At 60.9% G+C, this 56,884-nt stretch carries 51 protein-coding genes and 1 pseudogene (1 of these 52 only partly in view); 20 read left to right on the forward strand and 32 right to left on the reverse strand.

Annotated elements, in window-relative coordinates:
* Positions 1-1,301: the 5' portion of a type VI secretion system protein TssA gene (gene tssA, locus GDV60_RS14740; protein ID WP_133714703.1), read on the reverse strand. 253 nt of this gene lie to the left of the window's left edge; only the first 1,301 of its 1,554 coding nucleotides appear in the window; its start codon is at positions 1,299-1,301; its stop codon lies off the left edge, out of view.
* 544 nt (positions 1,302-1,845) lie between these two features.
* Between tssA and GDV60_RS14745 the strand changes: the two genes are divergently transcribed.
* Complete coding sequence (locus tag GDV60_RS14745; protein WP_029291189.1) at positions 1,846-2,361, forward strand: Hcp family type VI secretion system effector; 516 nt, start codon at positions 1,846-1,848, stop codon at positions 2,359-2,361.
* Between the two features lie 54 nt (positions 2,362-2,415).
* Here the strand turns inward: GDV60_RS14745 and GDV60_RS14750 are convergent, their stop codons facing one another.
* Entirely contained in the window at positions 2,416-3,237 is an 822-nt protein-coding gene (locus GDV60_RS14750) for an aldo/keto reductase (protein WP_133714704.1), read from the reverse strand.
* Between the two features lie 87 nt (positions 3,238-3,324).
* On the reverse strand, positions 3,325-4,350 hold the full coding sequence (locus tag GDV60_RS14755) for an AraC family transcriptional regulator (RefSeq protein ID WP_029291185.1): 1,026 nt from the start codon (positions 4,348-4,350) through the stop codon (positions 3,325-3,327).
* 225 nt (positions 4,351-4,575) lie between these two features.
* Here GDV60_RS14755 and GDV60_RS14760 point away from each other — a divergent pair, with 225 nt between their 5' ends.
* Positions 4,576-5,514 (forward strand): transporter, encoded by a 939-nt coding sequence (locus GDV60_RS14760; RefSeq protein WP_159907846.1) that lies wholly within the window; start codon positions 4,576-4,578, stop codon positions 5,512-5,514.
* Positions 5,515-5,597: 83 nt separating this feature from the next.
* Here the strand turns inward: GDV60_RS14760 and GDV60_RS14765 are convergent, their stop codons facing one another.
* The 5 genes from GDV60_RS14765 to GDV60_RS14785 all read right to left on the reverse strand — a co-directional run bounded on the left by GDV60_RS14765 (position 5,598) and on the right by GDV60_RS14785 (position 10,518).
* A complete protein-coding gene (locus GDV60_RS14765) occupies positions 5,598-6,809 on the reverse strand; it encodes a DSD1 family PLP-dependent enzyme (protein WP_166647871.1) in 1,212 nt (403 codons plus the stop codon).
* A 68-nt stretch (positions 6,810-6,877) separates the two neighbouring features.
* Positions 6,878-8,206, reverse strand: a complete 1,329-nt coding sequence (locus tag GDV60_RS14770) for a D-arabinono-1,4-lactone oxidase (protein ID WP_178121350.1) — start codon at positions 8,204-8,206, stop codon at positions 6,878-6,880.
* 77 nt (positions 8,207-8,283) lie between these two features.
* On the reverse strand, positions 8,284-8,640 hold the full coding sequence (locus tag GDV60_RS14775) for a cytochrome c5 family protein (RefSeq protein ID WP_070994213.1): 357 nt from the start codon (positions 8,638-8,640) through the stop codon (positions 8,284-8,286).
* Positions 8,641-8,783: 143 nt separating this feature from the next.
* Positions 8,784-9,536: an outer membrane beta-barrel protein gene (locus GDV60_RS14780; RefSeq protein WP_029291171.1), complete on the reverse strand. Its 753-nt coding sequence runs from the start codon at positions 9,534-9,536 to the stop codon at positions 8,784-8,786.
* A gap of 148 nt (positions 9,537-9,684) precedes the next feature.
* Positions 9,685-10,518, reverse strand: a complete 834-nt coding sequence (locus tag GDV60_RS14785; RefSeq protein WP_159907851.1) for an arylamine N-acetyltransferase — start codon at positions 10,516-10,518, stop codon at positions 9,685-9,687.
* 160 nt (positions 10,519-10,678) lie between these two features.
* On the opposite strand from GDV60_RS14785, the gene GDV60_RS14790 reads away from it, so the two are divergent.
* Positions 10,679-10,921, forward strand: a complete 243-nt coding sequence (locus tag GDV60_RS14790) for a DUF6555 family protein (protein ID WP_029291166.1) — start codon at positions 10,679-10,681, stop codon at positions 10,919-10,921.
* A gap of 59 nt (positions 10,922-10,980) precedes the next feature.
* Here the strand turns inward: GDV60_RS14790 and GDV60_RS14795 are convergent, their stop codons facing one another.
* On the reverse strand, positions 10,981-11,190 hold the full coding sequence (locus GDV60_RS14795) for a DUF6021 family protein (RefSeq protein ID WP_029291164.1): 210 nt from the start codon (positions 11,188-11,190) through the stop codon (positions 10,981-10,983).
* A gap of 144 nt (positions 11,191-11,334) precedes the next feature.
* On the opposite strand from GDV60_RS14795, the gene GDV60_RS14800 reads away from it, so the two are divergent.
* Entirely contained in the window at positions 11,335-11,856 is a 522-nt protein-coding gene (locus GDV60_RS14800) for a DUF3087 domain-containing protein (protein ID WP_104912498.1), read from the forward strand.
* A gap of 35 nt (positions 11,857-11,891) precedes the next feature.
* Here the strand turns inward: GDV60_RS14800 and GDV60_RS14805 are convergent, their stop codons facing one another.
* Entirely contained in the window at positions 11,892-12,758 is an 867-nt protein-coding gene (locus GDV60_RS14805; protein ID WP_159907854.1) for a Dyp-type peroxidase, read from the reverse strand.
* Positions 12,759-12,898: 140 nt separating this feature from the next.
* On the opposite strand from GDV60_RS14805, the gene GDV60_RS14810 reads away from it, so the two are divergent.
* A complete protein-coding gene (locus GDV60_RS14810) occupies positions 12,899-14,524 on the forward strand; it encodes an NADP-dependent glyceraldehyde-3-phosphate dehydrogenase (RefSeq protein WP_159907857.1) in 1,626 nt (541 codons plus the stop codon).
* Between the two features lie 87 nt (positions 14,525-14,611).
* Positions 14,612-15,673 (forward strand): FUSC family protein, encoded by a 1,062-nt coding sequence (locus tag GDV60_RS14815; protein ID WP_159907860.1) that lies wholly within the window; start codon positions 14,612-14,614, stop codon positions 15,671-15,673.
* A 364-nt stretch (positions 15,674-16,037) separates the two neighbouring features.
* On the opposite strand, the gene GDV60_RS14820 is transcribed toward GDV60_RS14815, so the two are convergent.
* The gene (locus GDV60_RS14820; RefSeq protein WP_029291156.1) at positions 16,038-16,793 is read right to left on the reverse strand and encodes a TetR/AcrR family transcriptional regulator; all 756 of its coding nucleotides are present in this window, start codon (positions 16,791-16,793) and stop codon (positions 16,038-16,040) included.
* A 355-nt stretch (positions 16,794-17,148) separates the two neighbouring features.
* Here GDV60_RS14820 and GDV60_RS14825 point away from each other — a divergent pair, with 355 nt between their 5' ends.
* The 9 genes from GDV60_RS14825 to GDV60_RS14865 all read left to right on the forward strand — a co-directional run bounded on the left by GDV60_RS14825 (position 17,149) and on the right by GDV60_RS14865 (position 26,648).
* Positions 17,149-17,856, forward strand: a complete 708-nt coding sequence (locus tag GDV60_RS14825; protein ID WP_029291154.1) for an ABC transporter ATP-binding protein — start codon at positions 17,149-17,151, stop codon at positions 17,854-17,856.
* Positions 17,853-19,052, forward strand: coding sequence for an ABC transporter permease (locus GDV60_RS14830; protein WP_159907863.1), 1,200 nt, complete (start codon positions 17,853-17,855; stop codon positions 19,050-19,052). Before GDV60_RS14825 ends, GDV60_RS14830 begins: the two co-directional genes overlap by 4 nt.
* Entirely contained in the window at positions 19,045-20,526 is a 1,482-nt protein-coding gene (locus GDV60_RS14835; protein WP_159907865.1) for a TolC family protein, read from the forward strand. The genes GDV60_RS14830 and GDV60_RS14835 overlap by 8 nt, the downstream gene beginning before the upstream one ends.
* Entirely contained in the window at positions 20,516-21,775 is a 1,260-nt protein-coding gene (locus GDV60_RS14840; RefSeq protein WP_092237170.1) for an efflux RND transporter periplasmic adaptor subunit, read from the forward strand. The genes GDV60_RS14835 and GDV60_RS14840 overlap by 11 nt, the downstream gene beginning before the upstream one ends.
* A gap of 143 nt (positions 21,776-21,918) precedes the next feature.
* Positions 21,919-23,103 (forward strand): aminotransferase class I/II-fold pyridoxal phosphate-dependent enzyme, encoded by a 1,185-nt coding sequence (locus GDV60_RS14845; protein ID WP_159907868.1) that lies wholly within the window; start codon positions 21,919-21,921, stop codon positions 23,101-23,103.
* Between the two features lie 43 nt (positions 23,104-23,146).
* Complete coding sequence (locus GDV60_RS14850) at positions 23,147-24,313, forward strand: MFS transporter (protein WP_092237176.1); 1,167 nt, start codon at positions 23,147-23,149, stop codon at positions 24,311-24,313.
* A gap of 1 nt (position 24,314) precedes the next feature.
* A complete protein-coding gene (locus GDV60_RS14855; RefSeq protein ID WP_159907871.1) occupies positions 24,315-25,178 on the forward strand; it encodes a CoA ester lyase in 864 nt (287 codons plus the stop codon).
* The gene (locus tag GDV60_RS14860; RefSeq protein ID WP_070994202.1) at positions 25,175-25,711 is read left to right on the forward strand and encodes a MaoC family dehydratase; all 537 of its coding nucleotides are present in this window, start codon (positions 25,175-25,177) and stop codon (positions 25,709-25,711) included. Before GDV60_RS14855 ends, GDV60_RS14860 begins: the two co-directional genes overlap by 4 nt.
* A gap of 7 nt (positions 25,712-25,718) precedes the next feature.
* The gene (locus GDV60_RS14865) at positions 25,719-26,648 is read left to right on the forward strand and encodes an ornithine cyclodeaminase family protein (protein WP_159907874.1); all 930 of its coding nucleotides are present in this window, start codon (positions 25,719-25,721) and stop codon (positions 26,646-26,648) included.
* Positions 26,649-26,653: 5 nt separating this feature from the next.
* On the opposite strand, the gene GDV60_RS14870 is transcribed toward GDV60_RS14865, so the two are convergent.
* Together GDV60_RS14870 and GDV60_RS14875 are read right to left on the reverse strand one after the other, a co-directional pair.
* On the reverse strand, positions 26,654-28,075 hold the full coding sequence (locus GDV60_RS14870) for an FAD/NAD(P)-binding protein (RefSeq protein WP_070994200.1): 1,422 nt from the start codon (positions 28,073-28,075) through the stop codon (positions 26,654-26,656).
* Positions 28,076-28,222: 147 nt separating this feature from the next.
* Positions 28,223-28,873 (reverse strand): annotated as a pseudogene (locus tag GDV60_RS14875) (acyl-CoA synthetase); the annotation flags it as partial.
* A 334-nt stretch (positions 28,874-29,207) separates the two neighbouring features.
* Here GDV60_RS14875 and GDV60_RS14880 point away from each other — a divergent pair.
* From GDV60_RS14880 to nfsB, 3 genes are all read left to right on the forward strand, one after another.
* Positions 29,208-30,371: an L-dopachrome tautomerase-related protein gene (locus GDV60_RS14880; protein WP_159907878.1), complete on the forward strand. Its 1,164-nt coding sequence runs from the start codon at positions 29,208-29,210 to the stop codon at positions 30,369-30,371.
* A gap of 59 nt (positions 30,372-30,430) precedes the next feature.
* Positions 30,431-31,324 (forward strand): glycine betaine ABC transporter substrate-binding protein, encoded by an 894-nt coding sequence (locus GDV60_RS14885; RefSeq protein WP_104912512.1) that lies wholly within the window; start codon positions 30,431-30,433, stop codon positions 31,322-31,324.
* A 144-nt stretch (positions 31,325-31,468) separates the two neighbouring features.
* Positions 31,469-32,122 (forward strand): oxygen-insensitive NAD(P)H nitroreductase, encoded by a 654-nt coding sequence (gene nfsB / locus GDV60_RS14890; protein ID WP_104912513.1) that lies wholly within the window; start codon positions 31,469-31,471, stop codon positions 32,120-32,122.
* A 135-nt stretch (positions 32,123-32,257) separates the two neighbouring features.
* On the opposite strand, the gene GDV60_RS14895 is transcribed toward nfsB, so the two are convergent.
* The 3 genes from GDV60_RS14895 to GDV60_RS14905 form a co-directional block, all read right to left on the reverse strand.
* The gene (locus GDV60_RS14895) at positions 32,258-33,199 is read right to left on the reverse strand and encodes a p-hydroxyphenylacetate 3-hydroxylase reductase component (protein ID WP_159907880.1); all 942 of its coding nucleotides are present in this window, start codon (positions 33,197-33,199) and stop codon (positions 32,258-32,260) included.
* A 63-nt stretch (positions 33,200-33,262) separates the two neighbouring features.
* The gene (locus GDV60_RS14900; protein ID WP_104912514.1) at positions 33,263-34,432 is read right to left on the reverse strand and encodes a p-hydroxyphenylacetate 3-hydroxylase oxygenase component; all 1,170 of its coding nucleotides are present in this window, start codon (positions 34,430-34,432) and stop codon (positions 33,263-33,265) included.
* Between the two features lie 641 nt (positions 34,433-35,073).
* Entirely contained in the window at positions 35,074-36,165 is a 1,092-nt protein-coding gene (locus GDV60_RS14905) for an NADH:flavin oxidoreductase/NADH oxidase (RefSeq protein ID WP_029291132.1), read from the reverse strand.
* Between the two features lie 58 nt (positions 36,166-36,223).
* On the opposite strand from GDV60_RS14905, the gene GDV60_RS14910 reads away from it, so the two are divergent.
* Positions 36,224-36,559 carry a helix-turn-helix transcriptional regulator gene (locus GDV60_RS14910; RefSeq protein WP_029291131.1) on the forward strand — a complete coding sequence of 112 codons (336 nt, stop codon included), beginning with the start codon at positions 36,224-36,226 and terminating at the stop codon, positions 36,557-36,559.
* A gap of 52 nt (positions 36,560-36,611) precedes the next feature.
* On the opposite strand, the gene GDV60_RS14915 is transcribed toward GDV60_RS14910, so the two are convergent.
* The 16 genes from GDV60_RS14915 to GDV60_RS14990 all read right to left on the reverse strand — a co-directional run bounded on the left by GDV60_RS14915 (position 36,612) and on the right by GDV60_RS14990 (position 54,248).
* Positions 36,612-37,466 (reverse strand): transporter, encoded by an 855-nt coding sequence (locus GDV60_RS14915; protein WP_029291130.1) that lies wholly within the window; start codon positions 37,464-37,466, stop codon positions 36,612-36,614.
* 86 nt (positions 37,467-37,552) lie between these two features.
* Entirely contained in the window at positions 37,553-39,652 is a 2,100-nt protein-coding gene (locus GDV60_RS14920) for a PQQ-dependent dehydrogenase, methanol/ethanol family (protein WP_070994195.1), read from the reverse strand.
* Positions 39,653-39,765: 113 nt separating this feature from the next.
* Positions 39,766-40,707 carry a transcriptional regulator FeaR gene (gene feaR, locus GDV60_RS14925; RefSeq protein ID WP_159907883.1) on the reverse strand — a complete coding sequence of 314 codons (942 nt, stop codon included), beginning with the start codon at positions 40,705-40,707 and terminating at the stop codon, positions 39,766-39,768.
* A gap of 80 nt (positions 40,708-40,787) precedes the next feature.
* The gene (locus GDV60_RS14930) at positions 40,788-43,352 is read right to left on the reverse strand and encodes an EAL domain-containing protein (RefSeq protein ID WP_154906054.1); all 2,565 of its coding nucleotides are present in this window, start codon (positions 43,350-43,352) and stop codon (positions 40,788-40,790) included.
* 117 nt (positions 43,353-43,469) lie between these two features.
* The gene (gene gspN / locus GDV60_RS14935; RefSeq protein ID WP_159907886.1) at positions 43,470-44,132 is read right to left on the reverse strand and encodes a type II secretion system protein N; all 663 of its coding nucleotides are present in this window, start codon (positions 44,130-44,132) and stop codon (positions 43,470-43,472) included.
* Entirely contained in the window at positions 44,129-44,560 is a 432-nt protein-coding gene (gene gspM, locus GDV60_RS14940) for a type II secretion system protein GspM (protein WP_081041723.1), read from the reverse strand. The genes gspN and gspM overlap by 4 nt, the downstream gene beginning before the upstream one ends.
* Complete coding sequence (locus GDV60_RS14945) at positions 44,557-45,666, reverse strand: type II secretion system protein GspL (protein ID WP_159907888.1); 1,110 nt, start codon at positions 45,664-45,666, stop codon at positions 44,557-44,559. Before GDV60_RS14945 ends, gspM begins: the two co-directional genes overlap by 4 nt.
* A gap of 14 nt (positions 45,667-45,680) precedes the next feature.
* Positions 45,681-46,271, reverse strand: coding sequence for a type II secretion system protein J (locus tag GDV60_RS14950; protein ID WP_070994189.1), 591 nt, complete (start codon positions 46,269-46,271; stop codon positions 45,681-45,683).
* Positions 46,268-46,633: a type II secretion system protein gene (locus GDV60_RS14955; RefSeq protein WP_029291117.1), complete on the reverse strand. Its 366-nt coding sequence runs from the start codon at positions 46,631-46,633 to the stop codon at positions 46,268-46,270. The genes GDV60_RS14950 and GDV60_RS14955 overlap by 4 nt, the downstream gene beginning before the upstream one ends.
* Positions 46,630-47,079, reverse strand: a complete 450-nt coding sequence (gspH, locus tag GDV60_RS14960) for a type II secretion system minor pseudopilin GspH (protein WP_159907890.1) — start codon at positions 47,077-47,079, stop codon at positions 46,630-46,632. Before gspH ends, GDV60_RS14955 begins: the two co-directional genes overlap by 4 nt.
* Before the next feature lie 2 nt (positions 47,080-47,081).
* Complete coding sequence (gene gspG / locus GDV60_RS14965; protein WP_070994271.1) at positions 47,082-47,525, reverse strand: type II secretion system major pseudopilin GspG; 444 nt, start codon at positions 47,523-47,525, stop codon at positions 47,082-47,084.
* Between the two features lie 32 nt (positions 47,526-47,557).
* A complete protein-coding gene (gspF, locus tag GDV60_RS14970) occupies positions 47,558-48,760 on the reverse strand; it encodes a type II secretion system inner membrane protein GspF (RefSeq protein ID WP_159907893.1) in 1,203 nt (400 codons plus the stop codon).
* On the reverse strand, positions 48,760-50,208 hold the full coding sequence (locus GDV60_RS14975; protein WP_159909243.1) for a GspE/PulE family protein: 1,449 nt from the start codon (positions 50,206-50,208) through the stop codon (positions 48,760-48,762). Before GDV60_RS14975 ends, gspF begins: the two co-directional genes overlap by 1 nt.
* A gap of 5 nt (positions 50,209-50,213) precedes the next feature.
* Positions 50,214-52,163 (reverse strand): type II secretion system secretin GspD, encoded by a 1,950-nt coding sequence (gene gspD / locus GDV60_RS14980; protein ID WP_159907896.1) that lies wholly within the window; start codon positions 52,161-52,163, stop codon positions 50,214-50,216.
* 7 nt (positions 52,164-52,170) lie between these two features.
* Entirely contained in the window at positions 52,171-52,599 is a 429-nt protein-coding gene (locus GDV60_RS14985) for a pilus assembly protein PilZ (RefSeq protein ID WP_240160286.1), read from the reverse strand.
* Positions 52,596-54,248, reverse strand: coding sequence for a lipoprotein UxpA (locus GDV60_RS14990; protein WP_159907898.1), 1,653 nt, complete (start codon positions 54,246-54,248; stop codon positions 52,596-52,598). Before GDV60_RS14990 ends, GDV60_RS14985 begins: the two co-directional genes overlap by 4 nt.
* Positions 54,249-54,480: 232 nt before the next feature.
* Here GDV60_RS14990 and GDV60_RS14995 point away from each other — a divergent pair, with 232 nt between their 5' ends.
* Positions 54,481-56,511 (forward strand): PhoX family phosphatase, encoded by a 2,031-nt coding sequence (locus GDV60_RS14995; RefSeq protein ID WP_133714731.1) that lies wholly within the window; start codon positions 54,481-54,483, stop codon positions 56,509-56,511.
* Positions 56,512-56,884: the final 373 nt, after the last annotated feature.

Genomic DNA, 56,884 nt, shown 5'->3' on the forward strand with positions numbered 1-56,884 from the left:
TAACACCGCGCCCGATCACCCCGCGCCGCCTGCATGGCACTTTTGTAGGCCTGGACCGCAACTTTCAGCCCCTCCTTGCGCAGCAGCGGAGCAACCACCTGCAAGGCCTCCTCCCATGGCGCCGGACCGGCGCCGCCAGTGTTCCGGACCGGCACCCGTGCTTGCAGGTGGCGGCTGACCTGGGTGTCGATCCATCCGCGGGTGGCGGCATCGGCAAAGGGCGCTCCATCGTGGAAGCGCAACTGGGCGAGCCCGGGTAATCGTTGTAGCAACAGGGCGAACTGAATCTCTGTCTCGACCATTGCCAATTCGGCCTGCTGCGCTTGCAGGCACTCCCAGACCATGCGCACACCGTCAAACCAAAAAGGCGCACTCGCCAGGCTGGCTTCAAGCTCCAGCAGCAGGTCGGCGTAATGCCCTTGGGCAAATCGCTCCTGGTAGCGCTTGAGCTTGTCGGGCACCAGCCCGCGCAAGGGCGTTATCTGATCGCTGTTGCTATCGGGAAGACCGGTGATGCCCAGCCATGCCAGCGTGCGGTTGAGGCGCAAGGCCCGCAGGTCGGTGGCGTTCTGGCGCAGCCACCAGGCACACAGGGGGCGAGCGTTGTCTTGCAGTGCGCGCAGGAGCTTGTGTACGTCTTTTTCGTTGTTCACCACAGGCTCAGGCGCCAGCAGTTGAGTCGCCGCCTGCTTGACCTGGGCAACCACCGCGCTTACCCCGGACTGTGGCGCAGCGCTCTCCTGGGCTCGTTGCAGCTTGTCCGCGAGATGCCTGCGGGCTGCCAGCAGCAACGGAGCGTCGTCCCCCAGGTGCCCAACCCATAGCTCGTCAAGACACGCCAAATGCCCAGCCATGCACTGGAACAGGGAGCGTTGCTCTCTGAGGGCAACGCTCTGCGCCAGTACCGGCTCGATGCGCTGCATCAACCAGCCAAAGGCAGCGATGCGAGTCCGCTGCTTGATGGGATGTACCGTCGCCCAGTGGTGTTCACAGAGGTAGCGCAACATGCCAAGCCCAGCCAACAGGCCAGGAAAGGACTCACACCGATACAGGGCCCACGTCAGCCAGGCAACGACCCGCAGATCCTTGGACTCGTGACGCAACAACGCCTCGCTTTTGTCCATGACCTGCTGCCAGTCGGGCTGGTTGTTGCCATGGATCAACCGGGCCTTGTCCAACTCGCTTTCCAGCGCTTCGTACGCTGGCGAATAACGGACGTCCGGCCCTGCAAAACAGGCAATGGAGATCGGTGAGCGGGCAACTTCCAAGTAATGCGCAGAAAGTTTGTCTGAGTAAACCATGATGGGCTGCACTGTGCTGATCAATGCTGAATTAAAGTATGGCAAACAGCTATTAAGCGCCGAAGACATACTTGCTGAATTCCATTTTCACGCTGGGACAAGTGCAAACAATAGCAGCCAGATTTTATTGGACAAGCCACTAAGGCGTAGTTAAGTAGAATCCTACAAAGATAATAAAATCTCGCAATTTTGTAAGCGCACGCAATCGATGCTCCTGCCCCGCCAAGAGGTTTACAGCCTTAGCGAGCCTCATACAGCTTGCAGGGATGCGCAAAAAACTGCGCACTCTTTTCAATCAACTCACCTTGAAAGCAAACATTTACCTTTCAATATCGTGACGTGCCCAACAGTGCAAATATCTGCGCACTATTGCGCAAAGAAAACCAACTTATAAACCAGAAATCATACCGCCCACGCACCGTTACGCACCCTCCTCCAAGAAACGCCCTTATTTTATTAGGCCAACTATTATCCGGCACACTTCTTGTTAGCGAGTAGTAGCGCCCTGTGGCGCCAACTTATCTATCAGGCAAGGAAACCAATTATGCCAACACCCGCATACCTCTCGATCACCGGTACCAAGCAAGGTTTGATCACGGCAGGCACGTTCACCCAGGATTCGGTAGGCAATATCTATCAGGAAGGCCACGAGGACCAGATCCTGGTCGAGGCCTTCCAGCATCAGGTCATCATTCCCCGTGATCCGCAGTCGGGCCAACCCACCGGCCAGCGTGTACACAAGCCGCTGATGATCAGCAAGGTATTCGATAAATCTTCACCGTTGCTGTTCAGCGCACTGACGTCGGGGGAAATGGTCAAGTGCCGCCTGGAGTGGTATCGCACCTCCTCCGCCGGCACCCAGGAGCATTACTTCACCATCGAGCTGGAGGACGCGATCATCGTCGATATCCAGTCGCGGATGCCCAACTGCCAGGACCCGGGAAATGCACACTTCACCCACCTTGAAGATGTGCACTTTACCTACCGCAAAATCGTCTGGACCCATGAGGTCTCGGGCACGTCCGGCTCTGACGACTGGCGCAGCCCGGTAGCGGGTTGAAACCGGCCACAGGTGAGGCGGTAGCGCGACACGCGCGCCCGCCTCAGTAGGGCTTCAGACCATTGCCAGCGGATGCTTGCGTATCGGCGCACCGAATACTCGGTCGATAGCGTCAAGGTCGTGTTCGTCGAGAACCAGCCTGGCCGCGGCGGCATTGAGGCGCACGTGTTCGGGGGTGACGGCCTTGGGGATGGCGATGACACCGGTCTGCCGCAAAACCCACGCCAGGGCAACCTGGGCCGGTGTGACTTGATGTCGACGGGAGATCTGCTTGAGGGTGGGGCTGGCCAACAGTTCCCCACCCTGGGCGATTGGGCAGTAAGCCATCAACGGCAGGTGATGCTGTTGCCACCAGGGCAACAGGTCGAATTCAATGCCGCGCTGTTCGATGTTGTAGAGCACCTGATTGGTGGCGCAGGCGGGTGATGCCAGCTCCTGGAGGTCTGATACGTCGAAGTTGGAAACGCCCCAGCGCCCAATCTTGCCGGCCTCCCGCAGTCGTTCAAAGGCTTCAACCGTTTCGGCAAGTGGGTGTTGCCCGCGCCAGTGCAGGAGATACAGATCGATATGATCGGTGCCCAGCCGTTTGAGGCTGGCCTCACAGGCACGGGGAACTCCCGCTTTGCTGGCGTTATGCGGGTAGACCTTGCTGACCAGGAATACCTGCTCCCGACGCCCTTGGATCGCCTGCCCGACCACTTCTTCAGCACCGCCTTCGCCGTACATCTCGGCGGTGTCGATCAGGGTCATGCCTTCGTCAATGCCCAATTGCAGCGCAGTCACTTGCGCTGTACGCCGTCCAGGGTCTTCACCCATACGCCAGGTGCCTTGGCCGATGACCGGGACTGGGGTACCCGCCAGATCGATGGTGCGCATGCCAACCTCCAGATAAGTGTGCGTTCCCCTAATGTGGCACTGGCCGGGCAATAGGGTTCAATGCAATTGCGCGGCCCGGCGTGGCCCTCATCCCACGCTGCGGAATGCGCTGGGACTGAGCCCCGTCCAGCGCTTGAACGCCCGGCGAAAGCTGCGCACATCACTGTAGCCCACCTCTTGGGTAATGCGTTCGATGGACAGGCTCGGGTTGCCCAGCAGCCCCATGCACCGGGCGCGACGCACCTGTTCCAGCAAGGCTTCGAAGGTCAGCCCATGCTCGGTCAGACGCCGGCGCAGGGTGCGGCCGCTCATGTTCAGGTCACTGGCGACCTTCTCCAGTTGGCTGCCCTGCAAGTCGCGGGAAATAGCGCGTTCCACCGCCTGGATGAGGTCCATTTTCCGGTGTAGTTGGGCACTTTCCAGCTCCAGCAGGCCAAGGGCCTGGCGCAATGCCAAGGCGTGGTGATTCGGCAACGGCACGTCGAGCCACTGGGCCTCCAGGACCATGCGGTTGTGCAGGCAGCCAAAGCGCACATCGTCACCGAACAAACGCTGGTACTCGGCGGCATACGCCGGTGGCGCGTGCATGAACTCCATGCGCAGTGGCTTGAATTCACTGCCCACCAAGGTCCGCCCGTAGATCATGAGGCTGGCAAAAAACTCCTCGGCGGCAAATACCTGGACCTCGGCAAAGGGCAGCAGGCACTCGACATCGACCATGACCTGCTGTGCGCCTTCGTGGATGCGTGAGGTGGCGATGCCGCCGGAGGTGTGTTGATGGCGCTCGCCCACGGCAAAGGCATCGCGCAGGGTCTTGCACAGTGAGATGACATGCCCGAGCAGGCCCAGGGTGCCCAGTACATTCTGATTGCCGACACACAGGCCCAGCCCCTGGTCTGGCAGGACTTTGAGTGCACGCTGGATCATCGCCACGGCCTGGCGGTAGGAAATGCGCAGCGCCGGGTCATCCAGGTCTGCCAGGGTAAACCCCAGGCCACGGCACAGATGCTCGGCATTGGCGCCCTTCTGCGCCGCAACCTGCCCCAGGGTTTGCAGGAGAAAAGGCGAGACCAGCGCCAGTTCGTAGTGTGGATCAACGGTTTTGCTGTGCATGGATCTGCGATTCCCGACTCTATGCCCGGTTATTGTTTTAGAAACATCCTGACAATCATAGGTGCTTGCAAGGCTTGCCGCACTCTGAATGAACGCTGTCCGGCAAAGCCCCCCTATGTGGCCGCCAATACCCTGCCCTCCGGGGCGTCGAGGGCTTATTTCTATGGGCAAGGCTCCGATGAGGGCCGACGGTGCATTCATCCAACAATAATAATGAGCCCAGACATGAACCCGACCCGCGCGCTTGCCCCCCTGTCCCTTGCCCTGGCCCTTCTCAGCCTGCCGACCCTGGCCACCGAGGGCGGCGTGGACAATATCGGCCCCGGTACCGATGGCTTTTACATCCTGCCGCTGGATGTGGATCACCTGCCGGACCACATGTTCGCCTTCAACCTTTACTACAACCACTATGAAGCCACGAAGCTGGATATCAGTTCCCTTGGGGGCAAGGTGCCACAGGTGAAGATCCGCTCGGATGCAATTATCCCGCGCCTGGATTACCTGAGCCCGTTGCGGATGTTTGGCGGGCGGTTGGGTGGCTATATCGCCCAGCCCTACCTCAAGCAACAAGTGGCCCTGTTTGGCATGTCTGACCAACGTGAAAGCATGGGCGACACCACTATCGCGCCGATTATCCTGTGGGACCTGGGCAAGAATCTGACCCTGGGCGCCGCGGTAGAAATCACCGTGCCTACCGGTGAATACGACGCTTCGCGCCTGGCCAACACCAGCAACAATTTCTACACCTACAAGCCGCTGGTGTCAGTGACATGGCTACCTGACGAGCGCACTGAGCTGTCGATCAAGACCACCTACAGTTTCAACCAGGAAAACCACGCTACGGACTACCGCTCGGGGCAGATTTTCCACTTCGATTACTCGGCCAGCTACAAAGTGACCGACAACCTGAGCCTGGGCATCAATGGCTACTACCTCAAGCAGACGACTGACGATAAGCAGTACGGACGCACCGTGACCAATATCTATGGCGAAGAAGTCAACGACGGTGTGCGTGGCCAGGTGTTTGCGATTGGGCCGGCGGTGTACTTCACCTTTCTCGAGTACGCCAGCGCGGAGGTCCGTTGGGCCAAGGAGTTTGATGTCGAGAACCGGCCGCAAGGCGATATGTTGTGGGCCAAGCTGACAATTCCGTTTGCCTTGTAGCAATCACCTGTGGCTAGGGGGCTTGTCCCCTAGCCACAACAAGGCCTTCACCACCGTCGGGGCCTACATAGGGACGCGGCATTTCATCCGGTGTAAACCGGCCAGCTGTCGACGATTTTGCCGCCGCGCACCGCCAGCAGATCGCCAAACTGCAAGAGTACCGACTCGGTCTGGGCCGGGCGCAGGAACACCTGGTCGTCGATGTTCAAGCCAACCCCAGGCGAACCGTTGACCATCTCCTGGTTGGAGCTACGGCCATACAAGCCATTGCTTTGCAGCCCCGCAGGCGACTCGAAATCGGCCATCCAGTTGCCGCCATAGATAAAAAACGTGGCGCGTTGGTTGCGATCCCACCACGACAGCAACCGGGACTTGTCGTCCAGCGCCGGGATGTTGACCGCACCGGTGCTTTTGAGGACGGGCGTGGCGATGTAGGCCGCCGGGACATGCTCACTCAATGAAGGCAGATCGTAATGCGTAGGCTTGAGCAGCGCCGTGCCTACCGAGACTTCGCTGCTCAACTGTTCCTGCTCATGCATCCGGTAGCTGGGGCTGCCAGCGGTATTGAGTGTCAGGTCATCACGCCACAGCGTCGCAAACTGCTGGCGGCTGAAGTCGACAAAACCGTTGTAACGTTGCATGACCTTTTCGAACAGTGCCTGGGGCGACCCGAGGATGCCCGGCACGCCCATGCCGACAAACGGGTCGTAGCCCATGAAGCCGGCAAACTCCAGGTGCTGCGGATGCGTGCGGATCAACCCCAGCATTTGCCCCAGCACCGCGTTGTCACTGATACCACCGCGATGCAGGCCCACATCCAGTTCGATATTGATCCGCAGCCGCGTGCCCAGGCCCTGGGCCAGCGCCAGGTATTGTTGCAGGCGCTGTGGCGTGTCCAGCAACCACTGCAATTGCCGGGCGGGATCGAATGCCCCTTGGTGGTGTTGATAGAACAGCTCGGCCGAACGTACCGGCAACGGCTTGCCCAGCAGGATATCGGCGTCGGGAAACACCTGGGCGTCGTGGTTGAGAAAGGGTTGGTGAAACGACATCAAGCGGCGGGTACCCGCGCGCTTGGCGATGTAGGCCAAGAGTCCCGGTGCTGGCAGGGATTTCTCCACCAGCCGCAGGTGCTTGCCACCACGCTGTACCGATTGCATGACGATGTCGATGTTGTGATCCAGGCGATCCAGGTCTATCAGCAGCACCGGACGCATGGGCCCATGGGCCTTGAGCTGCTGGTTCAACTGGTGAAAATACTCGCTGTACGGCGACCCTCGGTCAGCCGGACGCAGCAGCGCCGCGCCCGCCACCAGCAAGGCGCCGGCGCCCAGGGTACCGGCCATGAAGTGTCTGCGATTCATCAGGCAACTCCCAGGATGGATGACAGGTGTGCATTAAGGAATTTGCCGCCGGGGTCGAGGGCCTGGCGCACTCGCGCGAACTCATTCCAGCGCGGGTACAGGGCCTGCAAGGTGCGGGCATTGAGGGTGTGCAATTTGCCCCAATGCGGCCGCCCGGCGTATTTCCAGAAGATCGGCTCGACGGCCGCGAAGAAGTTGTGGTGGTCCATGGTGTAGTGCTGGTGCACCGAGATCGAACAGCTGTCGCGGCCTTCAAACATGCTCAGGGGAATATCATCGGCCTTGACGTAGCGGTACTCGATGGGAAACCAGGTGCGCAGGTCCTTGTCGCGAATCAGCTTGAGGATTTCCCGCAGGCAGGCCGGGCCATGCTCGGCGGGCACCGAATACTCCATCTCGTTGAAACGCACGTTGCGTATGTTGGCGTAGATTTCGAATGACTCGGCCACCCGGTCCTGGAAACTGGCGAAATAGCGCAGGCTGTTGAGCAGCGTGCGGCGTGCCTGGGGAAAGTCGCTGGCGTATTTGTCGAGGTTTTCGATGATCGATACAAACTCATTGCCGCCCGCCTCTGCCGGATCGATCGGTGGGGTCGGAGCGTCGGTGGTCTCGTTGAGGGCGATGGACAAGGCGTAGTCCGAATGTGTTACCACCAGCATCTCCCAATGCTGGTTTTCCCGGGTGTTTTTCGCCACATCCTCCAGCAGTTCTTCGGTGCGGGCGATCCATTGGCGCTCCCGCAGGCGGTAAGGCGTGCGGTTTTGCAGGCGCACGCGGGTGGCCACGCCCAGCGCGCCCAGTGACACCCTCGCGGCACTGAACACCTCGCGCTCACGGTTGGCGTCGCAGTCCAGCACTTCGCCCTGGGCCGTCACCAGTTGCAGGCCGGTGACACCGGCGGAATACGAGGAAAACCCGACGCCAGTGCCATGGGTCGAGGTGCTAATGGCCCCCGCCAGCGTCTGGTAGTCGATGTCTGCCATGTTCGGCAACGCCTGGCCGACCGCCTTGAGCGCTGGCCCCATGCGTGACATGGGTGTGCCAGCAGCGAAGGTGGCTTGCAGGGTGCTGGCGTCGTGGTCGAGCAAGCCGTTGAAAAAGCTCAGCGAGAGTAATGTGCCATCAGTCGGCACCAAGGCACTGAACGAGTGACCCGAGCCCACTGGACGGATCTTGCCCGGCGCCTGGCGAATGGCCTTTACCAACTCCCCCAGGTCCTTGGGTGCCAGCCGCTCAAGGGGCAGGCAGCTTTGTGCCCCCGACCAGTTACGCCAGGGGATCAAGCGCGGTGCCCGGGCCAATTGCGCCAGCGCCGGGTTACTGCTCATAGCCAGAAATGCACCGGCCACCGCCGAGCGCTGCAACAGTTGCCTGCGTGAAAGCACCATCACCTACCCCATTGTTGTTATTGGATATGAACACCGGCCATGAAACCGATCAGCCCCAGGAACTGCTCCTCGGAGCACTGCATGCACAGGCCCATCGGCGGCATGCCGTTGTAGCCGTTGAGGGTATGGTCCAACAGCGTATCCGCGCCCTGGGCGACACGCGGGCTCCAGGCCTGGCTATCGCCGGTCAGTGGCGCGCCGGATGCCGGGTTGGCGTGGCAGAGTTTGCAACTGCTGTCGTAAAGCTGGGCCAGGGTCGGATCGGTGGGTACGGCGTTGCGCGCCGTAGTCTGTTGCGGTTTGTCGTCACAGGCTGACAGCAGGCCAAGCAAGGCCAGCAGCAAACCGATGCGACAGGAGGTCGTAGACCACATAGCCACCCTCTCTTTTTAGGTATGAACAGCTGGGTTCACACTAAGTCAGTGGCGGCGCGGTGTTGAGGGTATTGGCGGACATAAAGGGGGCTTGGGCGGACAGGGTTGGGCGACCGGCGAAGCCGGCGCCCGTAACAGCCGGCTTAGAAAGCCAGGCCGACCTTGAAGCCGTACTCATCGCGCTTGAGCTTGGTGTTATCGGCCACTTCCGAATCCGCATCGAGCTTGTACTCGGTGCGGGTGTAGTACAGGCCAGCCATCACTGGCAGGTCGCCGTTCTGGTTCATCAGCAGGCTGACTTCGGCGTAAGGGTTGGTGCGGTCCTTGAGGTCCACGGTATCGCTGCCAATGCCGTCGACCTTGAGCTTGGCGCGGCCGTCGAGGGTGTGGCGGGCGCCGACTTCGACGCGCATGGTCATGCTGTCGAACTGATGGTTGTACCCCACCGCAGCCTTGGCAAACGGCGACTTGCTGGTGAGTTTCATGTCGTAGTCGTCGGAGTCTGGTTCATAGCGAGTCCAGCTATAACCACCACCGACCAGCACATCGACAAAGTTGCGTGCATCCAGCGCGGCGCGCCAACCCAGGTCGAGGTCTGCCTGGCCTTCCTTGAGCTTGTTGTCGCTTTTCTTGCCGAACTTGGCGTCTACACCGGCCTGGTAGATAAAGCCGGATTCGGCGGTCAGCTTGTTGCCGAAGTTATAGAACACGCCGGCTTCGGGCATATGGTCCTTTTCGCTTTCGCTGCCGCCTTCAAGCTTGAAGTCGTTGTAGGCGCCCAGGATACCGAAGGTGGAAATCGGGTCGGTGGACGGTGCAGCGAAGACCACGGCCGGTGCAGCAACCAAGGCCAGGATCGAAGAATTCTTGAGGATTTTTCCGAATAGTTTGGACATCGTCTTACATCTCCATTTTAGGGTGGGCAAATTATTCAGGAACCGGTTCGAACCCCCTGCGGCGCGAAAGGTTCGAATTAATTTGCCTTGATTTGGAGGTAAAACGCTTCAGCGAAGGCTCTGGATCAAGCCTCTTTGAGCGGGCTTATCACGTATCGGCCAATAACTGCGCCAATTTCGGGCGTAGCTGTGGGTGCTCGGGCAGGTGCAAACCGAACGCCTCTTGCAGCACGGCCAACAGTTTGTCGACATCGGTGATCCGACGTTTCTCACTGTCCCGGCCCAGGTGGTGAACGGCGTAGTGGGCATTGTTCAAGGTACGCCGCAGCCCTGGTCCGATAAGGGCCACTTTCAACTGCCCGAGGAACGGCGAGTCAGGGTGAGTGGATACGTACCAGTTGCCGATTTCGTAGTCGAAGTGCGACTGCGGCTGCAGGTCGAACACGTATAGCCCGCGCCATTCCTCGCCAACCTGGGCCCATAACGTGTAGCTGCCGGCATTCGAGGTCAGTCGATAGGGTTCATGGGCGGTGGCCTGGGGCGCCTGATCGTCCAGGCGCAGGGGGCTGGTCGGCACCATGCCACCAAAGCCGACATCGGTGATGTAGCGTTCACCGTCCAGGGTCACCAGGGTCAGGCGATGCGTGCGGGCGGTCAACGCATCGGGTGGCCCGCCCATCACCACGCGGCCAGTGATACCCCGTGCGTCGAAGCCCAGTTCTTGCAGCAACGCCAGGAACATCTGGTTGAGCTCGTAGCAGTAGCCACCTCGCCCGTTGAGCAGGACTTTTTGTTCGACGCTGGCCAGATCAATGGGGACCGGCACCTGCAAAAAGGTGCAAAGGCTTTCGAAAACGAAGGTACTGACATGGCGCAATTGCAACTGGGCCAGGGTCTCCAAGGTAGGCGCTGGCGGTGTGTCATACCCCAGGCGTTGCAGGTACAGGCTGCTGTGAGACAGGCTCGGTGAATCCTGGTGCATGGCGCATTCCTTGGGCGTAGAGCGAAGGTTTCACTAATACCTGTAACCGGTGCCGCTGCCAATACTGATCTGTAGCAAGAGGTCGGCGTGTCACACCACAAACTTTCTGAACCTTTCTGAACCTAATTGCATCAACTCCATATCAAAACAGGGAGGCAATATGGGCACGGCAACGATCTACACCATCCATTACAGGCTGCACGGCGAACCCAAGTCCTTTGTGGTGCGGGCGGAGGTGATGAACAACGCCGAAGCATGGCATTGGGCCAGCTGTGATGCCGGGGTGGCCCACGTCGGGCGCATTGGCCGTCAGGGCCATGAACGCACCAAGAAAACCACCCGGCCATGGGCGGAGAAATACGGCATCACCGAAGTTACCTGGATCGCACCCCAGCGCCTGTAGTCGCTGGGGGCTTGGCAAGGGGCTGGCGAAGACGCCGTATCGCCCCTCGCCACAGGCCGCTATGGCTTTAGATTGCCCAACGGATCATAAGCCGGCTGCTTGCCGGCTTTGTGTTTCTTGTCCAGCGGGGCAATGGCCGGGCCGACCGGGTCTACCTGCGGGTCGGCCAGATCCGGGGAGTCCGGGTCAAAACCCAAGTCGTGCTGATCACTGGCATGTTCCGACGAGTGCGGGCCATCAGGCTTTTTCGATTGTTCAGTCACAGTCATCTCCTTCGCCTTGCTTACGATGCATACAGCTATTAGAGAAAACCCTGGCCGCCATCGTTCAACTTTCTCACGCCCGCCTACAAACCGTGAGAAGATGCCGCGCCGCGCAATACCCCTACTTAGCTCATGGAGACTGCATCCCGCATGTTTGAGATCAAACCCGTCGATCCGCAAACCTATCGCCAGCAGACCCGCCGCAGTACGTTGATCGTCGCGGTGATCTTCGTCGCCCTGGCCATGCTGCTGTCGAGCCTGGCCGTGATGCTGTTTGGCGAGCCCGGTGGTGACAACTTCCGCTTCAATATCGGTGGCGTGGTGGCTGGGGTGGTGCTGACCATTGCCTTGGTCCGTGGCCCGCTCTGGTCGCAGGCGTGGCTGGCGCCGGCGGTCTATGGCTGGCAGCTCAAGCGCAACCTGATGCGGGTGACCAACGTGATGCACAAGGTGACCGAACGGGTACAGGCCAACGATCCGACGGCGCTCAAATTGCTGCGGTTCTATCACTTGGGGTTGACGCAGATGCACGAGCTGGACGCCAATTCCAGCGCACAGGCGCAGTTGGTCGGTGAGATCGAAAAGCATAAGGCGCAGATGAAGGCGCTGGGGATCAAGGCCGAACAAACACGCCTGGATCCAGCGTGGCTGAAGGCCATGAAGGACAACTGACCTTGTAGGAGCCCGCAAGCGGGCTCCTACAGGGGTCAGGCGGGGAAGATCGCGCCAAGGTCCAGGTGCCCGTCCTTGAGCGGCGGGCACCAGTAGTAGCCACCGGTCAACGGCGTGCTGATGCGGTACAGGCCATCGACAATCCCGTCTTCCAGGCCGCTCATGCGGCGTAACTGGGCCTCAAAGGCATCGAAGGAGTGGCCGAACGCGAGGAACATCAACCCCGCCTGGCCATTTTCGGCCCAGGGCATGGAGCGGCGCACCACAAAGGCTTCGGGGGTGAAGCTCTCCTGGGCGGTGCGCTTGACGTGGGCGGACTCGGGGGCGTCGTCCAGTTCTTCGTTATCGCCATGGCGACGCCCGATGATGTGGTCGCGCTCCTGGGCCGGCAAGGCGGCGAAACCATCCAGGTCGTGCTGCCATTGCTGGATCGCGGCAAAGCTGGCGCCGCTGCCGGCGACGGCGGCTTCGACGGCGGCGTCGTCGTGGGGGTTTTCGGTGCCGTCTTCGTAGTCGGTCAGGTCAAAACCGGTCTTGTAGCGGAAACCTTCAGTCATCTGCACCAAGCGAAACGCCGGTGCCAGGGCTTTCTCAAAGGCCCGGCTACGCAACAGCAATTCACCCCGGTCTTCGCCATGCAGCCAGCACCACAACGCCTGCTGCGTGGACGGGTTGTGGGCAGCAGGCCCCGAGATCTGCGGGAAACTGCGCAACCCTTCGATCTGTGCGCCAAGGGCCTTGACCAGCGGTTCACCCAACCCCACCACCACTGCCGAGTCGACCAACTGCACCAGCGCGTCGAGCGCTGCCGGCACGGCGTCAATGGACTCGATGGCAAAAAACAGATGGCGTGCCTGCAATGGCACCGGTGCGGCAAGAATGCCCGGCTGGTACTGACTCATATGAACTCCTTCAAGAAAGCCGCGTAGTTTACCCGGCACAGCCCCACTGTGCGTAGGGAAATGCGCGTAAGCCTTGCAACAGAGCCCTCGGATGGGGGAATCTCTGACTCAAGCTGTGCAACCACTCCAGGGGTAGCGACATGACCACCAATCACCTGCTTGCCAATCTGTTTCCCACCGCCAACGACATTCCCGAACAATTTCGCCTCGCCGCCCCCATCGAACAGCGCGACTATCTGGTCGACGGCCAGTTGCGCACCTGGAACGGCCCCTTGGCCCAAGTGCGCAGCCCGGTCCAATTGGTCGGCGCTGATGGTGACACGCCAGTGATTATCGGCAGCACCCCCCTGCTGGATGCCGACACCGCCCTGCTCGCCCTCGACGCTGCGGTGCGAGCCTATGATCGTGGCCAGGGCCAATGGCCGACCATGCGTGTGGTCGAGCGGATCCAGCACGTCGAGGCTTTTTTGCGCCGCATGCGCGAACAGCGCGATGCCGTGGTGAAACTACTGATGTGGGAAATCGGCAAGAACCTCAAGGATTCCCAGAAAGAATTCGACCGCACCTGCGACTACATCACCGACACCATCAATGCCCTAAAGGAGCTGGACCGCCGCTCCAGCCGCTTCGAGCTGGAACAGGACACCCTGGGGCAGATCCGCCGCGTGCCCATGGGCGTGGCACTGTGCATGGGCCCCTACAACTACCCGCTCAACGAAACCTTCACCACGCTGATCCCGGCGCTGATCATGGGCAACACCGTGGTGTTCAAGCCGGCCAAGCTTGGCGTGCTGCTGATCCGTCCGTTGCTGGAGGCCTTTCGCGACAGTTTCCCGGCCGGGGTCATCAATGTGATCTATGGCAGCGGCCGCGAAACCGTCAGTGCGCTGATGGCCAGCGGCAAGGTGGATATCTTTGCGTTTATCGGCACCAACAAGGCCGCCAGTGATTTGAAGAAGCTGCACCCTCGCCCCCATCGCCTGCGCGCGGCCCTGGGGCTGGATGCGAAAAACCCCGGCATCGTATTGCCGGAGGTCGATCTGGATAACGCGGTCAACGAAGCCGTCACCGGTTCACTGTCGTTCAACGGCCAGCGTTGCACCGCCTTGAAAATCCTGTTTGTGCATGAAGCGGTGGTCGAGCGTTTCATCGAAAAATTCAACCAGAAGCTCGCCACCCTCAAGCCGGGCATGCCCTGGGAGGACGGTGTGTCGCTGACACCGTTGCCGGAGGTAGGCAAGGTGGATTACCTCAATGGGCTGGTGGCCGATGCCGCGCAACACGGGGCCACGGTGGTGAACGCCAATGGAGGTGCCAGCCATGGCTCGTTCTTCTACCCGGCGGTGCTGTACCCGGTGAACCCGCAGATGCGTGTGTATCACGAGGAGCAGTTTGGCCCGGTGGTGCCCATCGTGCCCTATCGCGACCTGGACACGGTGATCGACTACGTACTGGAGTCGGATTTCGGCCAACAGCTGAGTATTTTTGGCACCGACCCGGCGCAAGTCGGGCGCCTGGTGGACACCTTCGCCAACCAGGTGGGCCGGATCAATATCAACGCCCAATGCCAGCGTGGCCCCGATACGTTCCCGTTCAATGGTCGCAAGAACTCGGCCGAAGGCACGCTGTCGGTGCATGACGCGTTGCGGGTGTTCTCGATACGCACCCTGGTGGCAACCAAGTTCCAGGACAGCAACAAGGCCCTGATCAGCGATATCATTCGTGACCGGGCGTCGAGCTTCCTGACCACCGACTATATTTTCTAGATTCGACATTGCTCCAATGTGGGAGCGGGCAAGCCCACTCCCACATTGGACTGCATGACATCTATAGATGAGGCCCTCTTAATCCCGATGAACCTGCCGCCCTTCGCCCGCCGCCTGTTGCGGCCCCTGCTCGACCCCTATCGCCGCTATCGCAACGCCAAGCTGATCCACGCCGTGCGCGTGTCCATCGGCCTGCTGGCCACCATCCTGCTCACCACCGGTCTGAACCTGCCCCATGGCGAATGGGCCTCGGTGACCATGCTGGTGGTCATCGGCGGCTTGCAGCACCACGGCAACATCGGCAAGAAAGCCGTGGAGCGGGCCTATGGCACGCTGATCGGTGCCAGCGTCGGCCTGTTGCTGGTGGTGCAAGAAGCGTATGTGGGCCAGCCACTGCTCACTTATCTGCTGATGTCAGTGGTGTGCGGATTCTTTTCCTATCACGCCATCGGCAAGGGTGGATACACCGCACTGCTGTCGGCGATTACCGTGTTTATCGTGGCTGGGCATGGGGCTAACCCGCTGTCCGATGGCCTGTGGCGCACCGTGGATATCCTGATCGGCATCGCCCTGGCCCTGGCATTTTCCTTCGCCCTGCCGCTGTATGCGGTGTATTCCTGGCGCTACAACCTGGCCAGTGCGCTGCGTGATTGCGCCGCCATTTACAGCCGGATCATCAGTGGCCAGTCGGTCACCGATGATGAACATCTCAAGCTGCTCAACCGCTTGAATGCGGCGATGCTGCAACTGCGCTCGTTGATGCCGTCGGTGTCCAAGGAAGTGCGGATTTCCATGACCGAACTGGACGCGATCCAGCGGCATCTACGGATGTGCATCAGCACCCTGGAAATTCTCGGTAACACCCGTCCCGATCCACGAGATGAACAGGGCATGGCGCGCTTGCAACTGGCGCTCAAAACGCAGCACCGGCAAATTCGCGTGCAGTTGATCGCAATGGCGCGGGCACTACAAACCGGCGCCGCGCAACGCCTGGAGCGGGCCAGCCCGGTCCCCGCCGAACAGCCGTCGCCGGATACTCCCGTGCACAGTGCGCTGGATGGTTATCGAATGTTGACGGCGCAACTGGCGGCAAATATCGATGAAATGCATGCGCGACTGGCGAAAAGTGTCAAGGCGTGGAATATCTGAAAAGCGTTGCGAAATAATATTGGATCCACATTTTTTTCACGTTTTATTCACATCCGCAAACGTAAGGTGAAGCCTCATCCGTTACAAATGTTGCATATCAAGCCCGCCGCCCCAGCGGGCTTTTTTTTTGCGCGCGATTTGATCAGAACAGCACCGCCAAACCTGTGCGAGCACCTGTTGAGCCTAGCGCAGGCGATAGAGCCGAATCGATATGCCGGTGAAGCCGAGTCGCCCACCACTCTTGTCAAAAGTAAATAAGCTATTGATTTTAAACAACTATATTTCACTTAGATGGCCGTACTTGTGTGGCGAGCGGGCTTGCCACGAGAGGTAGTGGGGACTACTCCATTTGATTGCGACGGGTTCAGCGGGCGACTTTGCTGCTCGCCGGCAGCGCCGACTGTTCACGAATCGCCCGCTGGGTATCGAGTACCCGCCCCAGCGCCGTTTCGGCTTCCGGGCTTTGCTGTGGCACACGAATGGCCGCCGAGACCAGCGTGATCAGCTTGGCCATGACTTCCGCGTCGGTCGCCGGGCGTCCCAGGCTCATGGAGTTCATCAGCAGGCGCAGCTCGGTGCCGGCCATCACCCCGGAAATCGCCTTGAGGGCAAATTGCAGGCGCACCCCCAGCTCATTGCGCGGCAGGTCGGGCAACGCCAGGGCGAAGGCTTCGAAGAAGCGCTGGAACACCGGCTGGTAATGGACCTTGAGGTATTCCTGGATGAAGGGCGAAGTGTCGCTGTAGACCCGACCCAGGAACCGGATGAAGGAACGCCCTTCGCCGCTGGCCGGATCACTGCGCTCCAGGCCCATGGCCGGGGCGAACAATACGCCGAGCAAGGTATCGCAATCGAGCGGGCCGTCAGACTCCGCCTCGCAGCGGGCGAGCAACTCCAGGCGCTGCTCGTTGAGCGGCTCCAGGCGTTGCATCAATAACGTTTTCATCAGGGAATCCTTGTCCCCGAAGTGATAATTGACCGCGGCGAGATTGACCTGAGCCTTCTCGGTGATTTGCCGCAACAACACGGCGTCGTAGCCGTACTTGATGAAGAGAGCCTCTGTCGCATCCAGCAGTCGAGTCTTGGTTACATTTGGAGCGCTGAGTTTCTTCGCGACCATATAAGTTCCACGGAGGAAATATGTTTTAAAAAAAAATTTGATTTTTTATACCGGGGCGGGTGTCCGAAAGCAAGTAGTGACAGTACGCCATACTATCCAAACCCAGGCCGGGTCGCCCTGTAAACGTTCCCCCCAGGGTGGGCCCAAGCGTTTTCCAAAGGCCAGAATCGGCTCCATAACCAGAAAAACCCGCTCTATCTCTGTGGCTGGCGAAGCCGCTGGATCACGGTTACTATTCAAACAATGTTTTTAAAAGAAGAATAAAAACCAGTTGCTGGCAGCCGCGGTGCGGTTCCTGAACATGTTTCAAATATTTTCAGGGATAGGCCGGATTGCCGCAGCGCAAGGCGTAGTCATGATGACAGATACCCCAACGCTCCCAGGCTTCATTTCCCTGCAAGGCATCGGTAAAAGCTATCAATTGGCTGGCCAGCACCTGGCCATTCTCAACGACGTCAGCCTGTCCATCGCCCGTGGCGACAGCTGCGGCATCCTCGGCGCATCCGGCTCCGGCAAAAGTACCCTGCTCAATATCCTCGGCCTGCTGGACCTTCCGGACTGCGGCGCCTACCGCTTTGCCGGCCACGACATTTTCAACGCTACACCGGACCAGCTGGCCGCACTGCGCAACCAGCAGATCGGGTTTGTCTTCCAGAGCTTCAACCTACTGCCGCGTCTCAGCGCCCTGGACAATGTCGCCCTGCCCCTGGCTTATCGCGGCGTGTCGCGCCAGGAATCGGTAGTGCAGGCCCTGCATATGCTGGAGCAGGTTGGCCTGGCCGACAGGGCCCATCATCGCCCCGCCGATTTGTCCGGCGGCCAGCGCCAGCGGGTGGCGATTGCCCGGGCACTGGTAGGCGCGCCGGCGGTGATTCTGGCCGACGAACCCACCGGCAACCTCGACAGCCACACCGCCCAAGACATCATGGACCTGCTGCTGGCCCTGAACCGCGAGCAAGGCGTCACGCTGATCATCGTCACCCATGATGCGCAGATCGCCGAACGCCTGAATCGCCAGATCCTGGTACGCAACGGCGTGGTTCATCAGGCAGAGTGCGTATGAGCCTGCGGGTCGAACAGAGCCTGAGCCAGTTGCTGCACGAAGCATTTGTGAGCCTGCGAACCCTGGGTAAGCGCTCCATCCTGGCCTTGTTGGGGATTGTCATCGGCAGTTCATCGGTGGTCGCGCTGATCAATATCGGGCATAACGCCGCCGAGGATGCGGCGATGATTTTCAAGGACATGGGCACCGATACCCTGGTGGCCCAGTTCCCGCCCAAGGGCAACAGCACCGCGAAGATGCCCACCAGCCTCAACCTGCAAGCCGTGCGCCAGGCCGTGCCGGGCATCCTCCACATCGGTGCCATTTCCTCGTTCAGCGGGCCGGTCATCTTTCATGGTCGCACCACCAACGCCGGCTTGATTGGCAGTACGCCTGGCCTCAAGGATGCGATGCGCCTGGTACTGCGCGAAGGCCGCTTCCTGTCCGAGTTCGATAACGGCGAAACCTACGCCGTGGTCGGCGACCAGATCGCCCAGGCGTTGAGCACGCCCGGCGACCCACTGCGCCTGGGTGACCGGGTGCGGGTCAACGACTATCTGTTCTTGATCATCGGCATCCTGCAGAACCAGCCGCGATCAATGCTGATTCCGGTGCAAACCAACGACTCACTGTTTATCCCGGCGCCTGGCATGCGCCGCATCTATTCTGCGCCGCAGGTTGGCAGCGTGATCCTGCGCGCGTCCGCCGGCCAGGACATGGAGCGTATCGCCGCCGACGCCACCCACGCCTTGGGCGCTCAACTCACAGACCACACCGTCGAGATCCAGATCCCCCAGCAAATGATCGACGGCATGACCCGCCAAAGCCGCACATTCGCCTATCTGTTACTGGCCCTGGGGGCGATCTCCCTGGTGGGCGGCGGCGTCGGCGTGATGAATGTGATGCTGATGAACGTCTCGCAACGGCGCCGGGAAATCGGCATTCGCATGGCCCTGGGGGCGCGCCAGCGCGATATTCGCAACCTGTTCCTGCTCGAAGCCGTTACCCTCACCGCCGTCGGTGCGCTGTGCGGCGCGGTGCTGGGCATGGGCGCGGCTTATCTCTACGCCTGGCTGTCGGGCTGGCAGTTTGCCCTGGCCGTGTCGGCCTTGCCTCTGGGGGTGGGCAGTACGTTGCTGGTGGGGTTGTTTTTCGGCCTTTACCCGGCCGTCTCGGCGTCTCGCTTGCAGCCGGTGGAGGCCCTGCGCGATGAATAAACTCTGGCTGTTGCTGATCGCCCTGGTGAGCCTGCCCTGTGTGGCCGCCGATATCGTGATCCGCCCTTCGGCGCCGACCACCACACGCAGCGGCTATGAGCGCAGTGTCTCGCTCAATGCCCAACTCACCACCTTGACCCTGGGCGATGCGGTGTACCTGGGCCTGCGCAACAACCCGGCGATTCGCAGCGCGTACCTGCAACGGGTGGCACAGAAATTCGACCTGCGGGTGGCCGAAGATGCCTTCAACCCCAAGCTGGTGCTCAACAGTGCCTACCGCACCACCCAAGGCAGTGACGACCGCGCTCGTAACGCCAACCTGGCGCCCACCACCAGCTTGCTTGGCGAATACGGCACTCGGCTGAGCATGGGCTGGACCCAGCAACTGAACAACGCCAACCGCGCCGGGCGCTACCGCAGCGACGGCCTGGACCTGGCCATCATCCAACCGCTGATGCGCGGTGCCGGTTGGGACGCCACCACCGCACCGCTGCGCTTATCGCGCCTTTCCGAGCAGGCCAACCGCTTGAACCTCAAGGCCAACGTCGCGCAGACCATCAGCCAGATCATCGCCACCTACCGCGAATTGCTGCGCGCCCAGGAGCAACTGAGCATCGCCCAGCAAGCGCTCAAGCGCTCCAACACCTTGCTGGAGGTCAACAAGGCGTTGATCGCTGCCGGGCGCATGGCCGAGTTCGAAATCGTCCAGACCGAAGCCGACATTGCCTCGCAACAACTGGGGGTCGAGGAAGCCCAGAACCAGTTGGACATGAGTCGCCTGTCGTTGCTGCGCCTGCTGGCCTTGGACCTGGCCACACCGATCCGCGCCACCGAAGCCCTCGAAGCCTCGCCGATGGCGATCGACAAACGCGAGGCGTTCAACCTGGCGCAAACCCAGCAGCCCGAATACCTATCGGCCCTGCTGGGCAGCCAACAGGCCGACCTCAACCTGGTGCTGGCCAAGGATTCCGGGCGCTGGCAGGTCGACCTGGTGGGCGGCGCCAATCAGATCCGCGCCAATACCGATAACGATGCAGGCAGCACCAGCAATCGGCGCTGGGACAGTTATGCCGGTGTCCAGGTGCGTATTCCCATCGGCGATATCAGCACCCGGCAGGCCGAAGTCCGCGCGCGGGTGGATGTGGAAAACCAGGCCATCTTGATCACCGACGCACGCCAGGAGCTGGAACGCAGCGTCAATAACGTGGTGCGTGACCTCGGCACCCGCTGGCGCCAGTATGAAATTGCCCAGCGGGCCGTGGAACTGTCGCGGCGCAAGATCGAGATCGAGCGGGACAAACTGGGCGCCGGGCGCTCCACCAACTTCCAGGTGTTGAGTTTCGAAGCTGACTTGCGCAGCGCCGAAAACTCCCGCCTCAATGCGTTGATTGCTTATCTGAATGCCCAGACCCAGCTCGACCTGACGCTGGGCATGACTTTGGAAAGTTGGGAAATCGCCCTCAATGACTACTAAAAAAGCCCTGCTGGGCGCTGGACTGCTGATATTGCTGGGCGCTGGCGCATTTGCGCTGCTCAGCCGCCCAACGCCTGCCGCCGACCAGGCCGCCATGGCCGAGCAGTGGCTTGAGATAAAAAATGATGCCCTGGTACACCAGATTGGGCTGGTGGGCAGGATCGAACCCGACACCACCATTACCCTCACGGCCCCCTTCGACGGCAACGTGCAAGCCAACCTGGTGGAACAGGGCCAACGGGTCGAAGCCGGCCAGGTCCTGCTGCGCATGGACCCCGCTACCCTTGAAGTGCAGCTGCGTGAAGCGTTGTCTACCCAACTCAAGGCCCGGCGCACCGTGCAGGAAATGCAGGACTGGGACGCCAGCCCCACCGTCAGCCGCGCCCGACGCGGCCTGCGCACCTCGCAAATGAGTGCCGACAACACCCAGCGCAAACTGCTTGAAAGCGAGAACCTGTTCAAGCGCGGCATCATCCCGCGCAACGAATTGGACGACCTCAAGCAACAGGCCCAGCAGCAACAGTTGGATCTGGCTGCCGCGCGCAGTGAACTGCAACAAGCCCTGGACCAGGGCAAGGGTGAGTACCGACAGATTGCGGATATGGAGTTGACCAACGCCACGGTCAAGTACGAGGCCCTGCGCAAGCTGCTCGAAGGCCAGGAGGTCAAGGCCCCGTTTTCCGGGATTGTCGTGCCCCCACCGGGCAGCAACACCCCGCAGGGCGGCGCAAGCAGCAACGCACCGGTGCAGGCGGGAAGCAAGGTCGGCCAGGGCCAGGTGCTGTTCGGGCTGGCCAATATCGAACGCCTGAAAATCGTTGCCAAAGTCTCTGAACTGGATATCAACCAGCTGCATCAGGGCCAGCCGGTGGAAGTCATGGGCGACGGTTTTGATGGCGAGCGCCTGAGCGGTTCCGTCAGTGTGGTCAGCGGCCTGGCGATCGCCAATGACAGCCAGGGCAGCGCGCAATTCCCGGTGACCCTGGCCATTCCAAAATTGACCGAGAAACAGCTGCAAAGGGTCCGCCTGGGCATGAGCGCGCGCCTGACTATCGTGACCTATAACAATGAGCAGGCGATCATCGTCCCGGCCCAGGCGATCAGGCATGAGGCAGGCGGGCTTTCGGTGGAATATCGGGCAGCCATGAACAAGCCGGTGGAACGGGTGAAAATCACCACGGGACAATCGACTGCCCTAGGGGTGGAAGTGTTTGGGCTCCAGCCTGGGTTTATCAAAACTGTCTTGTGAATCCCTTTGTATCGTGCCTAAAAAACACTTTAGGAATTTACCTACATCAGCATAGGAAACTTACCACGCCATAAAATATTGTAAAAAAATACTCCTTAGGAAAGTATTGTCATCCGTTTTGCCTTGGGCGACAGGTGCGCAATATGAATCGTTATTCAAACATCAAAAAAATGGTGGCTGGCGGTGATTTATTTTGGAGTCGAACACAAGAAGCCCGAATGAGCGGAATTGTCGCCGACAATCTTGGTGACGGCTTCATGCAAGTCGATGGTGACCCATTCATAAACATGTGCTCTTACTCCTACCTCGGCTTGGACTCCAATATAGAAATTTTGAAGGGAGCAATAACGGCACTAGACTCGTCGCAAACCTTAAACTCATCCACATCCCGTGTCCGAATTTGTTTACCGCTATTGGAAGAGGCAGAGCTTGCACTGTCAGATCTGTTTTCCGTCCAGGTGCTGACTACAGTTTCATGCGCTTCAGCCGCCGCAGCAATGCTTCCATTACTCGCCGCAGGTGTATTCACACAAAACATCCCCCCGCTAATGATTTTTGACCAGTCCGCGCACTTCTGCTTGAGTTTGATGAAAGCCGTTTGCGCAGATGAATCCGAAGTAGTGACAGCACCGCACAATGACTTAAACTTTCTGGAAGACTGCTGCAAACAAAAGCAACGGGTCGCTTACATCGCGGACGGCGTCTATAGCACGGGAGGATCCGCCAATGTATCGGAGCTTATGAGCCTGCAAGACAAGTACGGTCTATTTGTTCTATATGACGAGGCTCATGGCCTGTCGGCACAGGGTACAAATGGCTGCGGATTAGTTCTCAATACAATGGGCACACTAAACAGTAACACCATGATCATCGCATCATTGAACAAGGGCTTTGGTGCATCGGGCGGGGCGATCCTCTTTGATTCGTCGATTAGCAAATCAAATTTATTGCGGTTTGGCGGCCCTCTCTCTTGGTCCCAACGAATTAACACAGCAGGTTTGGGTGCAATTATCGCGTCCGCAAAGATACATAGATCCACAGAACTGCAACACCTGCAAAACAGATTGACGACCAACATCCAACTGTTCGATACACACATCAAGACCACCTTGGCAGGAGATGGATTACCTATCAGGTTGATTCCCATGAGTAATGAGCAACATGCAATCACCACCGCAACAAAACTCATGGAGCGTGGATTTTATACATCGCCGCTATTTTACCCTGTCGTTCCCAAATCAACTCCAGGCCTTCGCGTCATGCTCAGAGCAAACATGGCCTCAGACGACTTAAAACAGTTTTGCACAGCGGTAAACTCAATGCTGTAGATGCAACCCCGCACATTAGGACGTCGTGACAAAAGGAATTTACATGTCATCATCCCCCCAGCAAGTACTCCTACTCGCGTGTTGCACGACCATAATTGCCCAGCTTGGTATAACACTATATATACCTGCAACAACCCAACTCGCCTCGATACTAAATACAGAAGAGGCGGAAAGCTATAAAGTTCTACTATTTTATTTGGGCGGCGCTGTACTACCGATAGTATTTATGTCACGCCTTATTCGCAGTTTCGGGCGCCACACTGCAATTCTCGTTTGCTGCGCGACTTTATTCGTCGGTAGCGTGCTGTCCTTATTCAGTTTGGGCTCCGAGGTGTTCTTTTTCTCCCGGCTCATGCAAGGCATAGGTGCTGGCGGAGGAGCTCTGATCGGCAGAGCACTGTTAACGGATATCTCATCAGGGGCAGCCCTTGCGAAAAACCTGTCTGTATTATCCTATTCATTTATTCTTGCGCTTATCGGCGGGCAAGTAGTAGGCGGCTTTCTGATATCAAGCCTTAACTGGATCGCTCTGCCATACCTAATGATCATCGGATTGATACTTACCTACGCACTAGCTTTTAAAATACGCACCCGCCTTTACAAACTAGACGCCGTGGAAAAAGAATCCGCATTAACGCCAAACTACTACTCCACTGCAACCCAGCCCAGTTTTTTTCTACCGGTCATTTTAGGAGGGTGCGGCTATGGTATTTTTATTATCTATCAAGGTATCGGAGCGTATATATTTCACTCTAATTTCCGTTGGAACAGCGCCGATTACGGCACATTCGGCTTGTGGTTGGGCCTGGCTTATTACTTAGGCGCACTGACTGTAAGGCGAGCCTTGACTGTTGTCAGTGTTTGCCAATTATCAATTTTTGGCGCATGCCTATTAATCGCTTCGAGCAGCGTGTTGTTTCTGGCCGCCTGGCAAAACATGTCAATCCACTTGGTTGTTGGGACCTATCTGGTTATTTGGTACGCCCAAGCAACACTCTACCCATGTGCAGCAGCCATGGCAGTAAACAGAATACCCGGCGCCCACCCAATGATGCTGTTTAGTTTCCTACAACAATTGGTAGCGTTAATATTTGGTGCTCTTGCGACTTTTTTTATCCCTTACGGCATTCAAACTGTGGCACTGCTCACCGCATGCCTGGGTGGACTTGGTGTACTCACCACACTGCTCATTCTGAAAAGAGAGTCTTGATATGGACATATTGACTAGAAGTTGGCTATGCGTGCCCGCCAGCCAAAAGCATATAGAACGGACAATTATTGAGTCTAGCGCCGATATCGTATTATTGGACTTGGAAGACTCAGTCCCAATGTACAAAAAACAATTTGCACGAGAACAACTGCTGGCATTGGACCACTCTATCCACAATCGGCGCAATCTAGCGATAAGAGTTAACGCACTCACCAAACCAGAAGGCATCAGAGACTTGGTTTTCTTGTTAGACCACAACATTATTCCCGAATATTTGATCATCCCCAAAGTAGAGTCAGCCGGAGAACTGAGAGTCCTTAATGAACTGATATCCGCTACTGGCCAACGAGTAAAAACCTTTGCAATCATCGAAACTTTAAAAGGATTGCGCTGCATCGACTCCATTATCAATGAAAGAACAAACCTGCGCGGCTTGATTTTAGGTAGCGCTGACCTCTCCTCGGAGATCAATTTCAAAATCGCAGAGCGCGCGCTTACCCATATAAAATGCGATATAGCCATCGCTGCCCTCAGCATGGGGCTAATGGTAATTGATTCGCCCTGTTTTAAACTGAACAACGAAAAAGCGCTTAGAACAGAAATTGAAACAGCGAAAGAATTTGGCTATTCCGGAAAAATCGCCATTCATCCAGCCCAAGTAGAACTGATAAACAAATTATTTACCCCGACAGCAATCGAACTGAAAAAAGCACGAGCAATTATCAAATGCCTCGAAGCAGCGGGCCCAACGACAGCCATATCCACCTTAGATGGGGAAATGCTAGGCCCTCCTTTCGAAATCATGGCCCGCAGGCTTTTGAAAATTAACGAATCGCTCTCAAGAACCAATAGGAGGCCAGCATGAACATCAACCAATCGCTCCCCGGCAGCAAGGCATTAAGCAAACTAACCAAAGTTGGGCCCGGACGCTATCGTGAGGATCATGGGCTTGGCTTTGACGACTTTATTATTGGTGACATATTTGAACATCGTCCAGGCCGTACGGTGACAGAGGCGGATAACGTCTGGATGTCGTTAATCTGCATGAATAACCATCCTGCCCACATCAATGCAGAATATGCGAAGCAAACCGAATTTGGACAAATACTGGTATCAAGCCTGGTGACCTTTTCGATAGTCGGTGGGATGAGCCTGGCGAGCACGAGCGCAAAGGCAATTGCCAATTTAGGCTGGGATAATGTTCGTCTGGTAGCCCCTGTATTTGTCGGCGATACATTGTATGCAGAAAGCGAAGTCATCCACAAACGTCCCTCTGCCAGTCGTCCCGGACAAGGCGTAGTAACAGTGCGAACAAAAGGGCTCAAGGCAAATGGACAAATATGTTTATCCTACGAGCGCAGCTTTCTGATCACTCTCGACCAAGTACCCTTGGCATGAGTAGCCTATGAAAATATTAGATGAGGTCTTGATAAAAAATACCATCAGTATGGAAGAGGCGATTGACGTACTTCGTGAAAACTATCGTCAATACAACAGCTCAAACGACAGTAACCCAACACGAACTATCGTGAGAGTCCAGGAGAAACATGCAACGTTTGGGATAATGCCCTACTACTCTCATTCTCACAATCTATTTATGGTCAAGATTGTTTCTCATCATTTGCTCAACAAAGCCCATGGACGAACATCTATAAGTGGAGTGATCGTTATACAGGATGGCGCTACAGGGCAGATAAAAGCCCAAATGGATGCAGCAGCCATTACCGCGCTACGCACAGGCGCCACTGCAGGATTGGCGACTGATTTGCTGGCAATGGCCCACTCTAAAAAAGTTGCCGTCATCGGCGCAGGTGCTCAGGCAATGGCCGTATTTGAGGCTGTATTGAGCGTCAGAAAGATAAACCAGGTGGCCGTATGCTCTACAAGCAGGGCAAGCACAGAGCGTTTTATAGCTGACGCAAAAAATCGGTTCTTACGTGAAATTGAATACATCAGCCATCATAGCGCCCGCCAGGCAGTCTCAGGCGCCGACATCATCTGCACGGCGACCACCTGCGCAGCCCCTTTGTTCTCCGCCTGCGACGTAGTAAAGGGGGCCCATATAAACGCGGTAGGCAAGCACACACTGGTGTCGCGTGAGTTCCCGTTGGAGCTTCTGCATCGAGCTATCTTACTGGTGGAGGATAGAAAAGCTGCAATTGAAGAGGCAGGGGATTATCACCAAAACTCAACATCCATTGTTGACATGCTGAACAGCCAGTATGCAGCTCACCAAGGCGAGACCACGATTTTTTCTTCGGTAGGGACGGCTTTTCAGGACGCGTGCATCTGCATCGCAATCCTGAAGAAGTTAAAGCTGGTAAGCGAAGTTTGAAGATATTACGAGGCTCCTAATCGGCATGCCAGTGCCTTGGCCTGGATTGCCACATCCGTCACCGCCGTACTCTCCCACCACATGCCGCGCAGCGGTGGGCCCATGGCGAAGAGTCGCTCACTGGCCACGCCCTGTGCGTCCAGCACCGCACCCGATGCATCCGCCGCAATCCCCAGCGCCAGTGGCCCAGGCTGGATCAAGCCTCGCGCCAACAGCTGCTGGGGCAGCGGGCGGGCCACGCGGCGCCAGTCGTATTCGATCCCGCTGGAGTTGATCAGCGCAGCACCACTGACCTGCGTTGTGTGTTGCTCGCCACGCCGGCGCAGGCGCAGGGTCACTTCGCCGTTTAGCGTGGGCTCCAGGCCCTGGAACGATGCCGCCTGGATCCGCAGACGCCCTTGCTTGTGCAGCCGCGCCACCAGCTCGGCGCTCAGCGGCGGCGAGCGATGGTGATGGCTCTCCCACCAGGGCCGAACATGGCGCACGAACTGGCGTTTCTGGCGTTCGCTGGCCTGGCTCCACAAACGGCCGATATGGGCGCGCACGGTATCCAATGGCGCTTGCCAGTCAATGCCCAGTGCCTGGGCTCCCTGGCATTGGCGGCGCACTTCCCGCAGCAATTGCAGCGGGCTGCGCAGGCTGTGATCTTCAGCGAGAAAATCCGGCCAGGTCGGTGGTTGCCGGCGCACATGGGGCAGCAGGCCATGGCGCGAAAAAATCTCGATCGGCCCACGATGACCCGCCTGCTCCAGGGACACCACGGCATCGACCATGGTCAAGCCGGAACCAATGATCAGCACCGTGGAGTGTGGGTCCAGTTGGGTCATGCCGCGCACGTCCCACGGGTCTACCGCCGCCGCATTCAGGCCGCTGGACTGGGTTTGTGGCGTGCGCGCCGCCGGGAACATGCCGGTGGCCAGTACCGCCTGGGCGCCCTGCAGTTGCTGGCCGTCATCCAGGGTCAGGAGTACACCGCCCGGCGCCACCTGCAGGTCGACTACCTCGGCGCGAACATGCTCCAGCGTCGACGCAGACCCCGCCCGAGCCTCTGCCAGGCGCTGTTGCGCGTACAGGCCGAAGATCCCCCGGGGTGGGAACAGCTCGCTGACGGGCACGTGCTGCTGGTCCGACTCCGGCCAGCCGCCGGCAGCAATGTAGTCGGTCAACCACTGGGTCAAGTCATCGGCGTTGTCCGGGTCTACGCTCATGCGCGCGGCGTTGCCATTGAGCGTGTGCCCCAGCTCCACCGCGCTATAGGCTTCACCCCGCCCAAGTTCCGTGCGCGGCTCGATCACCAGGATCTGCCGTGTGCCAGGCAAACGCAGCAACTGCACGGCCAGCATGGTGCCGCTCAGGCCCCCTCCGATGATCAGCACATCGGCGTTGCGGATGGCCTTTGTCGCCTGTCCGCGTTCGGTTTCACTCATGAAAATGCGCCCTTACTGTTTGCCCGGATGAATATCATGCCAATTGCTTCGCGCCCAAAATCCGGCACGTCGCCGTGTGACGCATTGCCCGATCATGCACTATCGCGTTTCAGTTCATCCAGCCATTGGGCGCCTTGGCGCGCACTGGAGGCCTTGGCCGCTGTTGAGCCATTGTTCGAGTAACACCGCCAGGCCACCTTGCCAGCGCGTGCCCTCCTCGCTCCATAACGCGGTTTCGCCGGCGGGTTGCCACCAGCGATTCAGGCGCTGCAGCGGCTCCGCCGGGCCGAGCAATCGAGTGAAGGCGACCACCTCACTACCCGGTACTTGCTGGTCGCTGATCAATACCTGCGGTACGGCGCTGCTGCCCACGACCGTGAGCCAATGCTGCAGCTGCTGGCAGTCCGGGACATACGCATGGGTCGGCCGCAGCCGCCAGATTTGCCCGTGCAGCGCACTGGGCTCAAGGGTGTCAGCCAGCGTCAACACCTGCCCGCCAGTGGCCTCGGCCGCCAGGGCCAGCAGCAACAGATTGGGCTCAAAGGCCCCACTCACCAGCAGCCGCGAGTATTGGCCAAACCCGTGCTGGCGCAAACCATCGGCCAGGCGTTCGACATCACGCAAGGCGTCGATCCAGCGCCAGGCATACCACCGGCCATGACGCTTGTGGCGCAACGCGCAGTGCAACGGGCGGAACTGGGCCCAGTGCTGCAATTGCTCCAAGGCCTCGGGCAAGCCGGCGACCCACTCGGCGGGCCAGTTCACATCCTGCGCTGGTTTGAGTGTATGCACGCTCATAGGGGACTGCTCCTCTCGTTGGAATGCGCGTGCGGTGGTCCGTGCTCCGCGTTCTTCAGTAGCCAGACCTGCCCCGTTGCAGATGTTGCGCCAAGATTGAAAAGCCCAATAAAACCGCGCATTCAGAGGGCCCCGTGAACATTTCACACCTGGGGAAACCAGCAAACTGTTGATTGACTGTTGGCTGGCGAACAGCGGCAGAGCAACGCGCAAGCGCCGTGCACTTTCTCGATTGCGATGAAACTGTTAGCGCCATTAGTGGGTTTTTCCATACGCCGGGAACGCACACCATAAGCCGCAACGCGCCTTTGCCTGCTGATTCCCGGAGTTTTTCATGCACCTCAAGCACCGCTTTATCTGGTCGATCCTGGCCTTGACGATTGCCAGCAACAGCCATGCAGCCCAGAGCCAGGCGTTGCCCAGCGAACAAACCGTTGGCGCCATTGAGCAGGTATTCGCGTTCCACGACGCCATGCCCACCGGCGTCAGCGTTACCGAGAACGGGCGGATTTTTGTCAACTTTCCACGTTGGGGCGATGCCGTGCCGTTTACCGTCGGTGAGCTGCGTGAAGGCAAGGTCGTGCCCTACCCTGACCTGGCCCTGAACCAGGCCGACCCGAAGGACCCGGCCAAGGGTTTTATCAGCGTACAGAGTGTGGTGGCCGATGGTCGCGGGCGTATCTGGATATTGGATACCGCCGCCCCCGGCTTCGCATCACCAACGCCGGGCGGCGCCAAGCTGGTGGCGGTCGATCTGGCCAGCAATAAAGTGGTCAAGACCCTGGTCTTCCCGAAAAACGTGATGCTGCCCAGCACCTACGTCAATGACATGCGCTTTGATTTCCGGGTGGGCGATGAAGGGGTGATCTATATCACCGACTCCTCCCTCAGCGGTCCGGGGGCGATCATCATCATGGACATTGCCAGCGGCACCGCCATACGCCGACTCAGTGGCGCCCCGTCGACCTCGGTAGACCCCAACTTCGTGCCCAAGGTCGAAGGCCAGGTCTTGCAGGTGCGCAACGCCGACGGCAGCACCCGGCCATTTGCGGTTGCCTCCGATGGCATCGCCCTGTCGGCTGACGGCCAGACGCTGTACTTCTGCCCGCTGTCCAGCCGCCATCTGTACTCGGTGCCAACTGCGCTGCTGCGTGATCCTTCGGTCAGCGAAGCGCGGCTCGATATGGCGGTCAAGGACCTTGGGGAAAAAGGCGCCTCCGATGGCCTCGAAGCCGACGCCGCCGGCGCCCTGTATGCCGGCGACTACGAACACAATAGCGTGCGCAAACGCCTGGCAGATGGGCAGTGGCAAACCATCGTCCAAGACCCGCGCGTGCTTTGGCCTGACACCCTGTCCATCGGACCGGATGGCTACCTGTACTTCATGGCCAACCAGCTGCATCGCCAGGGCATCTTTCACGCGGGCAAGGATCTGCGCCAGAAACCCTACAGCCTGCTGCGGGTGAAGATTGATGCAGCGCCGGCGCCCACGCGCTAGGCCACGGATCTGTCCTGTTCATGCGTCCCACGCCGCTCAATCATCGTGAAGGAACAACCATGGGTAAAACCACACCAAGGCGTCCGGGTAAAAAGCTGCCTGTGACCCATCAAGACTTCGCCCGGGCCAATATCGCCAACGGCTCACGGCGGGTACGGCTGGGTGTCACGGACCTGTCGTTCCACCGCGCCACGGCCGCGGTAGTCGCCCAGGTCATGCAGCACATGGGTCTGACCGTGGAGCGCCAATATGCCCTGCACGAGGACAACTTCAAGCGATTGCGCGAAGGCGCGATCGACATGATTGCCTCAGCCTGGATTCCGTTCAGCCACGGCATCTACAAGCAGACCGTCGATGCGGTGACGCCCACCCGTGAACTGGGCCTGCATTACGAGCCCTATGCATTGTGGGGTGTACCTGACTACGTGAACGAACAGGAGGTGGCCTCCATTGAGGACCTGCTCAAGCCCGCCGTGCGCGCCCGGATGCACCCGCTGATCCAGGGCATCGGACCTGGGGCGGGGATTACCCGGTTCTCGTTGAAGATCATGGATGAGTACGGCTTGAACCGCGCCGGGTACCAGTTTCGCACAGGCTCCCAGGATGACTGCATTGACGCCTTTGAAGCCCTGTACCGCCAGCAGCGCTGGGGCGTCGTGCCGTTGTGGCATCCGCAGTTCCTGCATCACCGCTATCGCATCCGCGACCTCAGCGACCCCAAGGGTTTGCTCGGCAGCGTCGACCGGGCCGTGCTGCTGGCTCGCGAGGATCGCCTGGCACTACTGACAACCGCCGAGATCCAGGTGCTGGACAACATTCGCCTGTCGAACGCCATCGTTGCCGAACTCGACGACGCCTTCAATCGCGGCGAACAGTCGGCTGACGAAGCGGCAAGCGACTGGCTGGCAAGGCACCCGGAAACGTTGCGGCGCTGGTTGGCACCGCTGGCCTGAACAGGCGCGTCTTTAAACGTATTTGAAGATTTCTGAAAAAGCGGCCCCGTCCATCCCCCACCAAGGGGCTGGACGGGACATCCGCGCCGCGCACCTGCGGCAACGCACCCAAGGCTTCAACTAACCAAAAACGGGGATTCAATGATGGACATGGTCACACTTTCCAAACGCCGTTACACCGCCAAACTCTTCGACGCTTCACGCAAGATTCCCAAAACCACCCTGGAGCCGTTGCTGGAGCAACTGCGCAACAGCCCCTCGTCGGTCAACTCGCAACCCTGGCACTTTGTGGTCGCAGAAAGTGAGCATGCCAAAGCACGTATTGCCAAAAGTGCCGAAGGTGCCTTTGGCTTCAACCAGGCAAAAATCCTCGACGCCTCCCATGTGCTGGTGCTGTGTACCCGAACCCAGATGACTGAGGAATACTTGCAGGCCCTGCTCAGCCAAGAGGCCAGCGATGGACGCTTTCACGACGAGCAAGCCAAGGCTGGCCAGGACAGAGGGCGGCACAATTTTGTCAACTTGCATCGCTATGACCTCAAGGACGTCCAGCACTGGATGGAGAAACAAACTTATCTGGCCCTGGGCACCCTGTTGCTGGGGGCTGCAGCCCTGGACCTTGATGCCACGCCCATGGAAGGTTTCGACAGCAAGGTGTTGGATATCGAACTGGGTTTGCGTGAGCGCGGGTTTACCAGCTCAGTGGTGGTAAGCCTGGGATATCGCAGCAACGAAGACTTCAACGCCCGCCTGGCAAAATCCCGGTTGCCTGCCCAGGTTCTGTTCGACTTTATCTGATCGCGGTGGCAACCAGCCGGCCAAGCGCATATTCCTGTGGGAGCGGGCTTGCCCGCGATTGTGGTGTGCCTGACCCACCGCTATCGCGGGCAAGCCCGCTCCTACAGGGGATAGGCTACGACTTTATCGTCATTATCAATGCTGGATCACCGCCTTGAGCACGGTCTTGAAGGTCTCCAACTGTTCATCGCTGAATTGGCTGAAAACCTTGTCCTGCTGCTCACGGGCGATGGTCCACAACGACTCGGTTTCGTCGATGCCCTTGGTGGTCAGTTTGACCCGCTCCTGATCATCGCGTACCAAGGCCTTGCGCTTGAGGTTGTTGACCGCCTCTTCGATCTCGCGCGCCGGCATTGCTACTTCGCGCTGCAGCTCGGCCAGGCTCAGGCCGGCGTCGTTCTCCAGCACCATCAGCATCCGGGCTTCGCTGGTGCGCAGGCCCGTAGATAATTGACGCGGTTGGTAGCTGGCCTGATAGGCCCGCAGCGCCTGGGTCATCAGGTAGTACAGGTTATGGCTCAGGCGGCCCTGGAAATGGCTGCTCGGTGGCTGGCCTTCCTCGCACTGGGTCATGCGGGTGTGCGGCAGCACCATGGAATAGGCGCCCTGGTGATACAGCAATGGCGAACGACCGCAGTCGTCGAAGGCAACCACTTTGCCAATCATGATCCAGTGGTCACCCCCGTCGACCTGCTGGAACTTCTCACACTCAAAACGTGCCGAGCAGTCGGCCAGAATCGGTGCCCCGCCCTCGCCGGCCTGGTACTCGACTTCGGCAAACCGGTCTTCCTTGGGCCGGGCGAAGTTGTTGGACAGGTCGATCTGATCGGCGGCCAGCACGTTCACCGCAAAGTGGCTGGCCGTCTCGAACACTGCATGGCTGGTCGAGCGTTTGTCGATGCTCCACAGGATCAGCGGCGGGTCCAGGGACACCGAGTTGAAGCTGTTGGCGGTCACCCCGACCTTGCGCCCGTGGGCATCAGCTGCGGTCACCACCGTGACACCGGTGGCGAAATTGCCCAGGGCGCGGCGAAATGCGCGGGTATCGAATGCGGTGCTTGGGTTTTCAGTAGACATGCAAGGCTCCCGGGCAGGCCGATGGCCCTGCCCTGATTGTTCTTATAGGTAAAGAGTGGTGGGTCAGACCATTGCCGGATCCGGCTCCAGGCCCATCAGTTCACGCCCCAGGATCTGTGCGCAAACGTCGTAGTCGGTATAGGCATGCGCCCCAGTGAGGTGAGCGTCGCGGAACAGACGTTGCAGCTCGTTGGTTTCAAACCAGGCGCCGCCGCCCGCCGCTTCCATCAAGCGATCCACCGCCTGGATGCACATTTTGGTGGCGTAGCCCTGGTTGGTCCGCCAGAACGCCAGGGTGCCGCGGCTGGGGTATTCATGGCGTTCGCTGTGCTCGGCGATGTCGTCCCAGCTCTTTTCCAGCAACGCCCGCGCGGCGGCCACCTGGTGGGTGGATTCGGCCAGGCGCATCAGCGCCGGTGTCGCAGCGCCGACTGCCGCACCGGTGTAGGCCCGTACGCGGTTTTTGGTTTTTTCACGGAACACGTCGAGCATACGCTCGGCAATCCCCAGGCTGACGGTGGAAAAGCCGCTGGCAAAATACGGACGGTACGGCGCGAAGAAAATCTTGCTGTCGGGGTACAGGCCAAAGCCCGCCGACTTGCCTTCCATCATGTCCTTGGCCTTCTGGATGCGGTGCTCGGGGACGAAGGCCTGGTCGACGATCAAGGTCTTGCTGCCACTGCCGCGCATGCCCACGGCAAACCAGTCGTCACGAATCGTGTAGTCACTGCGCGGCAGCACGGCGAAGCAATAATCCTGGGTGCCTTCGGCGTTTTTGCGGCGAAAGCCCATGATTGCCCATTCGGCGTGATCGCAGCCTGAGCTCCAGCCCATCTCGCCGCTGAAGGTCACGCCACCGGGCACTTCTTCGGTACGCCCGAACGGCGCGATGCTGCTGCTGGCGGTGGCGTCCGGGTCAGTGCTCCAGACCTCCTCCTGCAGCTTTGACGGGAACATTGCCATCTGATGGCTGTGAGTACACAGCAGGCTCATGGCCCAAGCGGTACTTGCGCACGAGCCCGCCAACAGGGCGATGCACTGGGCAAATTGCGGCAAAGAGATTTCCATGCCGCCGTATTTCTTCGGCAAGAACGCGCGGTGCATGCCGATGCCCTTGAGCAACGCGATGTTCTCGGCAGGCACGCTACGGTCTTGCTCGGCGGCGAAGGCATTGGCAGCAATGGTGGGCAGGACTGACTTGAGGTCTTCGAGCAGAGGGTTTGGCTTTTTCATGGGTTGTCTCTTTATTATTGGATATCCCCATTCCTGGTGCGTCTGCGCCCTGTTCAAGCCAAAGGCAGGATAAAACAACCGGGAACGTTCGTAATGACGCGACCAGTATGTGGCGCTTGGTCGCAGCGCAAAATGCACGTTCCAAATGGAAGATTGTACTTTCCATGGCCCACAAAAAAGCCGCCGCAGAAACTGCGACGGCTTGGCCGAGGTGGAACAAGATCCAATGGGCGCTGCTTGCCTGCGATAGCTGTGTGTACCTGCCGGAAAAGTAGCGCCTGAACCACTGCTATCGCGGCATAGGTATCTACACAACTTTCAGAAACTGACGAACTCTCCTGTGGCGAGCGGGCTTGTCGGAACGCCGCATCGCCCGCGCTGGGCTGCGAAGCAGCCCCAGTAAGCCGTATGCGGTGTATCAGATACTCCGTAGCGGCTGGTTTTAGGGCTGCTTCGCAGCCCAGCGCGGGCGATGCGGCGTTCCGACAAGCCCGCTCGCCACAACTACGCTATCTGCCTGGATTTAGGCGTTACGGCAAAGTTGTGTAGATACCTATGACTATCGCGAGCAAGCCCACACTTGGCCGGGTCGGAACGGGATCAGTGTGGGAGCTGGCTTGCCTGCGATAGCGTCGTATGCCTCAGCGATAGCGCTCAAGCCAGTGCGCATAAGGCGCCGGCAGGGTCCAGGAGGCCTTGTCCACGCCCAGTTCCTTGGCGGCGAAGTACGCCCAGTGCGGGTCAGCCAGGTGTGCGCGGCCCACGGAAACCAGGTCCAGATGACCGGCCTGCAGTGCCCCTTCGGCCAGTTGCGGCGTGCCGAAACCCCAGGCCGAGGTGACCGGCAGAGCGGCTTCACGACGTACACGCTCGGCAATCGGCCCCATGAACGCCGGGCCCCAAGGGATATTGGTGTCGGGGATGGTGAAGCCAACGCTCACGCTCAACAAATCCAAACCGCCGTCCTTGAAGCGACGGGCCAGTTCAATGGATTCCTCCAGGGTCTGTTCGTCACGCCCGTCATATTCGATAACACCGAAACGCGCGGTCAGCGGCAGGTTTTCCGGCCAGACTTCACGCACGGCGGCCAGGGTTTCCAGGAGGAAGCGGCTGCGGTTGTCGAAGCTGCCACCGTAGGCATCGGTGCGCTGGTTGGAGTGTTCGGAGAAGAAGCTCTGGCCCAGGTAACCGTGGGCGAAATGCAGTTCGATCCACTCAAAGCCAGCGTCGCGGGCACGGCGTGCGGCATCGACAAAGTCCTGCTGTACCCGGGCGATATCTTCCAGGGTCATGGCCTGGGGGACTTTCGGCAGGTTCGCACCAAACGCGATCGCCGAGGGTGCCAGGGTTTGCCAGCCTCGGGCGTCGCCGGCGGGGATATGGTCGTCGCCTTCCCATGGGCGGTTGGAACTGGCCTTGCGCCCGGCGTGGGCGATCTGGATGCCGGGCACCGAGCCTGCTGCCTTGATCGCTTGCACCATGGGTACGAAGGCTTGCGCATGGGCATCGCTCCAGATACCGGTACAACCGGGGGTGATCCGGCCTTCAGGGGCCACGGCGGTCGCCTCGACCACCACCAGGCCGGCGCCCCCACGGGCCAGGCTGGCGAGGTGGACGTGATGCCAGTCATTGACCATGCCGTCTTCGGCCATGTACTGGCACATCGGCGGAATAGCGATGCGATTGCGCAACGTAACGTCTTTGAGCGTAAAGGGTTCGAACAATGCAGCCATGGGAATGCTCCTGAAACGAGGGTAACGTTTGATTCGATAGTTCGATCTTAATCGAACTATGGTAATCAATGCTAGCCCTGTTATCATTCGTTTCATGCGAGCCTTTAAACATCCCTCCTCTGAAGAATTGACCCTCGAACGCCTGCTCTACGCGTTGAGCGACCCCGTGCGCCTGGACATCGTGCGTTGCCTGGCCGGGGTGGAAGAAGCCAGTTGTGGCGAGTTGGACGGCGGGCGTCCAAAGTCCAGCATGTCCCACCACTTCCGGGTTTTACGGGATGCGGGGCTGGTGCATACGCGCAGCGTTGGCACCACCCATATGAACTCCTTGCGGGCCGATGTGTTGGCCGTGCGGTTTCCCGGATTGCTGGAGTGCATTCTGTCCCAGCAGTGAGGAAATCAGGCGCCCTTCCGGGCGCCATCGCCGGCCAGCCGGCGCCTTCGGGTCAGTAGAAATACGCCAGGCGAAACTGCAGCGAATTATCGATCTTCACCCCTTCACGCACTGATGTGTCATGCATCAGTTGCCCCAATACCTGCACCTGTTTGCCCAGCATCGTGGCCACGGTAAAACCCACCGTGCCATTGCTGCGGCTGGTGGCCAGGGTTTCATGGTCCAGCGTCTCGCGGGCGCCCCAATTGTGGCGATAGGAGACCGCCGCGTAAGTCTCTGGGGTGAAGTTGTAGCGCAGGTGGTTGTGCAGTTGCAGCAGCGGATCTTTCTTGGCATCGGTGGCGCGCTGTTCGCCGTAGAACTCCGTCTCGGCAATCACATCCCAGGTGATTTTGTCGGTCAGCCCCTTGATATAACCCACCTGGAAATCCACGGCCCAGCGGTTGCTGCTCAGGGCAAACCCCTGGTTCTTGTCGCTGCCCGTGGGCGCGGTGACAAACGCCGACCACCCCAGATGCTCGTTGTTGGCCAGATCCGCAATGGTCCACACCGTGCCGCCAAACGTGATGTCGCCCAACCCCGAGTTCTTGCTGTCGCTGGCACCGATCTTCTGGTAGCCGAAAGGAATGACGATCTGCGGATCCCAGGTCAGCCCGGTGTTGAAGAACTCGGTGAAGTGGATCAGGCGCAACACGCCAACGGTCATGTCCAGGTCAAGGTTGTCGGCGACTTTCTTGCCGCCGGAGTAGACCTTGTCGCCCCGCGGGTTCTGCTGGTACAGCACCACCACATCGGTGCCCTGGGGCAAGGCCGTGTAGTCGCCGGGGTCGGGTTTGACGTCGGCATGGGCCAAAGGCGCCAGGCTGGCGAAAAGTGTGCCGAGGGTCAACGTGCTCAGTGTTTTCATGGCGAGTCCATCTTATTGTTATTGGAGGCAAAGCTTCGCCATGACGACTCCATGGGAAGTCGCCAGGCGCAGGTTTCAACGAGGGGTCAGTGGTGTGTCTTGAGATCGGCCTGCAAGTCCTGGGTCCGCTTGACCAGGTATTGGCGCAGCAGCTCCATGTCTTCGCGCTGCAGAATGTCAGAGAAGTTGGGCATGCCTTTATTGATCAACGCACCGCTGACATAGGCTGGAAATGCCGCGTGCTTGTTGTCGTCCAGATAGCGCAGGTCTGGCACCACCCCACCGCTGATCGCGTTCAAGCCATGGCAACCGGCGCACAGGCCGTTGAACATGTCACGCGCCTGGGCCAGTTGCCCGGGTGTCGCCGTGAGTACTTGGCGGGTGGTCGGCAGCACAGGCGCGGCCTTGGGCGGTGGCAGCTCGCCGGTGGCGCCAAGCTTGAAGGCAATCACCCGCGACTCGGCCCGTACCTTGCCCTTGTTGGTCAGCGGTCCGGTCAACAGCGGCAGGATCCCGCCCCACCCCACCGAAAACGCCACGTACTGCTCGCCGTTGACCGTATAAGTGACCGGCCCCGCCATCACGCCGGAATTGGCCCGGTGCTCCCACAGTGGCTTGCCGGTGTCGGCACGGTAGGCCACCACCCGCCCGTCGGCGGTGCCCTGGAACACCAGATTGCCGGCGGTGGCGAGGGTGCCGCCGTTGCCGGCACTGACGTAGGGTTGTTTCCACGCGGCTTTCTGCGTCACCGGGTCCCAGGCGATCAACTCACCGCTCCAGGCATCACGGATCTGGTTGAGCACTTTCGGGTCTTCCGGCAGGTCCGGCACATCCAGGCCAAAGTTGACCACCGATTTGTTCGGCAGGAACTGCGGGGCCTTGGCCGCCTTCAATTCGGCCAGGGTGTACTGCGCCGGTATGTACACGTAGCCAGTCTTCGGGCTGTAGGACATGGGGTGCCAATTGTGCCCACCGAGGAAACTCGGCTGCACCACCTTCGGCTCCTTGGAATAGTCCGCCGCGCCGGTGAGGATCGGCCGCCCGGTCTGCAGGTCGATGCCACTGGCCCAGTTCACTGGCACGAAGTTGTTCGCTGACAGCAGTTTGCCGTTGGTGCGATCAAGGACGTAGAAGAAGCCGTTTTTCGGCGCCTGCATGATGACCTTGCGCACGCTGCCATCAATCTTGATATCGGCGAGAATCATGTGCTGGGTCGCGGTGAAGTCCCACTGGTCCTGTGGCGTGACCTGGTAGTGCCAGACGTATTCGCCGGTGTCCGGGCGCAGCGCGAGGATCGACGACACATACAGGTTGTCGCCCTTGCCATTGCTGCGGAACCGGTAATTCCATGGCGAGCCGTTGCCGGTGCCCACGTAGAGCAAGTCCAGTTGCGGGTCGTAGGCCATCGAGTCCCACACGGTGCCACCGCCGCCCCACTTGACCCAGCCGTCGCCATCCCAGGTTTTCATGGCCTTGGCCATCGCGGCGTTTTCCGCTGGCAGCTTGGGGTCGCCCGGCACGGTGTAGAAGCGCCACACTTGCTTGCCGGTGTCGGCATCGTAGGCGGTGACGTAACCGCGCACACCGAATTCGGCGCCGCCGTTGCCGATCAACACCTTGCCCTTGACGATGCGTGGCGCACCGGTGATGGAGTAGCTTTTGCTGCGGTCAATGATCGTGTCCACGCTCCACACCGGCTGGCCAGTGCCCGCATCCAGCGCAATCAGGCGCCCATCAAAGCTGCCCACGTAGACTTTGCCCTGCCACACCGCCACGCCGCGATTGACCGGGCCGCAGCAGCCCTGGCTGAGGTTTTCGGCGGGCACTTTCGGGTCGTATTTCCACAGCAACTCGCCGGTGGCCGCATTGATCGCATAGACGATGCTGAAGGCACCCGTGGTGTACATCACCCCGTCGACCACCAGCGGCGTGGCTTCGGTGCCGCTGTCGATATCCAGCTTGGTGGTCCAGGCCATGCCCAACTGGCCGACGTTGCCGGCATTCACGCGGTCCAGGGGGCTGTAGCGTTGCTCATCGTAGGTGCGGCCGTGGCTCATCCAGTTACCGGGCTCCTGGTCGGCGGCGATGATGCGCGCCCCATCGACCTGGGCCGGCCCGGCCAAGGCGAGCGAAGCGCACGCGGCCATCAGCAGAGGCGTGCCCAACAGCAGGCTCCGTGTATTCATTGTTATTGTTCTCCAACATTAATCGGTTCTGGCCACGCTATTAGAGGGCCTGCCACGCGCGACCACTTGACTGAGGCTGCCAAAGCCCTTGGCATTCCCTGCCAAAGCGCTGCCTAAACCAGCTGCTGGCGAAAGTCCCGGGGCGCATGTTGGAAGTGCCGCTTGAAGGCCCGACTGAAATGCGCCGCGTCGACAAAGCCCCATTTGAAGGCGATCTGGGTGATCGACTCATGCCGCAAATCCCGAGCGCGCAGGTCCTGTGCCACCCGTTCCAGACGGCGCTGCTGGATATAACGCGCGATGCTTTCATGACGTTGTTCGAACAGCCGGTATAGCTGGCGCACCGAGACATTCAGGTGCCGCGCCAGGTACTCGGGGCCAAGGTCGGTTTCTTGCAGGGAAGCTTCCACCAGGCGCGTGGCCAGGCCGTAGATATCGTCCTGCCCCACGCAGGCAAAACCCGGCTGGCCTTCGGCACGCGCGTCCAGGCCGGCAGCCGCCAGGCCGATCATGGCTTGCTCCACGGCCGGGCCATCGTTCTCGCCGCCATAGCCATCACTCAGTTGCGCATCCTCCAGGGAGCGCACCAGTGCACGGATCATATGGGTGGCGACGCTATTGCGCGCCAGCTTGCCAAACAAGCGCTGCTGGCCGAACTGGCGGGTAACCTCGGCGCGTGACAGGTGCACCGAGGTATTCTGCACCAGCCCCTGGGGCTCGATCTCGAAGGCCTGGGCCGAGTCCACCAGGGCGATATCGTCCGGCCCCAGTTCGATCACCCGGTGCTGCTGGCGGATGCGCTGGTGCCCGCTGCCCTGCAGGATCAGAAAGCAGTGGCGGTCATCGTCGCCATCGCCGTGGGTGTGATCGCGGCTGATCAGCCCGGCATTGGTGCGGATATGGGCCAACTCCAGGCCACACACATCCTGGCCATGGACGCTGCCGATAAACAGGCTGTGGCGATCTGAGCGCGCGGTGCTGAAATTGCCGCATACCGCACGCAACTCACGATTCCAGTTGGCGAACTCAACGCAAGGGTTCAACAAGGCAGGCATACCCCCTCCCACAGACCATTTATAGTTATATTGTTAACATATTATCTATATAGGGTCAGCGCAAGCGTGGTAAGGCGCTGCTAATCATTCCGGCCCGTGATCAACGCACTGATCGCCTGGGCATTCACCGGCACGCTGAGGTAGAAGCCCTGCGCCTCATCGCACTGCACATCCTTCAGCGCCTTGAGCTGGTCGAGGGTTTCCACGCCTTCGGCGGTCACTGTCAGCGAGAGCGCGCGGCCCAGGCCGACAATCGCCTGGATGATCGACTGATCGCCGCCGCTGGCGGTCAGCCCACCGACAAAACTGCGGTCGATCTTCAGCCCGTCGAAGGGGAATGAGCGCAGATAACTCAACGATGAATAGCCGGTGCCAAAGTCATCCATCAGCAAGCGCACGCCCAGGGCCTTGAGGCCTTGCATGGTGTCCAAGGCGATTTTCTCGTCGTTGAGCATCACACTTTCGGTCAACTCCAGCTCCAGTCGCGCCGGGTTCAAACCCGTCTCGACCAGCACTGCTTTGACCCGCGCCACCAGATGCCCGCGCTGGAACTCGGTAGAGGACAGGTTGACCGAAATCATCACATCCTCAGGCCAGCCAGCGGCCGCCTGACAGGCCGCGTGCAGTACCCAATTGCTCAACGGCAGGATCAACCCGGTTTCTTCGGCAATGGGGATAAACACGTCAGGGCCCAGCAGCCCGCGCCGCGGATGTTCCCAACGCACCAAGGCCTCGGCGCCGGCCAGGCGCTTGCCTTCGATGCGGTAGCGCGGCTGGAAATCCAGGCGCAGCTCACCGTTCTTGATGGCATGGCGCAGATCGGCTTCAAGCTGGCGCCGCTCAATGATCCGCGCGTTCATATCGCCCGCATAAAAACGCCAGGTATTGCGCCCGCTTTCCTTGGCTTCGTAGAGCGCAATATCGGCATAGCGCAGCAGGTCTTCGGCCAGGGTCGCATCCACCGGCGCCATGGCAATACCAATGCTGGCGCTGATGAATACTTCATGTTCAGTGATGTAAAACGGCTGCTCGATACAGTCGATCAGGCGCCGACACAGGCCTTCTACTTCCAACGGCGAACTCATGCCCGCCACCACCAACATAAACTCGTCGCCGCCAATGCGCGCAACCAGGTCGTCACCGCGCAGGCAGCCCTGCAAGCGCCGCGACACCTGGTTGAGTACGTCATCGCCGGCGGCGTGCCCCAGCAGGTCATTGACCGGTTTGAAGCGATCGAGATCGATACTGAGCATGACCAATGGCTGTTCCAGGGTCGGCACCGCCTTGAGCTTGCCCTCGAGGAATTCCTGCATGCGCGAGCGGTTGGCCAGCCCCGTCAAGGCATCGTGTTGCGACAGGTACTCAATGCGTCGCCGGGCCTGTACCTCTTCGGTGATGTCACTGGCGGTGCCACGATAACCCTGCCCCGGTATCTCGCGCACCGACAACCGGCAGATCCGTGGCTCACCGTCACCCGACAGGTAGTTGCATTGCACGATGGCATTCGGGCGATGGGCGTGGTCCTTGAACCAGCTGGACAACAGGCCCTGATCCGAGGCCAATAGGTCATCCGCCGCCAGCCCCAGGCAGTTGGCGCCCTTGAGGCCGGTGATCATATCGAAACGCTCCGACAGGTAGGTGAAGCGCAAATGGGTGTCCAACTCCCAGATCCAATCGGATGCCGCCTCGGCCACATCGCGAAAACGCGCCTCGCTGACCAACAGCGCGGCACGACTGGCTTGCAGGGTGGCGTAGTTGCTGTCCATGATCCGCGCGGCTGCGGTACTACGGCGCTGGATCACCCAGGCCATCAGGGCGAAGATCAGCCCGGCGACCGTGACCAGGGGCACGACCAGCACCAGCAACTGGTGCCCCGGGTCATCCGAGTCCCATTGCACCATGCCGGCATTGTCCCTGAGGCTCAGGCTCGGGACGCCGGCCGGCGCCCCGCCAGGCGGGACGACCCGCAGGCCTTGCACGCCAAAGTCCTCGCCCAACGCGGCCAGACGTTGCGGCGTGAGCTTGGCAATGAAGATCAACACAGAGGCGGGCCCACTGTCGGCTTTCACGTCGGGGTCGGTGCCCGGCGTCAGCGCCGCAGCGGCCATCACGGCGGGCGTCCCGTCGGCCTGTATCAGCCGGCTCACCGATTGGCTGTTGACGGCGGCCTCCCTGGCCTGGGCCAGCAGTGGCTCGATCGGGATGTGCAACCAGTCCTGCACGGCCACGGTCTGCAACTGGCCATCAATCACCGAATACACCGTCCGGCCAGCAGGATCGACAACAAAGACCCCCTGGAAGCCCAAGTCGGCAAATAGCGTCGAGCCCAGGTTCTGGCGGACAAACGCCCAATCCACATCCACCTGCTGATGCAGGTGGGTGTAGGCGTCCCCCCAAAATGCATAGTCCTTGACCGTAGCGCCGGCAACCCGCTCGACAGACAGCAAGGCGTTTTCGATATCGATCCGGCTGTGCTCGCCAGCATCGTGATTCAGGTGATCGGCAATCGAAACCAGCAGCACCCCGACCAACAGAAACATGGCCAGTAACAGCAGCGAACAGGCGAGCAGATAAGCCCGTGCGGTAGAGAGATTGGAAACTTTGCCTTCCAGCGACGACTTCGGATCAACGTTGAGCTTTTCCATAGCGCTCCAGGCGCCAAGGCGCCCTGACAACCCGCACCGAAAACCACACCACGCACACACAGCTGCGCGACTGCCTGCCCATAGAAGATAGACACTATTTCGCGATCCATCGAACGATCAGGGTTTACCCAGCACCTTACTGAAGCTTTGCGCGGCCGGTTGCAGCCAGCGCGCCTGCACCAACAGCGGGGTCACGGCGGCCCCCGGCTCGACCTGCCCGTCCACCTGCAACCGCTTCGCGGCGGCCTGGACCTTGAAATGGTGCTCGGCCGCTAATTGCACATCCGCCAGCAGCCGCAGGCCATCGCTGCACTGTAGTTCGATCCGGGCGTTGCCCAGCTTGACCAGCCACGGGCTCAACAGCGCAAGGTCGTGCCCCACCAACTGGCCTTCGGTGTTACGACAACTGGCCCCGGCGCCATTGACCTGCAATCGACCTTCCCAGCGACCGTCCAGCACGAACATCGGCGCCGGCAAGGCGTTGACCGCGCGCGGTGCCAGTTGCGCCTGCCACTTCCATGGCCAGCCTTGGATCGACAGCGCCCATATGCGCTGTTGAAAGCCCAGGTTCACCTGCGCCTTCCACGGCCGCAGGTGCCACTCCACCGGGCCCAGGGCGCCGACCCGCGCCGCGCGGCCATGCCATACGCTGCCCGCGACACCGCTGGGCTGCCAGCCCGCCGGCCAGGGTATTTGGCGGGCGACAAAGGTGGCTGGCAGTTCCAGCAGCAAGGTCAGGGCAAACACCAGAACGGCCCACGTGATAAGCGCGCGACTCATGGCCGCGCCGCCACTTCCAGGCTAAAGGCATACCTCTGGCCGCCCCCCTGTTCAAGGCTCCACTGCAGTGGCCGTGCCCCCTGCTCCTGCACGGTGCGCAGCAGTTGTTGCAGGGCCTGGGGCCCGGGCAGCTCGCCTTGCAATTGCCAGCGATCGCCCTGCTGTTCGACACGGGTCAACACCCATTGGCGCGACACCGCCAGCGCCTGCCATTGCTCGTTGGAAAACGCTGCGGGCGGTAGCAGCGCACTGGCTTGCTGCGCCAGTGCCTGCCACTGGCGCGCATCCTGCCAGGCGGCCAACAGCGGCCGCGTCAGCAACACCAGCAGCAACAGCACAACGGTTGACCAGCCGGCCAGCAGGCTATAGCGGCGCTTGGGCGGCAGTTGGTTGAAGTGGGTCAGGTACGCTTGCATCCGGGCGTTCATGGTTGTTCTCCCAGATCAAAACTCAGGTGCAGTTGCCCGCCAGCACCCTGTGCCTCATCCATCCATTGGGCACTCGCGAGTTGGGCAATGGCCTGCCATTGGGTCGGCTCCGGCCGGGGGCCATTGCCGCGCAGGCCGAGGCGCCAATGCTTGCCGTCAAACGCCATGCTTGTCACCGACCAGCCGGGTTGCTGTTGCAACCAGGCCGAGAGTCCCTGCTCCAGGGCCACGATCTGTTGCTGGCGCACCTGCCACTCGTTCGCCGCGCCTTGCACACGCGCCAACGCCGCACGGGCCTGTTGCGGGTTGCTGGCGGGCCCGGCCACCGCCCGGACCTGGGTTTTCCACACGTCGACCTGACGCACGCTCTGCAGCAGATACACCGCCCCCCAACAAGCCGCCAACACCATGCATCCCAGCAGCAAGTGGCGCTGCAGACGGCTCATCATCGGCGCTCGCTGCGCGCGCACACGCGTCGGCCGCGAGCCTTCCAGCACACTGGGCAATTGCTCCAGGCGCGACAGCCGCGAAGGCCAGTCGCCCGCAAGCGTCTGCGCAGGCAGGTCGCGCCAGGCCTGGGGCAAGCGCTCACCCAACGCCTGTGGCCACACCAACCATTGCCGGGAGTGGGCCTTCAGGCACAGCAGTTGTTCGCGCTGCCAACGCACCGCGTGCCCCGGCTCGGCGTCTGGCAGCAACTGCAACTCCGCCCAGCCGTGGGTAATCTGCACGCCAAGTGCGGCACACTCGGTCAGCCATTGCTGCACCTGCTCGCGCTGCATCACCAAGAGTTCCAACTGCCCAGCTTCGCGGGACAGGCAACTGACCAGTAGCGCTTCGGCGGGCTGCTGCGCGTACTCTTCAAACAATTGTGGCCACTCATGGCGCTTGAGACCCGGCGGCGCCGGCAGGCAGAAATGGCTGCAGTCAAGCGCCGGGATAATCAAGGCGCCCGGCAGTTGCAGCAGTGCGGCCGGTGGCGGCCAGGCGCCGCTTGAACCAGCCCGTTGCGCGCTGTAGTGCAGCCACTGCCAACGACCTTCGGCGAGGCTTGGCGGACGCATCAGCAACCATTCCCGGGGTTTGGCCCGCAGACGCTCAAACATACCGGTGCTCCCTCTCACGGCTGGGTATCGGGCAATGCGAAGGTACAGACATAAGGGGCTCCATGATGCTCGAACTCGATCCGCACGCCGCGATTGGGCTGGGCGGCAACAGTAGAAGGAAAGGCCAGCCAACGCGTGCCCTGATAAAAACTGAACGTGGCGCGCGCGACCGGCGCCAATGACTCCTTGAGCGTCCAGCGGGGCTTGCTGGCCGCGTACAGGTCGGCCGAGACCCACAGTTCCAGGCGCTGCTGGCGCGCATCGAACAACAGGCGCTGGCGTTGTACGCGCGATGCGCCGTCGGCGGGCGGCCATGCGGCCAGGGCCACCCACTGCAGTTGCCCCAGGCTCGGCTGCCACTCCAGCCAGGCCAATTCCAGGGGCAAGCGCTGCTCGTACAACTGGCGCAACACCAGGGCATCGAAGCGGCGCTCCAGGGCCATGCACAATTCCAGTACCTGGGGCTCGCCGCCGGGCTCCTCCAGGCGCTCACGCACCTTGACCCAGCCATTGACCAGAGCCGCCAGCAACACCCCGACCACCGCCGTGAGGGCCATCGCCACCAACAACTCCACCAGGGTCAAGCCGCGCTGCGTGGCCTTCATGGGCGCACCAGAAACAGGCTGAACTGGCCCAGGGGCTGGCGCTGCTCGGGATCGGCAAAGAGCGTCAACTCACCACGACGCAAGCGGTTGACCCCGGTATTGCCCAGGGTCAATTGCCAATGACAGGTGCCAAGCCCCTGCCGCAACTGACCGCTCACCACATTGATCTGCGGCCAGTACTGCTCCACGCCAAACCGCGTCTCCAGCTCCCGCGCGCACAAACTGCCCAGACGATGCTGCGCGACGGCCTGGTGGGTAGCGATGCGCTGGCGCAGCAACTGGCTGACCATCACCGCCATCAGCGCGGCAATCCCCAGGGCGACCATGACTTCTAGCAAGGTAAAACCTCGTTGGCGCTTCATGGCAGGGTCGCGATATGCAAGGTGTTGTCGGCCTGCCATTGCCAGCGCTGGCGGCCCTCGGCCCAGCGCCAGGTCAATGACACCGGGCGGGCCAGCCCCGATGGGGTGAACATCACTTGGGGCTCGCTGCTCACGGGCCAGTCAGGTTGCAGGCCGGCCGGCCAGGGCGCGCCGCGCGTGGGTTCGACCTGCCACCCTGGCGCCCCCCGCCCAGCCTGCCAGCGCACGAACTCGGGGCTGCGGCCGTTCCAGCGCAAGCCCAGCAACTGCCCGGCATGCCGAGCCTGGGCGGCCTGGCTGCGCGCCTCGTTGGCCAGTTGGGCCAGGGCCTGGCGCATCGGCGCCTGACCGGCATCGAGGAAGGCCACGCCCAGGGCGCTGAACAAACCGACGATCAACAACACCACCAGCATTTCCAGGAGCGAAAACCCGCGACTGCGCCGCATACCTAGAGGTCCCAGTTACCGATATCGGCATCGGTGCCTTCACCGCCTTGCTGGCCGTCGGCCCCCAGGGAAAAGAGATCCACCCGGCCATGCTGGCCTGGCGTGCGGTAGCCATAGGCGTTGCCCCACGGGTCCTCGGGCAGCCGGCGGATATAGCCGTCGGCGCGCCAGCTGCGAGGCAACGGCTCCAGGGACGGTTTGCTGACCAGGGCCTGCAAACCCTGCTCGGAGGTAGGGAACCGCAGGTTGTCGAGGCGGTACATATCCAGCGCCTGCTCCAGGGTCGCCAGGTCAGCCAAGGCCTTCTGGCGCATGGCCTTGTCCTGGCTACCGAGCACGCTGGGGGCGACCACCGCGATCAGCAGGCCGATGATAAAAATCACCACCATGATTTCCATCAGGGTGAAACCGCGTTCGCGACGCTTGACCGCACGATTGCCTGGCATGGCTTGGCTCTCCATTTTCAAGTTCTCTGTTTTCAAAGGCTAAGGCCCTGATTGAGCTGCATGATCGGCAGCAATACCGCCAGCACGATGAACAGCACCACCGCGCCCATCAGCAGAATCATCAGGGGTTCGAATAACGCCAGCAGCAGGTCGACCTGGCGCGCAAAACCACGTTCCTGGTTGTCGGCGACCCGCTCCAGCATGTCGGGCAAGGTGCCGCTGGCCTCGCCGCTGGCGACCATGTTCAACAGCATCGGCGGGAAGTGCCCGCTGGCACTGAGGGCGCGGTACAGGGTCACGCCGCCCTCGACCTGCTCACGCACGGTTTCCAGGGCTTGGTGAATCTGCCGGTTGCCGACCGTGGCGGTGGCGACCTCCAGGGATTCAAGCAACGGCACCCCACTGCCGAGCAAAATCGCCAGGCTGCGCGAGACCCGCGCGCTTTCCAGCACTGACAACAGCACGCCAATACGTGGCAGGCGCAAGACCAGGCTGTCACGGCGCAAGCGCCACAGTGGCCGGCGCAGTAAAACCCGCGCCCACAGCGCCAGCAGCAAACCCAGCCCCAGCAACCACGGGCCCAGCATCACCAGGCCTTCGCTGGCGCCGATCAGCACCCGGGTAATCAACGGCAGACTTTGCCCGGTGTGGCTGAACTGCTCGGTGAGCTTGGGCACCACAAAGGTCATCAGGCCGATCACCACCGCCAGCGATACGAGGATCAGCACCGCCGGGTAGATCAACGCCGTGCGCGCCTTGTGCCGCTGTTTTTGTACTTGCTCCAGGTGCTCGGCCAGGCGCTCCAGCACCGGCGCCAATTTGCCCGAGCGCTCACCGGCCTCGACCAATGCGCAATACAGCGTGTTGAACTGCCCACCCTGGCGACGCAGGCTCTGGGCCAGGCTCAAGCCTTCGCCAAGGGCGCCGCGCACCGCCACCAGCAGGTTGCGGATCGCCGGCTCTGCCAATTGCCGTTCCAGGGTGCCCAGGGCATCCACCAGTGGGATGCCGGCACTCAACAGCGTGGCCAATTGGCGGGTCAATTCGCACAGTTGCCCATGGTTCAAACGTTGCCCACGCGGGCTCGACAGGCTCGCGCCCTGCACCTGCAGTTCACGGGCGAACAGGCCTTGCTCGCGCAGCAGTTGCCGGGCATGGCGCTCGCTTTCTGCCTGGATACTGGCTTTGCGGCGATTGCCGCGCAGGTCCAGCGCCTGGTAGCGGTAGGTTGGCATCAGTCGCGCACCGCACGCAGGACCTGCTCCAGGCTGGTGTCGCCACGGCGCAGGCAGTCGGTGGCCATGGCGGTCAGGCTCTGGCGCTTGTCGGCCAGGTATTCGTGCATGGCCGCTTCGCTGGCGCCGTCGTACAGCAGGCTGATCAAGCCGGCATCCAGGGTGATGAATTCGTAGAGGCCGATCCGCCCGTTGTAGCCACTGCCCTGGCAGTCGTCGCAGCCCTGGGGGTGAAAGCTCTGTTCGAGGGTTGCCAGTTCCGGCCACAGCTGGCGCTCGGCGGCCTGCAATGGCGCAGGCGTTGCGCAATGGCACAAACGGCGCACCAGGCGCTGGGCCATGACGCCCTTGAGGCTAGAGGCGATCAGGAACGGTTCGATACCCATATCACGCAAGCGCGTGACCGCGCCCACCGCGCTGTTGGTGTGCAGCGTCGACAGCACCAAATGCCCGGTGAGGCTGGCTTGCACGGCGATCTGCGCGGTTTCCTGGTCGCGGATTTCGCCGAGCATGATCACGTCCGGGTCCTGGCGCAGGATCGCCCGCAGGCCGCTGGCGAAGGTCATGCCGGCGCGGGGGTTGATCGCGGTCTGGCCGATGCCGGTGATCGCGTATTCCACCGGGTCTTCGACGGTGAGGATGTTGCACGAGCCATCGTTCAGCGCATTGAGGCTGGCATACAGCGTGGTGGTCTTGCCCGAGCCGGTGGGCCCGGTGCTCAGCAGAATCCCGTTGGGCCGTGACAGGCAGGCGCGCAGGGCCTGCTCCACCTCGGCGGGCATCCCCAGGTTATTGAGGTCGAGCAAGTTCGCCTGTTTATCCAGCACCCGCATCACCACGCGCTCGCCGTGGATGCCGGGCAACGTCGAGACACGGATATCCACCTCGCGCCCCCCGGAGCGAAGGGTGATACGGCCGTCCTGAGGCTGGCGTTTTTCGGCGATGTCCAGGCGTGCCATGACCTTGATCCGCGACACCAGCATCGCCGACAAGGCCCTTGGCGGGCGCAGGATCTCGCGCAGATGGCCATCGACCCGCAGGCGCACTACCAAGCTCTGCTCGAAGGTTTCAATATGGATATCCGAGGCCCGCAGGCGCAGACCTTCGGCGAACAGGCCGTTGATCAAGCGGATCACCGGCGCCTCGTTGTCGCTCTCCAGCAAGTCTTCGATACGCGGCAGTTCGTTGATCAGGCTGTCGAGGTCAACCTGCTCGCCGATGCCTTCGATCAACGCTGCCGTGGCTGACTCACCGGCCTGGTACAAGGCGCCCAGGCGCAGTTCGTATTGGGCCGGGTCAAGGTGCTCGACCGCCGACGGCAGGCCATGCACGCGCAACACTTCCTGCAAGGCATCGGTGTCCACATCCTCGCGCAGGCACAAGGTCCAGCCCTGCGGGGCCGGCGCCCGTGCCAAGCCTGCCTGGCGCGCCAGTCGGTAAGGTAACAACGTACTCACCACACGCCCTCGTCCAGGCGTTCGCGGCTGGCCGGGAACAGGCGCAGCAAGGCGTTGTTATCGGAGATTGCGGGCAATGCCAGGTTGGAGTTGGCCTTGAGGTTGCGGTACTTCTCGCTGCTCAGTTGGGCCAGGGTCTCGCCGTCGCGCATGATCCGCGGGCGGATAAATACCATCAGGTTCTGCTTGGTGCGCTGGCTGGCGTTGGAGCGGAACAGCCGCCCTAAACCCGGAATGTCGCCGAGCCACGGCACACGCTGGTCACTGTTCTTGGCCTCGTCGCCGATCAGCCCACCGAGCACCACCAGGCCGTTGTCTTCAACCATGACCTTGGTCTTGATCTCGCGCTTGTTGGTGATTACATCGCTGGCGCCTGTGCTTTCGGCAATCGACGAGACCTCTTGCACGATGTCCAGGCGTACGGTGTTGTCGATATTGATCTGCGGCTTGATCCGCAGCTTGATCCCCACTTCCTTGCGCTCGATGGTCTGGTAGGGGTTGGTGTTGTTTTGCGTCACCGAGCCCGTCACAAAGGGCACTTCCTGGCCCACCAGGATCGACGCTTCGGCGTTGTCCAGGGTCAGCAGGGTCGGGGTCGAAAGCAGGTTGAAGCCGCTTTCGCTTTTCAGTGCGTTGAGCAGCGCAAGGAAGTTCAGACCGCCGCCGTTGAGCTTGCCAAAGCCTGCGGTGGCGCCGGGCACATTGGCCAACAGCTTGCCCAGGCCAGCCGTGTCACCACTGGCAGCGGCCCCCGCCAGGCCGGCGATGCTCGTCCCGCCATTGGTAAAGTTCACCGCGCCGCCACCAAACGAGTCACCCAAAAACAACCATTGCACCCCCAGTTCCTGGGCGCGGGTGTCGGAGACTTCGGCAATGATCGCCTCCACCACCACCTGGGCACGGCGGATATCCAGCTGTTCGACGATGGTGCGGTAGGCGGCGATTTCGCTGTCCGGGCCGACCATTACCACGGCATTGGTGCCCTCCTCCGACTCCATGCGAATCCCCGAGGCGCTCACCGCCATCTGCTTGGGCGCGCCTTCCCCGGCCACGCCCTCGCCACCGGCGCCGGGGGTGTCTTGGCTCAAGCCGCGCAGCACCTTGACCACTTCGGCGGCGTTGGCATGGCGCAGGTACATCACCACGGTATTCGACGGGCGCAAGGCATTTTGCGGCTGGTCCAATTGTTTGAGCAGCGCGCGCACCCGCTGGCGGCTGTCGGCACTGCCGCGCACCAGCAAGGCGTTGCTGCGCGGGTCGGCCACCACCTGCGCGCCATCGGCGCCCTGCTCGCGGGCCAGCAAGCGGGTCATCAATTGCGCGGTGTCGTTGGCGCTGGCGTTGACCAGAGGCAGCACTTCCAGGGGCTCCTGGCTGACCTGGTCGAGTTGCTGCAACAGCGCGTCGATACGGTCGAGGTTGCTGCGCCAATCGGTGATCACCAACAGGTTGGCCGACGGGTATGGGCTGATCACCCCGACGCGAGGATCGATCAGCGGCTTGAGGATATTGAGCATCTGTTCACTGGCGGCGTTGCGCACGCTGAATACCCGGGTGGCCATGCCGTCGTTGGCTTGCGCCACCTGGCGCGCCGACTCCACCGGCACCGGCTCCAGGCGTGCGGCCTGGTCCGGCACGATCTTCACGCTGCCATTGGGCAGGTTGACGGCGGCAAACCCCTGGGCGCGCAACTGGGCGAGGAAGATGTCGTAGATCGCCTCGCTACCGAGCATGTCCAGGCTGCGCACCGTGACCTTGCCCTTGACCCGCGGGTCGATGATGAAGGTGGTGTTGGTGATGCGCGATACGCTGTCGATAAAGTCGGTGAGTTCGGTATCGATGAAGTTCACTTCATACAAGGCCGGTGCTTCTTCGGCGCCGACCGGGGTCACGCTCAAGGCCAGGCACAATGCGCTCAGGCCCAGGCATTTATTGATCATGTGCATCGTCGGTTCATTCCTTGCGCTTGAGGCCGATCACCGGGCGCTCAGTCGGCCATGGCAAGCGCTCGCGCTGCCCTTGATTGTCGAAAATCAGCCCGCGTTCATCGATGTCCTGCAAGACGATGCCCGGGGCCAGGCGCTGACCCAGGGTCAGCGTGCGTTCTTGTTGCGCAAAGCGCAGGACCAGCACCGTGGCGCGCAAGGGTGTGGCCTTGAGGCTGCCCAGGTAATCGACCTTGAGCGTGGTCAACGGCAGGTCGTCGCTGGGCGCTTGGCGTGGTGTCCAGTGGCTGCTCAACAGGTCGGCGACCGGTGCGGGAGCCGCAGTTGGCACGATCGGCTGGGCGATCCCGTGCCACAGTTGCAACACGCATTGCGCCGCGAGCCAGGCCACCAACGTAACCAGCAGCACGTTGAGCAGGCTGCCTGCGCGGTTCAACTGAGCAGGCTCCGTGGATGCCATCCTGGGTGCCCTTGCACGTAACGCACTTCGGGCAATTGCAACGGCGCCAGTTGCCAATCTGCCGGTTGCTCGCGCAACCAGCCTTCCAGGTGTTGCCACAACGGTTGCCCGGCATCGGCGGCAAAGCCCAGGCCAAAGGTGCGGCAGGTGCCTACGGGTTCGGCAAACTCACTGACCCTTTTGCCGCCGGGGCTGTAGGTGACCTGCCAGGGCTGGCCGAGCCAGCGCGGCAGGTCCTGGCTGTTATCCAGCAGCAGCGGCTCGCCAAACAGTTGCTCGGCGCCGTTTTCCAGGACCTGGCGCACCTGCTGCGCCGGTACATCAACCACCGGCGCCGGGTAACTGGCACTGAGGCTGATCAAGTGTTCGCGGGTGATCATCTGGCCGCGCGCCAAGGGGCTGTCATAACGCAGGCCCGGTAGCAGCACCGCGCTCTTGGGCTCGCGGGCCAGGGCCTGGTGCAACAGGCGATCCCAACTGCCGGCGCGCACATCGCGGCGCCAGAGGTTTTCCGGGGCCTTGGCCAGGGGTTGGTCGAGCCAGGCCGCGTGGGCGGCGCGTTGTTGTTGCAGGCGCGGTTGCAGGCGCTGGGCATGGGCCTGGGCGCTGGCATCCAACGCACTGGCCTGGGCCGGAAAAAAGCGTGCATCAAACCGCCATTGCCCCGCCTGCGCCTGGCAACGGATGCGAAACGCGCCGCTGGCCCGGGTCCCACCCAGCACCACCGGTACACGTTTGCCGGAACTCTGCAGGATCTCCACCGGCTGCGGCCACAGGTCCTGGCCACGGGCGCACAACATCAAGTCCACCTGGCTCAGGCGCTCCGCCAGCCAGAACCCCGGCCCGGTGCCGACATCGGCCAGGGCCACCACCAGGTCGGCTTCTTCACGGGCTTGGGTGAGCACCGGTTGCAGGCTGTGCAACCATTGCTTCAAGGAACCTTGCTGGTCCCGCGCATAAGGGTCGGTGATGCCGACGACGGCGATACGCACGCCACCCCGGCGGAACACCTGCATCCCCGGGGTGGCCAGGCGTTGCGCACTGGCGCTGGCCAAGCCGGCGCCCAGCACCGGATGACCGAATTGCTGATACAGGCCCTGGCATTGTTCGGGCCACAGCACGCGTTCATCGCTGCTGACCCGAACTTCGCTACCCAGCAACTGGCTGCCCTGGACCCCGGACAAGCCACGGGTCAGGTAGGCCAGGCCGCTGCCGTTCCAGCACTGGCCGTTTTCCAGGGTCAGGCTATTCTCATGCCCGGCTTGATCACGCAGGCGTTGCAGCACCGCGCCAAGTACCGCATAGCCACCGGTTTGCACACCTTCACTCAAGGAAGCATCCAGCAGGCCATCCAACTGGCTGCCATCGGCTTGGCGAAAACGCGCATTGGGCCCGGTGATCCACGGCGCTTGGCCGATCCGTGTCGCCGGCCCCAGGCGTGTGGCGGGGACCACCGGGCGACCTGGCAGGCGTGCATCGAGGGTGTCGGCGATATACAGCAGGTCGACCGGCTGGCTGTCCGCAGGCCCCGCCGCAGCCCCCAGGCTAGAGCAGCCGGCCAGCCACGGCGCACAGGCGCCCAGCGTCATCCATCCCAATACATCGCGCCGCACCATTGAAGCCATTGTTCTCTCACCCTAGGGCTATCTCTTCTTTAAGGGCGGCATAGTGGGGGTCAATTAATGACGGTTTAATGTCAGTTTTTTAACAGGAGTGAAATAGGCATCCTTGTAACAAAAGGAAATAAAACAAATACACTTAAATACATTTTTAACAAAACCGACCGCGAATCATCACATTCGGCTCTTAGAGTTCGGGCTCCTTTCAAAAATCGTGATCTACAAAGGACCTGATGAAATGAGTCGAGAGACTGGCGACAACCAGAATCGCAACCTGAGCCTCAATGAGCCGATGGAATCGGTACTCACTGCCTACCTGAGCCGCCGCAGTGTGGTACGTGGCGGACTCGGCGCCGCGATCGCCATGATTGCCGGCACCGGCCTGACGGGCTGCTTCGACAGCGGCGGCGGTTCAGACAACGACACGCCTACCCAACCGCCAAAACCTGCGCTGAAGCTGGGCTTCAACTCGATCCCCGGCTCACTCACCGATGCCTGCACCGTGGCCGCCGGCTACACCGCCCACGTCCTGGCCCCGTGGGGCACGCCGTTGAACAGCAACGCAGCCCCGTGGAAAAGCGACGGCAGCAACACCTCCACCGACCAGGCCAACTCGGTGGGCATGCACCACGATGGCATGCACTTCTTCCCTATCAACGGCAGCTCCACCGACGGCCTGCTGGCGATCAACCACGAATACATCGACGCGCAAGCCCTGCACCCGGCTGGCCCGACCCTGGTTGGCGGTGTGCGTCCGGTCGAAGAAGTGCGCAAAGAGATCAACGCCCACGGCGCTGGCGTGATGCGCATCACCAAGGTCAACGGCCGTTGGCAGGTGATGGAAAACGACCCGTTGAACCGTCGTTTCACCACCGCCACGGTCATGGACCTGGCGGGCCCGATGAAAGGCACCGACCACGTAAAGACCAAGTTCTCCACTACTGGCACCCAGACCCGCGGCACCAACAACAACTGCGGTAACGGCTACACCCCGTGGGGCACCTACCTGACCTGCGAAGAAAACTGGCCAGGGATTTTCGTCAACAAAAGTGGCGCCCGTCCGGCAGACCAGGTGCGCATCGGCGTGGGCACCGGCAATGGCAACTATCGCTGGGAGTCGGTGGCTGGCGACCCGAGCGAAGTAAACGGCGAGTTCAGCCGCTTCAACGTGACCCCAAGCGGCGCCACCGCGACCGACGACTACCGCAACGAAGCCAGCACCTATGGCTACATCGTCGAGATCGACCCCTACAACGCTTCGACCCGCGCCGTGAAGCGCACCGCCCTGGGTCGCTTCCGTCACGAAGGTTGCTGGCCTGGCCTGACCACCGCTGGCAAGCCAGTGGTGTTCTACAGCGGCGACGATTCGCAAAACGAGTACCTGTACAAGTTCGTCTCCACCGCCCTCTGGGACCCGGCCGATGCCAACCCCAGCGATCGCCTGGCCACCGGCGCCAAGTACATGGACAGCGGCAAGCTCTACGTGGCGCGCTTCAACGCCGATGGCAGTGGTAACTGGCTGCTGCTGGACGTGGCCACCAGCACTACCGACGGCAGCACCCTGGGCGCGAAATTCACCGACCTGCCGGGGATCATCCTCAACACCCGCGGTGCAGCCGATGCCGTGGGCGCCACGCCGATGGACCGCCCGGAGTGGACCTCGGTCAACCCGCTCAATGGCGACGTCTACCTGACGCTCACCAACAACACCAGCCGCACGGTGGCCAACCCCGCCAACCCACGGGTGAACAACAAGCACGGGCACATCATTCGCTGGCATGACGCCGATAACCAGGTGTCGTTCACCTGGGACATCTTTGTGTTTGGTGCCAACGCAGCTGGCAGCCCGGACCTCAACCGCTCCGGCCTGACCACCCTGAACCAGTTCGCCAGCCCGGACGGCATGACCTTCGACAGCCGTGGCGTGATGTGGATCCAGACCGACAACGGCGAAAAAACCCTGACCGACTACACCAACGACCAGATGCTGGTGGTAATCCCCACCAACATGGTCGATGCCCAGGGCAAGCAAGTGCCGGTCAATGCCCAGAACCAGGCCGACCTGCGCCGCTTCTTCGTCGGGCCTAATGGTTCGGAAGTGACTGGGGTGACATTTACCCCGGATAACAAGACGGTGTTCGTCAACATTCAGCACCCGGAAAACTGGCCGTCGACCACGGTCGCCACGGACGTCACGGTTGGGACTGTGCGTCCGCGTGCATCCACGGTGGTGATCCAGCGGGCCGATGGGGGGGAATTGGCGATCTGATCAGGGTGCAGGAGCCGACCTGGTTCCTGCTTTACTGTTCTGGTGGGAGCTTTCGAGCCCCGGTGAGGCTGCGATGACGCGGTAATTGCCAGCATTGATGCTGACTGACCTACCGCTTTCGCAGCCTCGCCGGGGCTCGACAGCTCCCACATTTGTTTTGTGGTGCAGGCAAACCCCGCAACGGGCAACACTGCATGCGGGAGCTGGCTTAGCTCTTTGATGGTTCTTGGGGGTGTGTACATATCCGTTGCTGCGGTTATGGCCACTTAAAGTTCCGCTCTCACAGCGGCTCACTTTTGAAAAGCCGGAGTGCCGGCCCAGTCCAAATTAAGCAAAGCGCTCTTGCCCCACCACTCGGTGCCTCGCCTAGGCT

It is taken from the genome of Pseudomonas sp. DTU12.1 (assembly GCF_009873475.1).
Taxonomy (GTDB): Bacteria; Pseudomonadota; Gammaproteobacteria; order Pseudomonadales; family Pseudomonadaceae; genus Aquipseudomonas; species Aquipseudomonas proteolytica.

Bases quoted from the DNA above. Each gene is read 5' to 3' on its own strand.
- GDV60_RS14770 (WP_178121350.1), bottom strand. From the start codon at position 8,206: ATGAGCAGTAACCCGGCGCTGGCGCAATTGGCCCGGGCACCGCGCTTG.
- GDV60_RS14835 (WP_159907865.1), top strand. From the start codon at position 19,045: ATGAATAAACTCTGGCTGTTGCTGATCGCCCTGGTGAGCCTGCCCTGT.
- GDV60_RS14750 (WP_133714704.1), bottom strand. From the start codon at position 3,237: ATGCGCACCATCGATCTGGCGGGTACCCCAGTCCCGGTCATCGGCCAA.
- GDV60_RS14845 (WP_159907868.1), top strand. From the start codon at position 21,919: ATGAATCGTTATTCAAACATCAAAAAAATGGTGGCTGGCGGTGATTTA.
- GDV60_RS14775 (WP_070994213.1), bottom strand. From the start codon at position 8,640: ATGTGGTCTACGACCTCCTGTCGCATCGGTTTGCTGCTGGCCTTGCTT.
- GDV60_RS14780 (WP_029291171.1), bottom strand. From the start codon at position 9,536: ATGTCCAAACTATTCGGAAAAATCCTCAAGAATTCTTCGATCCTGGCC.
- GDV60_RS14855 (WP_159907871.1), top strand. From the start codon at position 24,315: ATGGACATATTGACTAGAAGTTGGCTATGCGTGCCCGCCAGCCAAAAG.
- GDV60_RS14805 (WP_159907854.1), bottom strand. From the start codon at position 12,758: ATGAGTCAGTACCAGCCGGGCATTCTTGCCGCACCGGTGCCATTGCAG.
- GDV60_RS14880 (WP_159907878.1), top strand. From the start codon at position 29,208: ATGCACCTCAAGCACCGCTTTATCTGGTCGATCCTGGCCTTGACGATT.
- feaR (WP_159907883.1), bottom strand. From the start codon at position 40,707: ATGCCTGCCTTGTTGAACCCTTGCGTTGAGTTCGCCAACTGGAATCGT.
- gspN (WP_159907886.1), bottom strand. From the start codon at position 44,132: ATGAGTCGCGCGCTTATCACGTGGGCCGTTCTGGTGTTTGCCCTGACC.
- GDV60_RS14885 (WP_104912512.1), top strand. From the start codon at position 30,431: ATGGGTAAAACCACACCAAGGCGTCCGGGTAAAAAGCTGCCTGTGACC.
- GDV60_RS14910 (WP_029291131.1), top strand. From the start codon at position 36,224: ATGGTAATCAATGCTAGCCCTGTTATCATTCGTTTCATGCGAGCCTTT.
- GDV60_RS14810 (WP_159907857.1), top strand. From the start codon at position 12,899: ATGACCACCAATCACCTGCTTGCCAATCTGTTTCCCACCGCCAACGAC.
- GDV60_RS14905 (WP_029291132.1), bottom strand. From the start codon at position 36,165: ATGGCTGCATTGTTCGAACCCTTTACGCTCAAAGACGTTACGTTGCGC.
- GDV60_RS14825 (WP_029291154.1), top strand. From the start codon at position 17,149: ATGATGACAGATACCCCAACGCTCCCAGGCTTCATTTCCCTGCAAGGC.
- GDV60_RS14955 (WP_029291117.1), bottom strand. From the start codon at position 46,633: ATGAAGCGCCAACGAGGTTTTACCTTGCTAGAAGTCATGGTCGCCCTG.
- GDV60_RS14800 (WP_104912498.1), top strand. From the start codon at position 11,335: ATGTTTGAGATCAAACCCGTCGATCCGCAAACCTATCGCCAGCAGACC.
- GDV60_RS14795 (WP_029291164.1), bottom strand. From the start codon at position 11,190: ATGACTGTGACTGAACAATCGAAAAAGCCTGATGGCCCGCACTCGTCG.
- GDV60_RS14945 (WP_159907888.1), bottom strand. From the start codon at position 45,666: ATGTTTGAGCGTCTGCGGGCCAAACCCCGGGAATGGTTGCTGATGCGT.
- nfsB (WP_104912513.1), top strand. From the start codon at position 31,469: ATGGACATGGTCACACTTTCCAAACGCCGTTACACCGCCAAACTCTTC.
- GDV60_RS14815 (WP_159907860.1), top strand. From the start codon at position 14,612: ATGAACCTGCCGCCCTTCGCCCGCCGCCTGTTGCGGCCCCTGCTCGAC.
- GDV60_RS14915 (WP_029291130.1), bottom strand. From the start codon at position 37,466: ATGAAAACACTGAGCACGTTGACCCTCGGCACACTTTTCGCCAGCCTG.
- GDV60_RS14895 (WP_159907880.1), bottom strand. From the start codon at position 33,199: ATGTCTACTGAAAACCCAAGCACCGCATTCGATACCCGCGCATTTCGC.
- GDV60_RS14865 (WP_159907874.1), top strand. From the start codon at position 25,719: ATGAAAATATTAGATGAGGTCTTGATAAAAAATACCATCAGTATGGAA.
- GDV60_RS14990 (WP_159907898.1), bottom strand. From the start codon at position 54,248: ATGGCTTCAATGGTGCGGCGCGATGTATTGGGATGGATGACGCTGGGC.
- GDV60_RS14920 (WP_070994195.1), bottom strand. From the start codon at position 39,652: ATGAATACACGGAGCCTGCTGTTGGGCACGCCTCTGCTGATGGCCGCG.
- gspD (WP_159907896.1), bottom strand. From the start codon at position 52,163: ATGCACATGATCAATAAATGCCTGGGCCTGAGCGCATTGTGCCTGGCC.
- GDV60_RS14760 (WP_159907846.1), top strand. From the start codon at position 4,576: ATGAACCCGACCCGCGCGCTTGCCCCCCTGTCCCTTGCCCTGGCCCTT.
- GDV60_RS14840 (WP_092237170.1), top strand. From the start codon at position 20,516: ATGACTACTAAAAAAGCCCTGCTGGGCGCTGGACTGCTGATATTGCTG.
- gspF (WP_159907893.1), bottom strand. From the start codon at position 48,760: ATGCCAACCTACCGCTACCAGGCGCTGGACCTGCGCGGCAATCGCCGC.
- GDV60_RS14950 (WP_070994189.1), bottom strand. From the start codon at position 46,271: ATGAAGGCCACGCAGCGCGGCTTGACCCTGGTGGAGTTGTTGGTGGCG.
- GDV60_RS14995 (WP_133714731.1), top strand. From the start codon at position 54,481: ATGAGTCGAGAGACTGGCGACAACCAGAATCGCAACCTGAGCCTCAAT.
- GDV60_RS14755 (WP_029291185.1), bottom strand. From the start codon at position 4,350: ATGCACAGCAAAACCGTTGATCCACACTACGAACTGGCGCTGGTCTCG.
- GDV60_RS14785 (WP_159907851.1), bottom strand. From the start codon at position 10,518: ATGCACCAGGATTCACCGAGCCTGTCTCACAGCAGCCTGTACCTGCAA.
- gspH (WP_159907890.1), bottom strand. From the start codon at position 47,079: ATGCGGCGCAGTCGCGGGTTTTCGCTCCTGGAAATGCTGGTGGTGTTG.
- GDV60_RS14830 (WP_159907863.1), top strand. From the start codon at position 17,853: ATGAGCCTGCGGGTCGAACAGAGCCTGAGCCAGTTGCTGCACGAAGCA.
- gspG (WP_070994271.1), bottom strand. From the start codon at position 47,525: ATGCCAGGCAATCGTGCGGTCAAGCGTCGCGAACGCGGTTTCACCCTG.
- GDV60_RS14870 (WP_070994200.1), bottom strand. From the start codon at position 28,075: ATGAGTGAAACCGAACGCGGACAGGCGACAAAGGCCATCCGCAACGCC.
- GDV60_RS14790 (WP_029291166.1), top strand. From the start codon at position 10,679: ATGGGCACGGCAACGATCTACACCATCCATTACAGGCTGCACGGCGAA.
- GDV60_RS14745 (WP_029291189.1), top strand. From the start codon at position 1,846: ATGCCAACACCCGCATACCTCTCGATCACCGGTACCAAGCAAGGTTTG.
- GDV60_RS14930 (WP_154906054.1), bottom strand. From the start codon at position 43,352: ATGGAAAAGCTCAACGTTGATCCGAAGTCGTCGCTGGAAGGCAAAGTT.
- GDV60_RS14850 (WP_092237176.1), top strand. From the start codon at position 23,147: ATGTCATCATCCCCCCAGCAAGTACTCCTACTCGCGTGTTGCACGACC.
- GDV60_RS14860 (WP_070994202.1), top strand. From the start codon at position 25,175: ATGAACATCAACCAATCGCTCCCCGGCAGCAAGGCATTAAGCAAACTA.
- gspM (WP_081041723.1), bottom strand. From the start codon at position 44,560: ATGAACGCCCGGATGCAAGCGTACCTGACCCACTTCAACCAACTGCCG.
- GDV60_RS14820 (WP_029291156.1), bottom strand. From the start codon at position 16,793: ATGGTCGCGAAGAAACTCAGCGCTCCAAATGTAACCAAGACTCGACTG.
- GDV60_RS14900 (WP_104912514.1), bottom strand. From the start codon at position 34,432: ATGAAAAAGCCAAACCCTCTGCTCGAAGACCTCAAGTCAGTCCTGCCC.